The 56,927-nt window shown below is 69.0% G+C and carries 54 protein-coding genes (2 of these 54 running past the window's edge); 34 read left to right on the top strand and 20 right to left on the bottom strand.

Annotation, left to right across the window (positions count from 1 at the left end):
* The 11 genes from NS3_RS08215 to NS3_RS08165 form a co-directional block, all read left to right on the top strand.
* On the top strand, positions 1-703 hold the 3' portion of the coding sequence (locus NS3_RS08215) for a class I adenylate-forming enzyme family protein (RefSeq protein WP_067856270.1). 815 nt of this gene lie to the left of the window's left edge; only the last 703 of its 1,518 coding nucleotides appear in the window; its start codon lies beyond the left edge, outside the window; it ends in the stop codon at positions 701-703.
* Between the two features lie 322 nt (positions 704-1,025).
* Positions 1,026-1,856, top strand: a complete 831-nt coding sequence (locus NS3_RS08210; RefSeq protein ID WP_373865286.1) for an MlaE family ABC transporter permease — start codon at positions 1,026-1,028, stop codon at positions 1,854-1,856.
* Positions 1,853-2,689 (top strand): MlaE family ABC transporter permease, encoded by an 837-nt coding sequence (locus tag NS3_RS08205; protein WP_067856113.1) that lies wholly within the window; start codon positions 1,853-1,855, stop codon positions 2,687-2,689. Before NS3_RS08210 ends, NS3_RS08205 begins: the two co-directional genes overlap by 4 nt.
* A gap of 4 nt (positions 2,690-2,693) precedes the next feature.
* Entirely contained in the window at positions 2,694-3,773 is a 1,080-nt protein-coding gene (locus NS3_RS08200) for an MlaD family protein (protein ID WP_067856110.1), read from the top strand.
* Positions 3,770-4,786 carry an MlaD family protein gene (locus tag NS3_RS08195; protein ID WP_067856107.1) on the top strand — a complete coding sequence of 339 codons (1,017 nt, stop codon included), beginning with the start codon at positions 3,770-3,772 and terminating at the stop codon, positions 4,784-4,786. The genes NS3_RS08200 and NS3_RS08195 overlap by 4 nt, the downstream gene beginning before the upstream one ends.
* Positions 4,771-5,766 (top strand): MlaD family protein, encoded by a 996-nt coding sequence (locus tag NS3_RS08190; RefSeq protein WP_245649516.1) that lies wholly within the window; start codon positions 4,771-4,773, stop codon positions 5,764-5,766. The genes NS3_RS08195 and NS3_RS08190 overlap by 16 nt, the downstream gene beginning before the upstream one ends.
* Before the next feature lie 37 nt (positions 5,767-5,803).
* The gene (locus NS3_RS08185; protein WP_245649515.1) at positions 5,804-6,775 is read left to right on the top strand and encodes an MlaD family protein; all 972 of its coding nucleotides are present in this window, start codon (positions 5,804-5,806) and stop codon (positions 6,773-6,775) included.
* Complete coding sequence (locus NS3_RS08180; protein WP_067856101.1) at positions 6,772-7,776, top strand: MlaD family protein; 1,005 nt, start codon at positions 6,772-6,774, stop codon at positions 7,774-7,776. Before NS3_RS08185 ends, NS3_RS08180 begins: the two co-directional genes overlap by 4 nt.
* Positions 7,773-8,732, top strand: a complete 960-nt coding sequence (locus tag NS3_RS08175) for an MlaD family protein (RefSeq protein ID WP_067856098.1) — start codon at positions 7,773-7,775, stop codon at positions 8,730-8,732. Before NS3_RS08180 ends, NS3_RS08175 begins: the two co-directional genes overlap by 4 nt.
* Before the next feature lie 12 nt (positions 8,733-8,744).
* The gene (locus tag NS3_RS08170; RefSeq protein ID WP_245649514.1) at positions 8,745-9,377 is read left to right on the top strand and encodes a hypothetical protein; all 633 of its coding nucleotides are present in this window, start codon (positions 8,745-8,747) and stop codon (positions 9,375-9,377) included.
* Positions 9,378-9,411: 34 nt separating this feature from the next.
* Entirely contained in the window at positions 9,412-10,443 is a 1,032-nt protein-coding gene (locus tag NS3_RS08165) for an ABC transporter ATP-binding protein (RefSeq protein ID WP_067856258.1), read from the top strand.
* 113 nt (positions 10,444-10,556) lie between these two features.
* Here NS3_RS08165 and NS3_RS08160 read toward each other — a convergent pair whose 3' ends face one another.
* Positions 10,557-10,901: a DUF1801 domain-containing protein gene (locus tag NS3_RS08160; RefSeq protein ID WP_067856095.1), complete on the bottom strand. Its 345-nt coding sequence runs from the start codon at positions 10,899-10,901 to the stop codon at positions 10,557-10,559.
* 115 nt (positions 10,902-11,016) lie between these two features.
* On the opposite strand from NS3_RS08160, the gene NS3_RS08155 reads away from it, so the two are divergent.
* The 3 genes from NS3_RS08155 (at position 11,017) to NS3_RS08145 (ending at position 15,320) form a co-directional block, all read left to right on the top strand.
* A complete protein-coding gene (locus tag NS3_RS08155; protein WP_067856092.1) occupies positions 11,017-11,562 on the top strand; it encodes a MarR family winged helix-turn-helix transcriptional regulator in 546 nt (181 codons plus the stop codon).
* 305 nt (positions 11,563-11,867) lie between these two features.
* Positions 11,868-12,548: a cutinase family protein gene (locus tag NS3_RS08150; RefSeq protein ID WP_067856089.1), complete on the top strand. Its 681-nt coding sequence runs from the start codon at positions 11,868-11,870 to the stop codon at positions 12,546-12,548.
* A gap of 309 nt (positions 12,549-12,857) precedes the next feature.
* On the top strand, positions 12,858-15,320 hold the full coding sequence (locus NS3_RS08145) for an FHA domain-containing protein (protein WP_084495159.1): 2,463 nt from the start codon (positions 12,858-12,860) through the stop codon (positions 15,318-15,320).
* Between the two features lie 51 nt (positions 15,321-15,371).
* Here the strand turns inward: NS3_RS08145 and NS3_RS08140 are convergent, their stop codons facing one another.
* Genes NS3_RS08140 through NS3_RS08125 form a run of 4 tightly spaced genes read right to left on the bottom strand, consistent with a single transcriptional unit; the run spans position 15,372 to position 18,973 of the window.
* Complete coding sequence (locus tag NS3_RS08140; protein ID WP_067856084.1) at positions 15,372-16,343, bottom strand: glycine betaine ABC transporter substrate-binding protein; 972 nt, start codon at positions 16,341-16,343, stop codon at positions 15,372-15,374.
* The gene (locus NS3_RS08135; protein WP_067856081.1) at positions 16,340-17,140 is read right to left on the bottom strand and encodes an ABC transporter permease; all 801 of its coding nucleotides are present in this window, start codon (positions 17,138-17,140) and stop codon (positions 16,340-16,342) included. Before NS3_RS08135 ends, NS3_RS08140 begins: the two co-directional genes overlap by 4 nt.
* The gene (locus tag NS3_RS08130; RefSeq protein WP_067856078.1) at positions 17,137-18,330 is read right to left on the bottom strand and encodes an ABC transporter ATP-binding protein; all 1,194 of its coding nucleotides are present in this window, start codon (positions 18,328-18,330) and stop codon (positions 17,137-17,139) included. Before NS3_RS08130 ends, NS3_RS08135 begins: the two co-directional genes overlap by 4 nt.
* Complete coding sequence (locus NS3_RS08125; protein WP_067856075.1) at positions 18,317-18,973, bottom strand: ABC transporter permease; 657 nt, start codon at positions 18,971-18,973, stop codon at positions 18,317-18,319. Before NS3_RS08125 ends, NS3_RS08130 begins: the two co-directional genes overlap by 14 nt.
* 433 nt (positions 18,974-19,406) lie before the next feature.
* Between NS3_RS08125 and NS3_RS08115 the strand changes: the two genes are divergently transcribed.
* The 3 genes from NS3_RS08115 to NS3_RS08105 all read left to right on the top strand — a co-directional run bounded on the left by NS3_RS08115 (position 19,407) and on the right by NS3_RS08105 (position 22,078).
* Positions 19,407-20,075 carry a class I SAM-dependent methyltransferase gene (locus tag NS3_RS08115; RefSeq protein WP_245649513.1) on the top strand — a complete coding sequence of 223 codons (669 nt, stop codon included), beginning with the start codon at positions 19,407-19,409 and terminating at the stop codon, positions 20,073-20,075.
* A gap of 70 nt (positions 20,076-20,145) precedes the next feature.
* The gene (locus NS3_RS08110; protein ID WP_245649512.1) at positions 20,146-21,129 is read left to right on the top strand and encodes a GlxA family transcriptional regulator; all 984 of its coding nucleotides are present in this window, start codon (positions 20,146-20,148) and stop codon (positions 21,127-21,129) included.
* Between the two features lie 124 nt (positions 21,130-21,253).
* Positions 21,254-22,078 carry a dienelactone hydrolase family protein gene (locus tag NS3_RS08105; RefSeq protein ID WP_067856063.1) on the top strand — a complete coding sequence of 275 codons (825 nt, stop codon included), beginning with the start codon at positions 21,254-21,256 and terminating at the stop codon, positions 22,076-22,078.
* Here the strand turns inward: NS3_RS08105 and NS3_RS08100 are convergent.
* Genes NS3_RS08100 through NS3_RS08090 form a run of 3 tightly spaced genes read right to left on the bottom strand, consistent with a single transcriptional unit; the run spans position 22,017 to position 25,779 of the window.
* Complete coding sequence (locus tag NS3_RS08100; protein ID WP_084495158.1) at positions 22,017-23,129, bottom strand: flavin-containing monooxygenase; 1,113 nt, start codon at positions 23,127-23,129, stop codon at positions 22,017-22,019. The genes NS3_RS08105 and NS3_RS08100 overlap by 62 nt on opposite strands.
* On the bottom strand, positions 23,126-24,376 hold the full coding sequence (locus NS3_RS08095) for an MFS transporter (protein WP_067856059.1): 1,251 nt from the start codon (positions 24,374-24,376) through the stop codon (positions 23,126-23,128). Before NS3_RS08095 ends, NS3_RS08100 begins: the two co-directional genes overlap by 4 nt.
* Positions 24,373-25,779 (bottom strand): FAD-dependent oxidoreductase, encoded by a 1,407-nt coding sequence (locus NS3_RS08090; protein ID WP_067856057.1) that lies wholly within the window; start codon positions 25,777-25,779, stop codon positions 24,373-24,375. Before NS3_RS08090 ends, NS3_RS08095 begins: the two co-directional genes overlap by 4 nt.
* A 117-nt stretch (positions 25,780-25,896) precedes the next feature.
* On the opposite strand from NS3_RS08090, the gene NS3_RS08085 reads away from it, so the two are divergent.
* Positions 25,897-26,712 carry a helix-turn-helix domain-containing GNAT family N-acetyltransferase gene (locus NS3_RS08085; protein WP_067856054.1) on the top strand — a complete coding sequence of 272 codons (816 nt, stop codon included), beginning with the start codon at positions 25,897-25,899 and terminating at the stop codon, positions 26,710-26,712.
* Positions 26,713-26,940: 228 nt separating this feature from the next.
* Positions 26,941-27,474, top strand: a complete 534-nt coding sequence (locus NS3_RS08080) for a hypothetical protein (RefSeq protein ID WP_245649511.1) — start codon at positions 26,941-26,943, stop codon at positions 27,472-27,474.
* A 41-nt stretch (positions 27,475-27,515) separates the two neighbouring features.
* On the opposite strand, the gene NS3_RS08075 is transcribed toward NS3_RS08080, so the two are convergent.
* The 3 genes from NS3_RS08075 to NS3_RS08065 all read right to left on the bottom strand — a co-directional run bounded on the left by NS3_RS08075 (position 27,516) and on the right by NS3_RS08065 (position 29,881).
* Positions 27,516-28,397, bottom strand: coding sequence for a hypothetical protein (locus NS3_RS08075; protein ID WP_067856048.1), 882 nt, complete (start codon positions 28,395-28,397; stop codon positions 27,516-27,518).
* Positions 28,394-28,774 carry a hypothetical protein gene (locus NS3_RS08070; RefSeq protein ID WP_067856046.1) on the bottom strand — a complete coding sequence of 127 codons (381 nt, stop codon included), beginning with the start codon at positions 28,772-28,774 and terminating at the stop codon, positions 28,394-28,396. Before NS3_RS08070 ends, NS3_RS08075 begins: the two co-directional genes overlap by 4 nt.
* Positions 28,775-28,966: 192 nt before the next feature.
* A complete protein-coding gene (locus tag NS3_RS08065; RefSeq protein WP_067856255.1) occupies positions 28,967-29,881 on the bottom strand; it encodes a D-alanyl-D-alanine carboxypeptidase family protein in 915 nt (304 codons plus the stop codon).
* 69 nt (positions 29,882-29,950) lie between these two features.
* Here NS3_RS08065 and hrpB point away from each other — a divergent pair, with 69 nt between their 5' ends.
* Both hrpB and NS3_RS08055 read left to right on the top strand, forming a co-directional pair.
* Positions 29,951-32,401 carry an ATP-dependent helicase HrpB gene (gene hrpB, locus NS3_RS08060; RefSeq protein WP_174550442.1) on the top strand — a complete coding sequence of 817 codons (2,451 nt, stop codon included), beginning with the start codon at positions 29,951-29,953 and terminating at the stop codon, positions 32,399-32,401.
* Positions 32,402-32,477: 76 nt separating this feature from the next.
* The gene (locus tag NS3_RS08055) at positions 32,478-33,302 is read left to right on the top strand and encodes a HEAT repeat domain-containing protein (protein ID WP_169811615.1); all 825 of its coding nucleotides are present in this window, start codon (positions 32,478-32,480) and stop codon (positions 33,300-33,302) included.
* 71 nt (positions 33,303-33,373) lie between these two features.
* Here the strand turns inward: NS3_RS08055 and NS3_RS08050 are convergent, their stop codons facing one another.
* On the bottom strand, positions 33,374-34,846 hold the full coding sequence (locus tag NS3_RS08050; RefSeq protein ID WP_281205147.1) for an MFS transporter: 1,473 nt from the start codon (positions 34,844-34,846) through the stop codon (positions 33,374-33,376).
* Between the two features lie 377 nt (positions 34,847-35,223).
* Between NS3_RS08050 and NS3_RS08045 the strand changes: the two genes are divergently transcribed.
* A complete protein-coding gene (locus NS3_RS08045) occupies positions 35,224-36,015 on the top strand; it encodes an SDR family NAD(P)-dependent oxidoreductase (protein ID WP_067856038.1) in 792 nt (263 codons plus the stop codon).
* 29 nt (positions 36,016-36,044) lie between these two features.
* Here the strand turns inward: NS3_RS08045 and NS3_RS08040 are convergent, their stop codons facing one another.
* Entirely contained in the window at positions 36,045-36,416 is a 372-nt protein-coding gene (locus tag NS3_RS08040; RefSeq protein WP_067856036.1) for a nuclear transport factor 2 family protein, read from the bottom strand.
* 138 nt (positions 36,417-36,554) lie between these two features.
* Here NS3_RS08040 and NS3_RS08035 point away from each other — a divergent pair, with 138 nt between their 5' ends.
* From NS3_RS08035 to NS3_RS08010, 6 genes are all read left to right on the top strand, one after another.
* Positions 36,555-38,030: an FAD-binding protein gene (locus NS3_RS08035; RefSeq protein ID WP_067856033.1), complete on the top strand. Its 1,476-nt coding sequence runs from the start codon at positions 36,555-36,557 to the stop codon at positions 38,028-38,030.
* 216 nt (positions 38,031-38,246) lie between these two features.
* The gene (locus NS3_RS08030; RefSeq protein WP_067856030.1) at positions 38,247-39,194 is read left to right on the top strand and encodes an SMP-30/gluconolactonase/LRE family protein; all 948 of its coding nucleotides are present in this window, start codon (positions 38,247-38,249) and stop codon (positions 39,192-39,194) included.
* 34 nt (positions 39,195-39,228) lie between these two features.
* Positions 39,229-40,134 carry an SDR family NAD(P)-dependent oxidoreductase gene (locus NS3_RS08025; protein ID WP_245649510.1) on the top strand — a complete coding sequence of 302 codons (906 nt, stop codon included), beginning with the start codon at positions 39,229-39,231 and terminating at the stop codon, positions 40,132-40,134.
* Positions 40,135-40,169: 35 nt separating this feature from the next.
* The gene (locus NS3_RS08020; protein WP_067856024.1) at positions 40,170-41,399 is read left to right on the top strand and encodes a cytochrome P450; all 1,230 of its coding nucleotides are present in this window, start codon (positions 40,170-40,172) and stop codon (positions 41,397-41,399) included.
* An 8-nt stretch (positions 41,400-41,407) separates the two neighbouring features.
* Positions 41,408-41,728, top strand: a complete 321-nt coding sequence (locus tag NS3_RS08015) for a 2Fe-2S iron-sulfur cluster-binding protein (protein ID WP_067856020.1) — start codon at positions 41,408-41,410, stop codon at positions 41,726-41,728.
* A gap of 4 nt (positions 41,729-41,732) precedes the next feature.
* Positions 41,733-43,019 carry an NAD(P)/FAD-dependent oxidoreductase gene (locus NS3_RS08010; protein ID WP_067856017.1) on the top strand — a complete coding sequence of 429 codons (1,287 nt, stop codon included), beginning with the start codon at positions 41,733-41,735 and terminating at the stop codon, positions 43,017-43,019.
* A 69-nt stretch (positions 43,020-43,088) separates the two neighbouring features.
* Here the strand turns inward: NS3_RS08010 and NS3_RS08005 are convergent, their stop codons facing one another.
* The 6 genes from NS3_RS08005 to NS3_RS07980 are packed head-to-tail and all read right to left on the bottom strand — an operon-like array spanning position 43,089 to position 49,115.
* On the bottom strand, positions 43,089-44,060 hold the full coding sequence (locus NS3_RS08005) for an alpha/beta hydrolase (protein WP_067856014.1): 972 nt from the start codon (positions 44,058-44,060) through the stop codon (positions 43,089-43,091).
* A 4-nt stretch (positions 44,061-44,064) separates the two neighbouring features.
* Complete coding sequence (locus tag NS3_RS08000; RefSeq protein WP_084495156.1) at positions 44,065-44,793, bottom strand: GntR family transcriptional regulator; 729 nt, start codon at positions 44,791-44,793, stop codon at positions 44,065-44,067.
* Entirely contained in the window at positions 44,790-46,067 is a 1,278-nt protein-coding gene (locus tag NS3_RS07995) for a CaiB/BaiF CoA transferase family protein (RefSeq protein WP_067856009.1), read from the bottom strand. Before NS3_RS07995 ends, NS3_RS08000 begins: the two co-directional genes overlap by 4 nt.
* The gene (locus NS3_RS07990) at positions 46,067-47,152 is read right to left on the bottom strand and encodes an acyl-CoA dehydrogenase family protein (RefSeq protein ID WP_067856006.1); all 1,086 of its coding nucleotides are present in this window, start codon (positions 47,150-47,152) and stop codon (positions 46,067-46,069) included. The genes NS3_RS07995 and NS3_RS07990 overlap by 1 nt, the downstream gene beginning before the upstream one ends.
* Positions 47,149-48,318 (bottom strand): acyl-CoA dehydrogenase family protein, encoded by a 1,170-nt coding sequence (locus tag NS3_RS07985; protein ID WP_067856249.1) that lies wholly within the window; start codon positions 48,316-48,318, stop codon positions 47,149-47,151. Before NS3_RS07985 ends, NS3_RS07990 begins: the two co-directional genes overlap by 4 nt.
* Complete coding sequence (locus NS3_RS07980) at positions 48,315-49,115, bottom strand: enoyl-CoA hydratase-related protein (RefSeq protein ID WP_067856003.1); 801 nt, start codon at positions 49,113-49,115, stop codon at positions 48,315-48,317. The genes NS3_RS07985 and NS3_RS07980 overlap by 4 nt, the downstream gene beginning before the upstream one ends.
* A 135-nt stretch (positions 49,116-49,250) precedes the next feature.
* Here NS3_RS07980 and NS3_RS07975 point away from each other — a divergent pair, with 135 nt between their 5' ends.
* From NS3_RS07975 to NS3_RS07965, 3 genes are all read left to right on the top strand, one after another.
* Positions 49,251-50,009 (top strand): SDR family NAD(P)-dependent oxidoreductase, encoded by a 759-nt coding sequence (locus NS3_RS07975; RefSeq protein WP_067856000.1) that lies wholly within the window; start codon positions 49,251-49,253, stop codon positions 50,007-50,009.
* A gap of 5 nt (positions 50,010-50,014) precedes the next feature.
* Positions 50,015-50,419 carry a VOC family protein gene (locus NS3_RS07970; RefSeq protein WP_245649509.1) on the top strand — a complete coding sequence of 135 codons (405 nt, stop codon included), beginning with the start codon at positions 50,015-50,017 and terminating at the stop codon, positions 50,417-50,419.
* 86 nt (positions 50,420-50,505) lie between these two features.
* Complete coding sequence (locus NS3_RS07965) at positions 50,506-52,071, top strand: FAD-dependent oxidoreductase (protein ID WP_067855995.1); 1,566 nt, start codon at positions 50,506-50,508, stop codon at positions 52,069-52,071.
* A gap of 239 nt (positions 52,072-52,310) precedes the next feature.
* Here NS3_RS07965 and NS3_RS07960 read toward each other — a convergent pair whose 3' ends face one another.
* Positions 52,311-53,111: an IclR family transcriptional regulator gene (locus NS3_RS07960; protein WP_067855992.1), complete on the bottom strand. Its 801-nt coding sequence runs from the start codon at positions 53,109-53,111 to the stop codon at positions 52,311-52,313.
* A gap of 245 nt (positions 53,112-53,356) precedes the next feature.
* Between NS3_RS07960 and NS3_RS07955 the strand changes: the two genes are divergently transcribed.
* The 3 genes from NS3_RS07955 to NS3_RS07945 form a co-directional block, all read left to right on the top strand.
* On the top strand, positions 53,357-54,442 hold the full coding sequence (locus tag NS3_RS07955; RefSeq protein ID WP_084495155.1) for a ferredoxin--NADP reductase: 1,086 nt from the start codon (positions 53,357-53,359) through the stop codon (positions 54,440-54,442).
* A gap of 118 nt (positions 54,443-54,560) precedes the next feature.
* A complete protein-coding gene (locus NS3_RS07950; RefSeq protein WP_067855989.1) occupies positions 54,561-55,760 on the top strand; it encodes a 3-ketosteroid-9-alpha-monooxygenase, oxygenase component in 1,200 nt (399 codons plus the stop codon).
* Positions 55,761-55,803: 43 nt separating this feature from the next.
* A protein-coding gene (locus NS3_RS07945) for an acyl-CoA dehydrogenase family protein (protein ID WP_067855986.1) crosses the window boundary here: on the top strand, positions 55,804-56,927 show its 5' portion. Its footprint extends 61 nt past the window's final position; 1,124 of the gene's 1,185 nt are visible here — the first part of the coding sequence; the start codon lies at positions 55,804-55,806; the stop codon falls past the right edge of the window.

The following is a 56,927-nucleotide window of genomic DNA, read 5'->3' as shown; positions in this document are numbered from 1 at the left end:
CGTCGGCGGCGCGGCGGTCCCGGTGTCGCTGTTGGAGCGGTGGGCGAACAAGGGCGTGGCGCTGCGCCAGATCTACGGCATGACCGAGGCGGGCGGCGTCGCGACCGCGACGTTGCTCCAGGAGGCGGCCGACCATCCGGATTCCTGCGGCGACGGCTCGATCTTCACCGAACTCAAAGTGGTCCGTCCCGACGGCGCCGAGGCCGCTCCGGGCGAGGAGGGCGAGATCCTGCTGCGCGGCCCCGGCGTGACTCCCGGGTACTGGAACGATCCCGAATCCACCGCCACCGCCTTGGCGGACGGCTGGCTGCACAGCGGTGACCTGGGCACCCGTGACGAGGAGGGCAGGTTGAAGTTCGTCGACCGGCTCAAGGACCTCATCATCACCGGCGGCATCAACGTCTCCCCGGTCGAGCTGGAACAGGTCATCAGCACCCTGCCCGGAGTCGAGGAAGTCGCGGTGATCGCGGCAGGCGACGAGCGTTTCGGCGAGACGCCCGCCGTCATCGTCAAGGGCGACGACAGCCTCGACGAAGCTCGGATCATCGAGCATTGCCGCGGCCTGGTGGCCGACTACAAGGTGCCCCGCTACGTGGTGATCCGCGACCAGCCGTTGCCCCGGCTGCCCAGCGGCAAGCTGTCCAAGACGGCCATCCGCGAGGAGTACCGCGACATCTCCGAGCGCTTCGAGAAGGTGCGCTGACCGGCGCGGCAGCCCATCGACCAGACGGTCGACGCTCGACTGAATTCCGTACGACCCCGGCGGAGCGGTCCGCCTCTGTGGCGCCGCTCCCCGGGGTCGTTGCCGTCCTCAACCTGCTGTAACAGGTATCACTTCGGGTCTTGCGCCCCCATCGTGATTCATATAACTTATGACGTCAGACGTCGTTTGTATCACAGTTCGCCGGCCGCTCGACGCGGTGCTCGTCGCGAACAGGCGGTGTCGTCAACGGGCGTGTGCGTTTCCGCCCGGCGCTTCAAAACATCGCGGCAACAACGACTTCCACAGAAGGAGGTGCCGGAAAGTGAGCACTGTCCACGTCCCGATCGTCTCTCGCGCCGCCGACTATCTCGTCACCACGCCGGCCAAGAGTCTGGCCACCCTGGGCCGTTCGGCCCAGCTGACCGCAGCGGTGGTCCGCTACTCCGTCGTCGACACCGTTCGGCTTCGCATGCCGGTCCGCGAGCTCGTCGACCAGATGTGGTCGCTGCTGAAGGTGACCGCTCTGCCCGCGCTGCTGATGGCCGTCCCGATCGGCGCGGAGGTCTCGGTTCAGGTCGGCGGCATCATGAATCAGGTCGGCGCGAACTCCCTGGCGGGCGCCGCCAGCGGCCTCGGGGTCGTCGGGCAGGGCGCGCCGATGGCCGCCGGACTGTTGATGAGCGGTGCGGCCGCCTCGGCCATCGCCTCCGACCTCGGCGCGCGAGCGGTCCGCGAGGAGATCGACGCCATGCGCGTGATGGGCGTCGATCCGGTCGAGCGGCTGGTGATGCCGCGGTTCCTGGCCATGATCGCGGTCGCGCCGATCCTGTGCATCATCATCATCTTCGCCGGTGTCTTCGCCGGACTGCTCATCTCGGCCAACGTCAACAATGTGGTGCCGGGCAGCTTCTGGCAATCCTTCGGCGCCTTCGCGACGCCGACCGACCTGGCCTTCTCGGTGCTCAAAGCGCTGCTCTTCGCCGCCATCGTGGTGCTCATAGCGAGCCTGCGCGGCCTGGAGGCCAAGGGCGGCCCGAAAGGCGTGGCGAACGCGGTGAACGCCTCGGTCGTTCTCAGTGTCTTCTGCATCTTCCTCACGAATCTGCTCGTGAGCCAGCTGCAGATGATGTTCTTCCCGGCCCGGCTCGCATGATCACCGGCAAGCTCACGCGCGGAACACGACGCGCCACCACCGGTGTCCTCGACGAGATCGGCCAGATCACCCTCTTCACCGCCAAAGTGATCTGGCTGCTGCCCAAGACGGTCAAGCACTACCGCCGCCAGACCGTGAAGACCATGAACGACATGGCCTGGGGGAGCGGGTCGCTGATCGTCGACGGCGGCGTCATCAGCCTGATGTTCTTCCTCGGCGTCGCGGTCGGCGCGGTGGTGGCCATCGAGGCCTTCATGGCGTTGAACCTGCTCGGCTTCGGCGCGCTGACCGGCATCATCGGCTCCTTCGGCAATATCCGCGTGATCGCCCCGATCATCACCGGCATCGGCTTCGCCGCACAGGCGGGCTGCCGGATGACCGCCGAGATCGGCGCCATGCGCATCTCCGAGGAAATCGACGCCACCGAATCGATGGGCCTGCAGGCCATTCCGTTCGTCGTCGGCACCCGGCTGCTGGGCAGCATGCTGGTCGTGCTGCCGGGCTATCTGATGGGTCTAGTGGTCAGCTTCTTCACCGGCGCGTTCATCGTCAAAGTGTTCCACCGCCAACCCGAGGGCACCTACGACCACTACTTCGCGCAGTTCCTCAGCGTGCCCGATCTGATCGCCTCGGTGATCAAGGCGGTCACTTTCTGCGCGGTCGTCACCATCATCCACTGCTACTACGGCTACTTCGCCACCGGTGGCCCCGCCGGCGTCGGCGCGGCGTCGGGGCGGGCCATCCGGGCCAGCCTGGTCGCCATCGTCGTACTGAATTTCGCCATGACCGTGGCGATCTGGGGTCTGAGCCCGTTGCTGGTCTTCAAAGGATAGGTCGATGGGGAGAACACGTAATCAGGATTTCGTCCGCGGCGACGACCGACGTCAGGCCCGCGTCGTGCACGGATCGGCGGTGGCGGCGTTGGCGATGACCGCGCTCGCGGTGGTCGGCTTCGTCTGGGTCCGGCCACATTTCGACACCCCGGACGGCCTCGCGCTCGACGTCGAATTGCCCTATGTCGGGCCGGGTGTCGGCTCGGGCACCAAGGTGCTGCTGCACGGCGCCGAAGTCGGCGAGGTGACGGCACTGGACCGGCCCGACGCGGGCACGGTGCGGATGAGCCTGCTGCTGAATCCGGCCGAGATCGACGGGCTCACCGACTCCTTCGAACTGGACTTCCGGCCGCAGAACTACTTCGGCATCACCGCGGTCGGCCTCGTCGACGGCGCGGGCGGCAACGCTCTCACCGACGGCAGCACCCTCGACCGGACCCCGGCCGGGGACTACACGATGTCGACCATGCTGGAAAAGGGTTCGGTCGCCATCGACGGCACGCTGACCGACAGCATGGTCACCGCCCTGGACGAGGCAGTGCGCTACACCGACGGCCTGACCCCGCTCATCCAGTCCGGCATCATCGTCGCCGACCGGGTCGCCGAGACCCAGCAGGCTCTGCCGACCGAGCAGTTGCGCTACATCAACGACATTCTCGCGGTGCTCCCGGCTTTCAGCACCGAAGCGATCGACACGCTCGGGATCGTCCACGACAGCGACTACAACCGCAGGCCGGACGGCTCGACCGGCGTGGACGACGAGTTCATGGATTACAGCGACGCCGGGCTCGGCCTGGCCGCCAACAGCCTGTTCGGCAAGGCGGGCAGCCTGCTCGCCTCGCACGGCAACGAGGTCACCCCGGTGACACTGCTGGTCAAGGCGCTGACCGATGCCATGCCGCACATGCTCGACGGCGGGGCGGCCCCGGCGGAACTGCGGGAGTTGGTCGACGGCTACAACGCGGCGTTCAGCGGCCCCGACGGCGCGAAGACGCTGAATCTGCGCCTGGTGCTCGACGACCTGCCGATGGTGGCAGAGCCGCTCGGCCTGCTCGGCCTGCCCGCGCAAGGGGGGACTCGATGAGCCCGCGCGCGCGGATGCTGGTGACGCTGGCCAAGCTCGGCGTCGCGGTGGTCGTCGCGATCGCCCTGTTCACGGTGGTGCTCAGCGCCATCAAGAACCCGATCGACGTCGAAACGCGTTCGTATACCGCCGAATTCACCGATGCGTCGGGTCTGCACGTCAACGGCGACGTCCGGACCAGAGGCGTGCGGATCGGCAAGATCCACGCCATCGACCTGGTACACGATCTGGGACGCTCGGTCGCCCGGGTGGAGTTCAGCCTGGACAGCGACTACCGGCTCTACGACAACACGGTGCTGGCGGTGAAATACCAGAACCTCACCGGCGTCCGCTACATCGACCTCGACACCCCCGAGCAGCCGGGCCACCAGGTCGAGCACCTGTCCGCGGACGTGACGCGGCCGTCGTTCGACATCACCGAGCTGTTCAACGGCCTGCAGCCGGTGCTGAGCACCATGAGCACCGACGAGGTGAACGCCTTCATGGAGAACGCGTTGACCCTGTTGCAGGGCGACGGTGGCGGCCTGACACCGATGCTCGACAACGTAGCGCGGCTGGCCGATCTCGCTCATGATCGCGAGCAGGTCATCGCCACGCTGGTGGACAACATGTCGCGTATCGCCGACGCCATGGGCGGGCGCTCGCCGCAGGTCAACGCGTTCATGCACTCGCTGAGCTTCCCGATCGCCAAGGCGATGACGGTGCTCGACGAGTTCCCCAAGACGGCGGCCTTCGGCCCCGAGTTCCTCACCCCGGTGCACCAGTTGCTCATCCAGCTCGGCCTGACCCGCGACCTGAACGTCGAGCAGTTGGTCGGCCAGGCGTTCGCCTCGATTCCGGACGCGGCGGAGGCGCTGAGCCTGCTGCCGCCCGCCCTCGCGGGACTGCAACTGCCGCAGCTGTCCACCCCGGCCGCCGGCGCGCTGCAGTGCAGCAACGGCGTCGCCCACCTACCCACGGAGGTCGAAGTGCTGCTCAACGGAAGCGAGGTCGTCCTGTGCGCACCACGGTGACGAAGGCGCTGCACCGATTGGCGCACAACGAGATCGGTCTCGGCGTCGTGGTCGTGGTGGTGGCGGTGATCCTGCTGGCGACGACCACGCTGCTCTACCTGCGCCCCGCCGGGCAACGGACCATCATTTTCGAGACCACCGACGCTTCGGCGATCTCACCCGGGTTGGAAGTGCGGGTCGCCGGTGTCGCGGTCGGCAAGGTCACCTCGATCGCGTTGCGCCCCGACGTGGTCGCCGTCGAGGCTCGCATCGACGACAGCACCGTCGTCGGCACCGAGTCCCGGGTGGAAGTCCGCATGCTCACCCCGGTCGGCGGCTACGCGGTCGCGCTCATCCCGCTCGGCGACGAGCCGCTGGGCGACGCGCCGATCCCCAGCAGCCAGGTCAGCGTCCCGTATTCGATCGGTGACGTCCTGCAGGCCGCGCCGACGGTGACCGATCACGTCGATGGCACGACCATCGATGCCGACATCGCGCAGGTCGCCGCCGCGCTGGAACACAACACCACCTCGGTGGGCTCGATGATCTCGGGCATGAACAGCATCGCGGCGGTGATGGACCGGCAGCGGCAGCAGGTGCGCGAGATCGTCGGCCTCGCTTCGGAATACCTGCGGTCCTTCGAGGCCGATCGCGCGTTCGTCTTCGATCTGATCCGGCAGGTCGACATCGTCGTCACCACCTACAACCACACCCACGTCGGGTTCAACGAGGCCTACCGCCTGCTCGGTGACGTGCTCATGCGGCTGCAGCCGATCGAGGCGTACTACCTCGACCACCGGCAGGAGGTCCTCGACGCCGCCGAACGGGTGCGCACCTCCATCGCCGACTTCACCGCGAACACGGGTCCGGCCATGGACCAGCTGATGAAGCTGCGCGAGCAGCTGATGGCCTGGCTCACCCCGGAGGGTCTGGCCGCCGTGCGTGGCGGCACCCTGCTGGCCTCGGACATCTGCATCCCCCTTCCCGGACGGACGTGCTGATATGCGACATGCTGGTATGCAGCGGAACAGAATTCGATTGGCCGGAACACTCGTCTTGACCGGCATCGCCACGGCCGCCGCGGTGGGCTTCACCATCGTCGACGACGAGCCCGAGGAGATCAGCGGCTACTGCGCGCAGATGCCCGACGCGATCGGACTCTACGAAGGCAACCCGGTGACGCAGATGGGCGTCCGGATCGGCACCGTCGATTCCATCGAGGAACAGGGTGACCACGTTCGGGTCGGGTTCACCCTCGACTCGGGGCGTCGCATCCCGGCCGGTGTGCAGGCGGTGACCAGATCCAAGTCGATCCTGGCCGACCGCAGCCTCGAGTTGGTCGGCAACTATCGGGACGGCGCGCAACTCGCCTCCGGCAGCTGCATCCCGCTCACCAGCAGCCACACCCCGAAGAGCATTTCCGAGATCACCGGCTCGGCCGCCGATTTCATCGACGAGCTGAGCCCGGACACCGGCGCCGAGAGCTTCCGGTCCGCGGTCTCCGGCCTGGCCGAAGCGCTGCGCGGGCAGGGCGAGAACGCGCGCGCGATGATGCTGTACGCCGCATCCGCGGCCGACAGTCCGGACCGATTGATCGCCGACCTGGGCGCGATCATCCGCGATATGGCACCGCTGACCGAGGACGCGCTGGCCGACTGGCCTGCGATCCAATCCATCCTGGATCAGATGCCGGGGGTCGCCGCCGCCGGTATCGACCTGTGGCCGGGCGTCATCGACGTCTGCGTCGGCGTCGGCTGGCTGGTGAACATCCTGCACGACGTGCACACCAATTACGGTGACCTGCTGTGGCCCGCGCTGCGTGGCCCGGTGACCGAAGCCGTCCAGCAGGCGGCGGGCCGGTCGGGTGATCTGCGCGCCCTGGTCGAGTCGATCCCGGCGGTGGCGGCGTTGCTGCGGCAGCAGACCGGCGCCGACGGCGCCATGACGCTGTCCTACCAGCCGGCCGCGGGCGGTCCGCTGGATCTGCTGCTCGAAGGCGGGCCCCGATGACCAGGATCGCGAAACTTCGCCGGACCGCCCTGGCCGCGCTGTGTTGCGGCGTGCTGGCCACCAGCGCCTGCTCTCTCGGCCCGGACGATCTGCCGTCGGTGCGCGGCGGCATCGGTGACGGCCACGCCGTGTACATCGAGTTCGCGGGCATCATGAATCTGCCCGGCGGCGCGGACGTCATGATGGACGGCCTGCGCGTCGGCGAGGTGCGTGAGGTCACCGTCCAGCCGGACACGGTGAAGGTCACCGTGAAACTGAAGGAGGGTCTGCAGGTCCCCACCGACGTGCGGGCCGTGATCCGGCAGGACACCCTGCTCGGCGACACCTATATCGCCCTCGACCACGGCGAGGTCGACAGCGCGGGTCCGTTCCTGGCGCCGGAGGCCACCATCCCCGTCGAACGCACCAGTTCCCCGCCACAGCTCGAGGACACCATGGCGGTGCTGGCGTACTTCGTCAACGGCGGCAGCATCCAACGCATCCAGGACGCCATGGGCAGGATCAACGCCGTCATGCCCGCCCAGGGCGACGTGCGGCGGCTGGCGTCGGTCGTCGCCACGGACCTGCGCGACCTGGCGGGCGGCACCGGCGAGATAGACCGGCTGCTCGACGGTTTCGACGCCACCGCGGTGGCCGTGAACTCACGTTCGGAGATGCTGACCACGATCTTCTCCCAGGACGCCGAACACTACTGGCGGCGCGTGGCGGTCAGCATCGTGTCCTACATCAGCCAGATCCTGCCCTCGGTCGGCAGCGTCTACGAGGGCGGCCTGTGGCTGGTGCCGATGCTGAACTCGCTGGCCGCCACCGGCGGCGTCGTGCGCGGGATCTGGGACGAGGGTCCGGCCACCACCGCGAAACTCGCGGACTTCCTTCGCCTGACGGTGCTGCCGTTCGCCGAGAACCCCTCGGTGAACCTGCGATCCATCGAGTCCTCCAACGGTGACCAGCTCGTCGCCGACGTCGAGAACCTGCTGCGGATGCTGGGAGCTGTGCGATGAACCTGAAGACCCCGCTGTCGGTCCTCGGCATGGTGGCGATCGCCGCGTCGTCGCTGGTGTACCTCGGCCGGATCGGTCTGGACCACGACGCTTTCGCCGATCTCCGCCACGCCGGCATGGTCGTTCCGGAGACCAACGGCCTGGTCGTCGGGTCACGCGTGCTGGTGCGCGGCGTCGCGGTCGGCCATGTGACCGCCGTGCACGCCTCGGCCGCCGGGATCACCGTCGACTGGAACTACGACGGCGAGACCAGGATTCCGGCCGACAGCAGGTACCGGATCGACAACCTGTCCGCGCTCGGCGAGGCGTATCTGTCGGTGCTGCCGCAGACATCCTCCGGCCCGTACCTGGACGAGGACGCCGAGATCCCGGCCGCGCAGGTCGTCGTGCCGACGACTTTCGACGAACTCTCCCAGCGGCTGACCGCGATGCTCGAGCAGGTCGAGCCCGAGCAGATCCGCGCCATCTTCGCGACTGTCGACGTGGCATTGCCCGAGGACCCGTGGGTGCTGGGCGACCTGTCCCGAGCCGGCGAACTGCTGGCAGGCACACTGTTGCAGCAGTCCGACAACCTGACCGACCTGTTCAACGCCGTCCAGCCGGTACTGCGCCGAACCACCACTGTTCCCAGCGATCTGGCGGCAGCCGCCCCACTGCTCACCGACTTCGGCGAAGGATTCCGGGGCACCCTCGCAGGCATCTACTTCGCGGCCTCGTTCGGCCCGTTGAAGGACGGCATCGAATTCGGCGCCGCACCGCTGATCGACCAGATCCAAGGGTTCCTCGACGACACCGCCGCCGACCTGAACATCCTCGGCACCGAACTGCTGCCCGGCGTGCAAGCCGGGGGCGCGGCCCTGTCGACGGTGAATGTCGGACAGCTGCTCGACAACGCCCTCGCCGCCACCGCATCCGGTGACGCGGTCACCGTACGTGTCCGAATCCCCGGGCGATAAAGGAGTGACACCATGAACCAGACCGCTGATGTTCTGGAAGAGCACGAGACCACCGCGGATACGCCCGTCGCAGCGTCACCCGTGCAGCGGGTGCTGCGCCGCGGCCGCGACGCAGGCAGCTCCGCGGTCAAGGTGAGCACCCTGCTCACCGGCGTGCTCGTGCTCGCGCTCGCCGCCACCATCGGCGTACTCGGCTGGCAGGTACACGACAAGTCCGGCGAACTCTCCGACATGCACGCCACCGCGACCGACCACGCGCACGCCGAGCAGATCGCCCTCGACTACGCCACCGCGGCCGCCGAAATGAATTTCCAGGACCTCGGCACCTGGAAGGCGCACCTGACCCGAGGCACCAGTCCGGAGCTGAGCGACCGCCTCACCCAGGCCGCGACGTCCATGGAGCAGATCATCGTCCCGCTGCAGTGGGTTTCGACGGCCGAACCCATCGCCGCGAAGGTGCAGTCCGAGGAGAACGGCGTGTACTCGGTGGACTGTTTCGTCAGCATCCTGACCAAGAACAGCCAGGCGCCCGAGGGCATCCAGTCCACCGCGACCTACCGGCTCGGCATCGACAGCTCGAACAACTGGACCATCTCCGACATCGGCGGCTTCGGCGCCGCGCTCGGTGGCGGCGCGCCGCGTTGATCGGTTCGTGTCGGTTCTCGAACGAAAGGGATCTGTGGTGGGTGTCGAAGTCAGGACCGAAGGCATAACGAAATCCTTCGGCTCACAACGTATCTGGCAGGATGTCTCGATCACGCTGCCCGCCGGTGAGGTCAGTGCCCTGCTCGGTCCTTCGGGTACGGGTAAGTCGGTGTTCTTGAAGTCGCTGATCGGGTTGCTGCGCCCGGAGCGGGGTTCGATCTTCATCGGTGGCACCGATATCACGACGTGTTCGAACAAAGAGCTCTACGAGATCCGCAAGCTGTTCGGGGTGTTGTTCCAGGACGGCGCGTTGTTCGGGTCGATGAACCTGTTCGACAACGTGGCGTTCCCGCTGCGCGAGCACACCAAGAAGTCCGAGTCCGAGATCCGTCGGATCGTGATGGAGAAGCTGGAGCTGACGGGTCTGCTGGGTGCCGAGGGCAAGCTGCCGGGGGAGATCTCCGGTGGTATGCGCAAGCGTGCGGGGTTGGCGCGTGCTCTGGTGTTGGATCCGCAGATCATTCTGGTCGACGAGCCGGACTCGGGGCTGGATCCGGTGCGTACCTCGTATCTGTCGCAGTTGTTGATCGATATCAACGCTCAGATCGATGCGACGATCCTGATCGTGACCCACAACATCAACCTGGCGCGTACGGTGCCGGACAACATCGGGATGTTGTTCCGTCGTCAGTTGGTGATGTTCGGTCCGCGTGAGGTGTTGTTGACCTCGGAGGAGCCGGTGGTCAAGCAGTTCCTCAACGGTCGGATGATCGGTCCGATCGGTATGTCGGAGGAGAAGGACGAGGCGCAGATGGCGCGTGAGCAGGCGATGGTCGATGCCGGTCATCATCACGGTGGCGCCGAGGAGGTGGAGGGCATCATCGCGCAGATGCAGGCCACCCCGGGAATGCCGGTCCGCCAGGCCGTCGGGCGGCGCAAGGCGCGGGTCCGCGAGATCATGCACACCCTGCCCCCGGCCGCCCAAGCCGCTATCCGCGAATCACTGGCCGACAACGACGACACCCAGGTCCTGCCCACCTACGTCGGCCAGAGCCCATCGATGTGAGCTCAGGACGAGCGCTTGGTGGCCCGGCGACGCGATCACGGCTGGACTGGAACGAGTGCCGAGTATTCGCCGATGCTGAAATGATCGGCGGGTCGTCGGATGTCATCGAGTGCTCAGAGGCTGCTGCTCGCCTTTGTCAGGACTTCGGCGAGCAGGTCGTAGTCGACGTCCTGCCCCTCTACGATGTCCGCGGTCTTGCGTTCACCGTTGCCCATCGACCTGAGAACGCCTTTGATCGCGTCGATTTCGGTGGCATTGAACACCATGAACGACAGTTTGTTCTTCGCCGCGTGGATCACCGCGGCGTGCCTGCCGTTCTTCGAGAAGTGCGGTTTGCCGTACTGCATCTGCTCGTCGACGGTGGGGATCGTCTTGTGGATCATGGCGCGCAACTGTCGGCAGACCTCGATCTGCCACGGCTGGAGATCATCGATGTATCGGGTGACTTCGTCGTGCATGGCGTCCTCCGTGGAACTTCGACGGCGGTGGTGGGTGTCGGCCGGCGGCCTGCCAAGATGGTCACACATTTGATAGTTAGGTGTCAAACTATTTGATGGCGAATAGGATGGGGGCATGAGTGAGAACGCCTTCGAACCCGACTCCATCGATGCTGTTGTCGCGGCTTGGGCGCGTGAACGGCCGGACCTCGACCTGACCGCGATCGGCATCGTCGGTCGTCTCGGCCGGGCGGCTCTTCTCCTTCGCCCAGCTCAGGAAGGAGTGTTCGCCGAATTCGGACTCCAGCCGGGTGAATTCGATGTGCTGGCGACCTTGCGCCGTGCGGGCGAGCCGTACACCCTCATTCCCTCGCAGCTCTCGGCCGCGCTGTTGCTCACGCGCGCGGGGATGACCAATCGGATCGATCGACTGGTGGCCTCCGGCCTCGTCGAACGCACCCTGGATCCCAACGACCGGCGCAGCTTCCACATCCGGTTGACAGCAAAGGGTTACACCACGGTGGACGAGGCGATGACCGCGCACACCGCCAACGTCACGCGACTACTTTCCGCGATCCCCGACACCGGGCAAGCCGCACTCGAAGACCTCTTGCGCACTCTGCTGCACACGCTGGAAGCCCCGAGCGCCCGGGTCGCCGAGGAGCAGGTCCGCGGTCGGTGAGCCGGCTGTGCGTGATGCCGGCCGTCGGCGTACCCAACAGTGAGTGACGCCGTACCGGCGGTGACGGTGGAGAACTTCGGCCTGCCCTATCTGCCGGACCTGCTGATCTGCCGACCCGGACCGACCGCGACAGTGCAGGACCTTGCTCGCGCTTGTGTGACCACGCCTATCGAAAGGGAGGCGACGTGAAACGATGTCATCGTGCGGGCGCCACCCGAACGACGGCAGAGGCGGGACGACACTGCCCGGCGACAACCGGTCTTCGGCCTGTGCTTCCGGATCCACGACACCGACTCGGAGGAGCCATGACCTCGATGACGACCAGCGCCGCCGCCGTGCTGGCGACCGTGCTGACCAGCGCCGGGATCGGGCTCATCACGCCGGAGGCGGCAGCCGCGCCCGGCTGTGGCGATGCGGAGCTGATCATGGTGCGCGGCACCGACGTCTCCCAGCCGGTCGCGACCCGGTGGGAGTCGGTCGACGACCCGACGGTCGGGAAGCCGCTGGACGCCGCCGTGCGCGCCGCGCGCCCGGATGTGAGCTGGACCCTGTACAACGTGTCCTACCCCGCCGACGGCACCGGCCCTCGTTCACGCGCGATCGGTGCCGTCGACCTCGTCGCCCACCTGGTCGTGCGGGCCGTCGAGTGCCCGGCGGCGAAATTCGTGCTCGCGGGGTACTCGCAGGGCGGTGAGGTGGTGTCCAACACCCTCGGGATACCGAGTGACGATGCCGCGCCCGCCGTGGTGATCCCGGCCGTGCTCGCTCCGCGGATCGCCGCCGTCCTGCTCTTCGCCAGTCCGATCCACGCCTACAACGATGTGATGCCGGAACCTTACGCCGGGCGGGCCGCGCAATACTGTGTGCCGAGAGATCCGGTCTGCAACCCGAAGTCCGCGCTGCCGCCCGACGTCGACTACGGAGCGCACACCCGCTACGGCGAATCCGTTTCGGCGGCGGCATCGTTCGTGGCGGAGCGGATCTAGGCGTCGGGCCCGTCCCGGTCCGACGTGCGTCGAGGGTTGGTGCACGTGCGGTGTTTCGAGTACGCGCGGATAGTCGTTGTCACGTCGAGGCTCAGCAAAATCCGTTGATGTCTACGTAGGAGAAAAAGTACGCACAATTCGAAGTAACATTTCGATCGAACTCTTCTGTGTGATCAGGCTGGATTTCTCGCGCTGTTTCGATTTTGCATCGAATGTTATGGATGATTGCCAGGTCGGTGAGGTGGTAGGGGCCGCCGGAGGGGAGTCGACCATTGCGGCCGTAGTGCGGTACGGTCGTATACTCCCGTTATGGCGGATGAGCGTTCCTCCACGGAATTTCCCGACTCGCCCGTTCTGGTGGTGCAGACGCGAGAACGCGTCTACCGATTACGCGCCGGGGGCGCATATAATATCGGCCGCGATCCCGACGCCGATATCGTCGTCACCGATCCGCGGGTCTCTTCTCTGCATGCGGTTCTGGAGCGCGGAGCGGATGGTTGGGAAATCGAGGACGCGCACAGCCGCAACGGCACATTTTTCGATGGTCATCGCGTCGAGCGGATGGTGATCGATCACGACGAGACCTTCCAGCTCGGACACGCTATGAACGGCGAGCAGTTGACCTGCTCGCTGGAAACACCACCGGACCACGAGTCGCAGACCGATGGTGATCGGGGCGGTGACACGATGGTCGTCCCCGACCCTGGCTACGACCTCGATGACGAAGCCACGGTAACCCAGGTCGAGCCGGGTCTGCCTCGGCGTGTGTCGCGGTCGTCGCCTCCGGCTGCCCGTCCGAGCGCGGTGGTCCGGATCGCGTCGGGCACGCTGCGGATGGGGCGCGCCGTCGACAACGACATCGTCGTACCCGATCTCATGGTCTCCCGCCATCATGCCGAACTGCGCGTGATCAGCGAAGGCCGATACCGGGTGGTCGACCTCGACAGCCACAACGGCACCTACGTCAACGGTTCCCGTGTCGAGGCCGCGGACCTTTCGGAGTCCGACCTGATCGGTATGGGACACACCACTTTCCGGCTGGTCGGCGATGAGCTGCGGGAGTCCGTCGACACGGGTGATATCTCGGTCTGCGTGCAGGATCTCATCGTGCGGACACCCGAGGGCAAAGTGCTGCTCGACGAGGTGACATTCCCCATTCCGCAGCGCTCACTTGTCGGCGTCATCGGACCCAGCGGAGCGGGCAAGTCGACGCTGCTGGGCGCGGTCACCGGACTGCGGCCCGCGACCGAGGGCACCGTCCGCTACGACGGACGCGACCTCTACACCGACTACGAAGAACTCCGGCATCGCATCGGACTGGTCCCGCAAGAGGACATCCTGCACCACCAGCTTCCGACCCGGCGCGCCCTGCTCTACGCGGCCGAACTGCGGTTCCCGGGCGACACACGCCCGGAAGAGCGCGAACAGCGAGTCGACGAAGTCCTCGATGAGCTCGGCTTGACCCGGCACGCCGACACCCGCATCGATCAACTCTCCGGCGGGCAACGCAAACGCGTCAGCGTCGCACTGGAACTGCTGACCAAACCGTCGCTGCTGTTCCTCGACGAACCGACCTCCGGGCTCGACCCCGGGCTGGACAAGACGGTCATGGAAATGCTGTCCGAACTCGCCCACGACGGACGCACCGTCATCGTCGTCACCCACAGCGTCGCCAATCTCGAGGCCTGTGACCGGCTCCTGGTCCTGGTCCCCGGCGGCCGGCTCGCCTACTACGGGCCGCCCGCGGAGGGATTGCAGCAGTTCGGGCAGCGCAGCTGGGCGGAAGTGTTCCAAGCCTTCGACCGCGAGGAAGACCGCGACTGGGCCGGTGAATTCCGGGACTCCGCACGCTTCCAGCACTATGTGGCGGTCGGACTGACCGAGGACGTCGGCCCGGTGCACACCCAGCGCCCACCGGTACCGCCGCCCGCGCCGCAATCCGGGCTCAGCCAGCTCAGCACACTGTGCAGGCGATACCTCGCGGTCATCGCCTCGGATCGAAGCTATGTGGCGCTGCTGGGCGTGATGCCGTTGCTGCTGGGTGGGTTGATCGCCGCGGTGCCGTCGGGCGAAGGGTTCACCGGCGCGCCCGGGACCAACACCGATGCCCCGACCAAACTCATGATCCTGGCATTCGGCGCCTGCTTCATCGGCACCGGCAACTCGATTCGCGAGATCGTCAAGGAACAGACGATCTACCGCAGAGAACGCGCGGCAGGACTGTCGCCAGGGGTCTATCTGATGTCGAAACTGCTGGTGCTGGGCGTGATCACCGTCCTCCAGGCGGCGGTGTTGTTCCTGATCGGCACCATCGGCACGAGCCTTCCGCCGGAAGGGATTTTCACCTCGGTCCAGCTGGAGCTCATCTCGGCGATGGCGCTACTCGGCATCGCGTCGCTGGCGCTGGGCTTGCTGGTCTCGGTCTCGGTGGACACCTCGGAGAAGACGCTGCCCCTGCTGATCGTGCTGTCCATGGCGCAACTGGTGCTCACCGGCGGGCTGGTGCGGCTGCCCGGCACGCTCGTGCTCGAGCAACTGTCCTACCTCTCACCATCCCGGTGGGGCTACGGCGCGGGAGCCGCCACGCTCGACCTCGACACCCTCTCACCGCACGATGGTGGACCGGACCCCCTGTGGAAACACACCCTCGGCACCTGGCTGCTCGACATGGGAGTCCTGGCCGGTCTCGCGGCCGTCTTTCTCGCGCTGGCCTGGTACCGCCTCTATCAGTTGCGGCCACGGCGGCGCGGTGCCCGCCCGGCCAGGACCTGACGCCGACGACAGGCATCGTCCAGCGGCAGCGGTCGGGGTCGGGGTCGATGATCAGCCCTTCGTCACCAACCCCTGCGCGACCATCCAGTCGCGGGCGACCTCGGCCGGCTCCCTGCCCTCCACGTCGACCTGACGGTTCAACTCGGTGATCGTCTCGTTGGTCAGCAGTCGTGAGATCGGCGTCATGATCTCCGCGACGGCCGGGTGCGCCTCGGCGAAGTCCGCGCCCATCACCAGGGCGGCATTGTATTTCGGGAAGAACGCTTTGTCGTCGTGCAACAGCACCAGATCCAGCCCGGGTATGCGACCGTCGGTCGCGGCGACCGAACCGAAACGGCACTGCGTGGCGTCGGCGGTGGCCTGGTAGACCACGGCGTCCTGCACGATCTGCTTGCGCACCTTGTCGGTGTCGATACCGTATTTCCGCGCCATTCCGGGATAGCCGTCCTGGCGCACGTTGAATTCGGTACCGACGCAGGTGGTCGCGGCGGCTGGATCGGCGTCGACCAGGCGCGCGTAGTCCGACAGGGTGCGCACCCCGGTCTCCTCGGAGACGCGGCGGCTCACCGCGAGGGCGTAGGTGTTGTTCAGTGGGGCCATCGCCGTCCAGACCATGCGGTGGGCGGCGAGGTCCGCTGCGCGCAGAGCCTCGAACTGACCGAGTTCGTCGGGGATCGGGGCCTCGTTGCCGAGATAGTTGATCCAGCCGGTGCCGGTGTAGTCGTAGGCGATGTCGATCTGTCCGTGCAACTGGGCGTCGCGCAAACTGTTCGATCCCTGGATATTGGTCAGGTCGCGTACGTCGGCGCCCGCGGCCATCAGGGCGAATTCGATGATGTAGCCCAGGATGTTCTGTTCGGTGAAATCCTTGGAGCCCACTGTGATCGCGACGCCGGCGAGTTCGGGGACCTGGCCGATACTGCCGGGTCCGACCCGCAACGGCACCGCGCCACCCGATTGCAGACCGCACGACGCGATCAGCGCCGTCCCCAACAGGGTGGCCAGCGCTCGCCCGGCCCTCATCGCAGCCCCCTCGGTCCGAGGAACTGCTCGGCCAGCGCGCCGAGCCAGTCGACGAGCAGGGCCAGCGCGACCGCGAGTACCGCACCGACCACCAGGGTCACGTTGTCGCGCAACTTGTATCCGGTGTCGATGAGGATGCCGAGTCCGCCCGCGCTCACCAGGAACGACAGTGTCGCGGTGCCGACGGCGAGCACCAGCGAGGTGCGCAGGCCCGCGAGGATGTAGGGCACCGCGAGCGGGAACTCGATGCGCCGCAGTACCGTCGGCGCCGACATGCCCTGTGCGCGGCCTGCGTCGATGAGGACCGGATCGACCTGCTGGTAGCCGAGGATCGTATTGCGCAGCACCGGAAGCAGCGAGCAGAAGGCGATCGGTGCGACGCCGATCCAGAATCCGGTGGTGCGGGTCGCGAGGTAGCACAGCACGATCAGGCCGATGGCGGGCGCGGCGGCCCCCACATTCGCGACACCGACGAAAATTGGTGTGAGACGTCGATATCCGGGCCTGGTCAGCAGGGTGCCCAGTGGAACGGCGATCACCACCACGATGACTGCGACCGTCGCGGTGATCAGGATGTGCTGCCAGGTGACGGTCACGATATTGCTCGTGTTCAGGCTGGCCTGCTGGGTCACGGTCAGATCGCGGCGCAACGCCCAGGCCAGCACGCCGACGGTCAGCAGCAGCACCAGCACCGGCTGGACCAGTAGCCGCAGGTATTCCGCCCTGTTCTCGGTGGCGGGCCGTGCCCCGCGTGGTCGCGCGGTGGCCGGACCGGTGGTCTCGACGGCCCTGGTCATGTCGCCGCCTCCGCGGTTTCGCCGGCCGCGACGCGCAGCGCCGACAGATGACCGACGAGAGTGCCGATGGTGACCAGACCCGCGTATTCGCCGTCGGGCGCGGTGACCACGGCGCTCGCGGATTCCTCGGCCAGTAGTGCTTCGAGTGCGTCCTGTAGGGTGGACCGTGCCGAGATCGTCCGTCCCACCGGCGTGCCCGCCGCACGCAGCGAGGTCGCGACCGCGAGTTGGGCGGCGGTGACCCGACGCAACGGGCGGCGGTGCTCGTCCAGGACCACCGCGAGCGGACCGTCCCCGATGGCGGCGCGCAGCGTCTCGGCGGGCTCGGATTCGACTGCGGCCGGGCAGTCGTCGAGGTGGACGTCCTCGATCCGGGTGAGGGTCAGCTGTGCGAGGGAGGCGTTCGCACCGACGAACCCGGCGACGGTGTCGTCGGCCGGAGCGGCGAGTACGGCGGCGGGGGTGTCGTACTGGAGGATGCGGGATCGGTCGCCCAGCACCGCGATACGGTCGCCCAGTTTCACCGCCTCGGCGAAGTCGTGGGTGACGAAAACGATGGTCTTGCCCAATTCGGTTTGCAGGCGCAGCAATTCGTCCTGCAACGACGCTCGGGTGATCGGGTCCACCGCTCCGAAGGGCTCGTCCATCAACAGGACCGGAGGATCCGCGGCGAGCGCCCGCGCCACCCCCACCCGCTGCTGCTGCCCGCCCGAGAGCTGACGCGGATAGCGGTTGCGGTAGGTGCTGGGATCGAGGCCGACCAGATCGAGCATCTCGTCCACGCGCGCCGAGATCCTGCGCCGGTCCCAGCCCAGCAGCCCTGGCACGGTCGCGATGTTCTTGGCGACCGTCATATGCGGGAAGAGCCCGGCCTGCTGGATCGAATACCCCACCCCGCGCCGCAAGCGGTCGGGATCCATGCCGGTCACGTCGCGACCGCCGATCGTGATCGTGCCCGAACTCGGTTCGATGAGCCGGTTGATCATCCGCATGGTGGTGGTCTTACCGCACCCCGACGGGCCGACCAGCACGACGATCTCGCCGGCCGGAATCGTCATCGACACCCGGTCCACGGCGGGATCGGCCTGTCCCGGATAGTGCTTGGTGACAGCGTTGAGCACGATCTCGACGCCGGATACCCCGCTCACGGCGGATCCGGACCCGCCGGGACGGGTTTCAGTCTCGGTCACGGATCCCCCTCGAGGTGGTGAGACGTCCGACGAGCAGCAGGATCCCGTCCAACGCCAGTGCGAGCACGATGATGAGGACGGTGCCGGTCAGCGCCTGCGGCACCGCGTTGGGGCTGCCCAGCCGCGACAGGCCGGAGAAGATCAGATTGCCGAGACCGGGCCCTTTGGCATAGGCGGCGAGCGCGAGGATGCCCATGATCATCTGGGTGCTCACTCGCATGCCCGCCAGGATCGCCGGCCAGGCCAGCGGCAGTTCCACCGCCGCGAGCACACGCAGCCGATTCATGCCGACGCCGCGGGCGGCGTCGGTCACCGCAGGGTCCACCGAGGCGAGCCCGATGATGGTGTTGCGCAGGATCGGCAGCAGCGCGTACACGACCAGGGCGACGATGGTGGGCCCGACACCGAGGCCGAGCACCGGGATCAGCAGGCCCAGCAGCGCGAAGGAGGGCACCGTGAGTACGGCGCCGGCTGCCGCGGTGGCCGCCGACGAGCCCAGTGGACTGCGATACACCACGATCCCGATCAGCACCGCGACGAGGGTGGCGATGATCAGCGACTGCACCACCGCCGAGACGTGCAGATACGAGTCGACGAGCAGTTGATGCCGCCGCGAGACGACGAAGTTCCACAGCGTGTCCAGGACCGCACCTCCCCGTCGCCTGCTTCCGGGAGACTATCGCGCGGAGAATGCCCGCCGCATGGCAAACGGGAACAACGACTTCGGCTGGTTGACTGCTGGCGCCTGTGTCGAAGTGGTTGACGGAGGTCTCCGGTGATTCGGCACCTGTGCGGTCATGTGGAGTAGTGGAGTACTCACGACAACGCGTAGGCGCGCGAGTCAGGATCACCACCACATCGAATCGCTCACGACATCGCCGACGTGGGCGAAGGCGACCATCGGGTGGCCCCTCTCCCATATCGAGCAGTGGATTCCCATCCTCTTCGCGCTGGCCTACGTTTCGGGATTCATCGCGATCGTCCTCACTTGACGTTCACTCGAAGGCAGCGGCTGCGCGACCTGCGCGAAGAGTCGGGCCTCGCGAGATGATGTTCATAGGCGTACCGTCGAATGGGTGAGCAGTAGCGCCGTACCTGCGGAAACGGTGAAGGGCTCGAGCCGGTGGGCCCGGGTGTTCGCGGCGCTGTACGACCCTCTGCTGTGGCTGGGGGAGAAGGCGGGGATGGGCGCTCGTCGGCAGAATCTGCTCGGTGACGCGCGGGGACGCACCGTCGAACTCGGCAGCGGTACCGGCCTCAACCTGGGCTACTACCCCGACGGTCTCGACGAGCTGATCTTGACCGAGCCGGAGGCCGCGATGCGTGTGCGGCTGGCGCGGAGGCTGGGGCGTCATCGTCGTCCGGCGCGGGTGCTCGACGCCTCGGCGGAACGGCTGCCGCTCGAGGACGCGACCGTGGATACGGTCGTGTCGACGCTCGTGTTGTGCACTGTCGACGACCCCGATCCGGTGTTGCGGGAGATCGAGCGCGTGTTGCGCCCCGGCGGTCGGCTGCTGTTTCTCGAGCACGTGCGTTCCCGGTCGCCGCGACTCGCTCATTGGCAGGATCGCCTCGCCGAGCCGTGGCGTCGGTTCGCGGAGGGCTGCCACTGCAACCGTGACACCCTCGAGCTGATCCGGGCTTCCGGGCTGGAAATCGGAGACGTGCAGGAAGCGACGTGGCGGGGGATGGTCCCGATCGTTCGCCCGCTGATCACGGGGGTGGCCACCAAAGGCGGTCATTGACCGGAGCCGCGCCTCGGTTCGACATCCACCTCGATGAGGTCGCGTCGGTGCGACTGGTACAACTCGGCAAGTGGGTGTTGTGCGGATCGGAATCCTGGCGTACGAAGGCTGTTTCGCCTCGGAAGTGTTCGCTGTCTCCGACTTCCTCCGCATCGCCGATCATGTCGCCCGCGACAACGGCGCCGCCGACACCGATCTGTTCCGGACATCGGTGGTCGCCGCGTCGCCCGAGCCGGTGGCCGCCGCGGGCGGGTTCACGATCGGGGCGCATCGATGGCATCACGACTTCGAGCTGATCGTCGTACCAGGATTCGACCTCTCGCCCGCCACCGACCTGGATGTCCGGCTCGGCGACCTCGGCCGCGAGATCGACTTCCTGCGCGCCGCGGGGCATCGTCGGACCCGGATCGCCTCGGTGTGTGTCGGCGCCTTCCTGCTGGGTGAGGCCGGTCTGCTGGACGGACGACGGTGCACCACGTCATGGCTGTTCGCATCGAGACTGGCCAGGCGGTACCCGCGGTCGACGGTGTGTGCGGAGTCTCTGCTCGTCGCCGACGAGCAGATCACCACCACCGCCGCGTTCACCGCGTCACTGGACCTCGCGACCGCTATCGTCCGAGATCACCTCGGCGCCGACGTCGCGCGGGCCACCGCACGCATCACCCTGGTGTCGGAGAACCGGAACAGCCAGGCGCCGTATGTGGTCGAGTCCATGGTGCAGACGACCGCGGGGCCGTTCGCGATCGCGGTACAGCGCTGGCTGGTCGATCATCTGACCGAGCCCTACAGTCTCTCCCGGCTGGCAGAGGCGTTGCACGTCAGCACCAGGACATTGCTGCGGCGCTATGCCGACGAGGCCGGCTGCTCACCGCTGGACTTCCTGCAGCAGGCGCGGATCGGCGCGGCCAAGCGACTCCTGACCGACACCGACGTGCCGATCGGCGAGATCCCTCGACGCGTCGGGTACCAGGACCCGAGCACCTTGCGCCGACTCTTCGTGGACCGGGTCGGCCTGGGGCTCGGTGACTACCGTCGCCAGTTCCGCGCATGCTGAGGCCGGGCGACGGCGGTGGCCGGATCCACTCGAAAGGTGGCGATCACGCCCCTCCCGCACAGTGCGGCGGCCCGCGAGGATCGAGCCTGTTCACCGAACCACACGACGAACAGGATCACCCACGATGACAACTCGCGAGATGACCGAGGACGACCCGCTCGACGATTTCGAGCGTCGCCACCTCACCTTCGACTCGGTGACGAAGGTCGTGCTCGTCTCCGGCTCGGGTCCGGCCGTCGTCGTGATGCCGGAGATGCCCGGCATCAGCCCTCACCTCGCCCGCTTCGCGCGGTGGGTTCGCGACGCCGGGTTCACCGTGTACCTGCCGTCCCTGTTCGGTCGCGACGGTGCGGTACCCACCGCCGAGGACGGCGCCGCGGTGATGCGGCGAGCGTGCGTCAGCGCCGAGTTCCGGGCGTTCGGCGCCAACCGGACCAGCCCCGTCACCCGATGGCTGCGTGCCCTGGCCGCCGCCGCGCACCAGGAGTGCGGCGGCCCCGGTGTCGGGGCCGTCGGCATGTGCTTCACCGGCAACTTCGCCCTGACCATGATGCTCGAGGCGTCGGTCCTCGCGCCGGTGCTCTGCCAACCCTCTCTGCCGCTCGACGACCCCGCGGGGCTGGAAATCTCACCGGACGACCTCGAGGCGGTGCGGGAACGACTCGACCGCGACGACCTGACCGTGCTCTCGTACCGGTTCGCCGGCGACAAGTGGTGTCGTGCCGAGCGTTTCGCCGCCTATGAGTCCGCGCTCGGCGGCCGATTCGTAGGTACGGTGCTCCCGGACAGCGCAGCCGACCGCACACCTCCACCGTTCTTCGCGGATGTGGTGGCAAGTCCGCACAGCGTCGTGACAGCGCACCTGATCGATGCCGCGGGTGAGCCGACTATCGCCGCCCGAGACGAGATCCTGATGTTCCTGGCCACTCGGCTGACCCCCGGACGCTGACCGGGGTGCGGGCCAGTCTCGTGACCAGACGGGCGGCGTCTCGGCCGACGCCGCGCAGGGAGGCGGAGGACAGGCTGCGTTGCCATTCCAGGCCGAGGTAGCCGAGTCCGGGGTGGGTGGTCGACAGCCCTTCCCGGTGGCGGGGTGCGCCGTCGGTGGTGAGGGCGCCGAGTCCGGTGAGCCAGCCGAGGTCGGGGCGGTAGCCGGTGGCGGTGATGACAGTCTGGACGGGGGTTGTCGTGCCGTCGGGCCAGTGCGCGGACTCTGTGTCGAGTCCGGTGAACATCGGGCGCACGGCCGGCCGACCGGCGGCGAGGGCGGACTTGTAGTGGCCGGTGTCGAATATCGGTACCGTCGGTGGGCGCTCGACGAACCGTCCGACAGGCGCGGTGTCGAGGCCGGTGCGGGTGAACCAGTAGTGGATGTCGCGCCCGAATGCCTGTTGGGCAACGACTTTCGGTGGCCGACGGGCGGCGAGGGTGACGGTGGCGGCGGTCTCGGCGAGCTCCACGGCGATCTGTACCGCGGAGTTGCCCGCGCCGACCACCACCACATGGTGGTCCGCGAACCGAGCCGGTGTTCGATAGTCCGCGGCGTGCATCACCGTGCCGACGAACCGGTCCCGTCCCGGCAGGTCGGGCCGGTGCGGGTTGCCGAAGCCGCCGGTGGCCGCGATCAACAGTGGTGCGGTGAACACCTCGCCGGTGTCGGTGTGCACGGCGAATCCCGTGCTGTCCGGTGTCGCGGTGGTGACGCGGATGTCGGTCCGGATGTCGGCGGACAGGTGGGTGGCGTAGTCGCGGAGGTATTCGACGACTTCGTCGCGATCGGGGTAGTGGTCGGGGTCGCCCGGGAACGGACGCCCGGGTAGGGAGCTGTAGCGGGCGGGGGAGAACAGGGTGAGGCTGTCGTAGTAGTGCGGCCAGGACCCGACGGGTTCGGGTCCGGCTTCCAGCACTGTGGCCTGGAGGCCGGCGTGGGTGAGGTGGTGGGCGGCGGCCAGGCCGGATTGGCCGCCGCCGACGACGATCGCGTCGACGTTCGAGCTCATCGATGTCCTTCGGTGACAACAGGTTCGGAGGCGGTGCGGAGAGTGGGCGTGGCGGCGGCGCCGACGAGGGCGGCGAGCGCGGCGACGGCGGCGAGGACGAGGTAGGCATTCGCGTAGCTGCCGGTGGCCGCTGTCAGGGCGGTTCCGGCCCAGGGGGCCGAGGCCATGACGATGACGATGGGGGCGTTGAGGACGCCGTTGAGGCTTCCGTAGTGGGTGGGACCCCAGCGGTCGGTGATGGCGGTGGCCTGCACGAGGGTGGTGACGCCGCGGACGAGTCCGGCCCCGATGGAGATCGCGATCAACCCGATCACCGTATCGGCGAGCCCGAGCAGGGCGGTGGAGGCCGCGGTCCCGGCGAGCGCGGCGATCAGGCGGGTGCGGGGACGGGTGCGCGCGGCGACCTGCAGGTAGCCGAGCCGGCCGAGAACCTGTCCCGCTCCGCCGAGGCCGAGGGTGAGGGCGGCCGTCTCGGGGGTGAAGCCCCGCTCGATCAGCAGCGGCACCAGATTGAACACACCGGCGAAGGCGGTGAACGCCCCCAACGCCAGCGCGACCGTCAACGCCAGGAACGCACGAGAACGAGCGACTTGGTCGTGGCGGTCGAATCCTGCCCCGGCGATCACCGGGGGTGGGTCGGGCCAGTGGCCGCGCAGCCCGAACCAGTGCGTCGGGATGGTGATCGCGGCGAGCGCGGCGGCCAGTATCAGGTAGGTGACGCGCCAGTCGGTGCGCACGTCCACGGCGGCGGTCAGGGGAGCGAAGACGGTGCTGGCCAGGCCGCCGACGAGAGTGAGGATCATCAGCGCGCGCACGCGTTGTTCGCCGTGCCAGCGGGTCAGCGCGGCGAACGCCGGTGGGTAGAGCACCGCGCCCATCGCTGTGCCCGCGAGCAGCCAGCCGAGGTAGAACACGGACAGGTTCGGCGCCAGCGCGACGATGGCGACGGCCGGCGCCGCCAGCGCCGACCCCGCGGTCATCACCGTGCGTGGTCCGACGCGATCGAGTATCCGCCCGACCGGGATGCCGGTGAGGGCGGCGGCGAGTTGACCGAGGGAGAACGCGGCGGTGATGGCCTGCGCCGACCATCCGGTGCCGGCGGTGATGGAGGTCGACAGCACGGGGAAGGCGTAGTAGAGGATGCCCCAGCTGGTGATCTGCGTGCTGCACAGCACGACAAGCACCCGCCGCCGACCGGCCGCATCCAGCCCGGCAGTGGTCGGCGGCGTGGTGTCCGTGGTGGTCACGACAGGCGCGCTCCGGACGCGGTCAGCGTGATCAGTTCCGGCACAGTCTGTCCGGCCGTCTCGCCCGCGTCGGGCGCTCCACCGCAGCCGCCGCCTCCCGCCGCGTCGGCGGTGTCGGCGGTGCTGGTGTCGGGGTCGTCGAAGACTCCGGCCCCGCCGCAGACGCCGGTGTCGGGCAGGACGAGTTCGACGCGGCGAGCGGCGTCGTGGTCACCGGCGAGTTCGGCGGCGATGGAGCGGACCTGCTCGTAGCCGGTCATGGCCAGGAAGGTCGGGGCACGGCCGTAGCTCTTCATTCCGGCGGAGTAGAAGCCGGATTCCGGGTGGGACAGTTCGCCGACTCCGTGTGGGTAGACGGTGCCGCAGGAGTGCACGTTGGGGTCGATCATCGGCGCCAGCCGCACCGGCGCCTGCAGCGTCGAATCCAGCTCCAGGCGGATCTGCGACAGCCACGACAGGTCGGGGGCGAACCCGGTCAGCGTCACCACGGCGTCCACGCCCTCGACGCGGGCACCGGAATCGGCGACCAGCGCGACCTGCCCGCCTGCGGCGGGTTCGACCGCGGCGGTGCGGAATCCGGTCACCACCTCCAGTAGTCCGGCTTCGACCGCGCGCCGCGCGCGTTCACCGAGTGCACCGCGTGCGGGCAGCTGGTCGGCGTCACCGCCGCCGAAGGTGGCGCCGATCTCGCCGCGCCGCAGTACCCACGTCAGCCGGGTGCCCGGCGCCTGCTCGGCGAGCCCGGCCAGCGCCACGATCGCGGTCAGCGTCGAATGTCCGCTGCCGGCGATCACCGTGTGCCGACCGGCATGTCGGGCGGCCGCGGCGGGGTCGTCGAGGTCGGGCACCCGATAGCCGATCACTCCAGCGGCCGCCGCGGCGGTTTCGCCGAGGGCGGCGAGCCCGTCCCCGCCGAGCGGATTGGGCGCACCCCAGGTGCCGGAGGCATCGATCACCGCGGCGGCGAACACCCGTTCCTCCCGGCCGTCCGCGTGACGCAGGTGCACGGTGAACGGGGCGGTATCGCGCTCGGCGTCGACGACACGGTCGCGCCCGCGTCGCGACACCCCGGTCACCTCGACACCGGTGCGCACGATCCGCGACCCGAGCGCGGTGGCGAGCGGGGCGAGGTACTGCTGCTGCCAGTCCCTCCCGGTCGGATAGGCGTTCTCCTCCGGTGCGGTCCAGCCTGCGATGTCGAGCAGCCGCCGCGCCGGTGGGGCGATCAGCTCGCCCCACCGCGAGAACAGGCGCACGTGATTCCACTGCGCCACCGCCGCCCCCGGGACGCGGCCCCGCTCGAATACCAGCACCTCTCGGTCACGTTCGCGCAGTTCGGCCGCCGCGGCCAGGCCCACGGGCCCGGCGCCGATCACGACCACGGGCAGTTCGTCGTTGCTCATGTCCACTCCATTCATCGACAGCCATCGATTGATGACGCCGACTCTATCGACGCGCGTCGATGAAATCAACCATCGATGAGCATCGATATTTTGGCGGGGAGTCCATAGAATGGCGAGATGACCTCCCTGGACATGCCCACCGTGCGCGACACCGCCACCCTCAGGGCGGATGTACTGCCGGTGCAGGAGGCCACCACCTATGCGGGGTGGTTCGCCTGCCTCGCCGACCCCACCCGGGTGCGGCTGCTGCACCAGGTCGCCACCCGGCCCGGCGGCATCACTGTCGGTGAACTCGCCGAAGCCCTCGGCGTCGGCCAGCCCACGGTGTCGCATCACGTGCGCAAGCTCGCCGAGGTCGGCTTCGTGGCCGTGTCCAAGCACGGCACCTCCACCGTGGTCGCCGTCGACCCCGCCTGCTGTACCGGTCTGCCGCACGCCGCCGACGCCGTCATGGGCGCGCTCGGGCAACGTCCCTGCTGCCCGACCGACCTGCCCGAGGACGTCACCGTCCGTGCGATGACCGACGACGACCTGCCCGTCGTCGTCGCGCTCGGAGGGCCGGCCTCCGTTCACGATCGGCTACCGGAGCATCGGTGGGTCGCCGAGGTCGAGGGACGCATCGCCGGATTCGCCGCGCTGAAGCCGACCTCCTTCGGTCCGGCCGTCGAGGGCCTGGCCGAGAGCAGCCTGTTCGTCGCCGAGGACCGCCGCGGGCGGGGTGTGGGCACATCCCTGATCCGCGCACTGGTCATCGCCGCCGACGAAGCCGGATTCACCACCGTGTCCACCGGAGTCCTGCCCACCGACCGCGCGGGGTTGGCGCTGCACCACTCGGCCGGATATCGCACCGTCGGCGTGCGCGAACGCCTGCTCCGCCTCGACGACACCTGGCACGACGTCGTCTTCCTCGAACGCCGCAGCCCCTGCAACTGATCGGCGCGGCTCCACCTCGCCCGAGGGGCAAGCCTGCCTATGCGCTCTCGCCGAAGCCGTCGAACCCTCCCTTTTCGGCCGCTCGACACAGAACCATTGCAGCGCTGCGGAACTCGGCACCGCGTCGCGCGTACGAGCCGGAATCGACCAGCGCTCCGGGAAGATTCCGAGTGGTTCCGAGTGGTTCCGAGTGGTAATGAATACGACGCGGTGCACGATCATCGGTGTGTGACGATTGCACGTGGATCGGCCTCGACAGCAGCTGCCGGACTCCTCGGCGCGGCGATGGCCGTGACAGCGCCCGGCGTCGCCCACGCCGCCGATCCTTGCCAGCTCGGGGTGTCGAATGTCGGACCCCGAACATGCGCCATGACAGAGGTCAGGACGGCCCCGACATGGACGCTGGGCAACGGTGTCTGCGTCGGCATGCTCAGTGCCGCGGGGGTCGCCTACGACGGCCCCCTGTCCGAATATCACACCTTTCCGGGAACTGCCCATTCCATAGAACTGCGTATCACGCAAGGCTTTTCACCGCTGGGCAACTTCGCGCCGACCATCCTGGCCTGTGACGTCACGGCGATCGTCGACTGGCGCAACCTCGACACCGGCCGCAGCGGCTCGGTGAGCCATTTCATCCCCGCGAGCAACAACGTTTCCCGGCCGTTCTACGTGCACGTCGACTCGGGCCCGGGACGGGTCGTGCTCACCGTGCGGACCGACCGTCCGAGCGTTCCGGCGACGGCCGAGGTGTTCGTGCCCTGACCGGTACCGGGCCGATCGAGAGCTGTCGTGGTCGCCCGCTCTCAGGGATTGCGGGCGATATCGATGCGAATGGTGTCACCGTGGGAAACCACGACGACTCGGTCCCGGCCGGCCTGCCACTGCTGGGGTAGCAGGTAGTAGTAGTCGTCGGTGCGCGCGAGCAGCCACAATCCGCTGTATACGTAGCGGTACTTTTCGCCGGGAGCGGTGATCTCGCCCATCCGGGTCCCACTTCCTTCCACGCCGAGTCTGTCGACGCTGAACACGACGACGGCGGGCCGGTCGACGAAGGAAGCCTGCTCCTGGTGCACGGCATCGGCGGCACCTCGGCGTTCGGCGAAATCGGCGACCGCCCAGAGATAACCGATCACCGTGATCCCGACGAGCGCGAGCACCTGGATCTGCATCACCGTGCGGGGCGGGCGCCTGGTGGCGAGAATCGCCGGGTAACGCCATCGCAGCCAGTAGGCGCAGCCGAGGGATGCGGCCGCGGTCATCAGCAGGAAAGGTGCGACGAGGTCGAGTGTCGCGGCCAGAACGGTCGGAATGTAGACCAGGACCACCACGGTCGCCACCAGCAGCATGCCGACGACGATGAGAAACCGCACCCACCAGCGCAGCACGGTTCGCGGTCGGCCGCTGCGCATCGCGTGCCGAGTCGGAATTCTGCGCACCGCCGACAGTGCCAGGATCGTGAGCAGCGTGGCGATCAGTGGCTGGAACATGGCGGTCACGCTGAACAGGACGTAGTCGGCGGTGGTATGTCCGAGTGCGTGGGCAGCGACCCCGAAGTGTTCGTAGAAGGCTCGGCTGTAGGCCCAGCCGAAGTAGTAGAGCACTGCGGTGACCAACGCTGCCTGGGAGGCGAGAGCGCCGATGACCGGCAACAGGGACAGTCGCTGCGCCGGGGCCGCGGTGGTCACGGGTTCGGGTCGGCCGGAGGTTCGGAAGGATCCGAAACTCCGGTGGTCGTGGGCGCAAGCGTCGGAACCACTGTCGGAGGGGCGACAGTGCCCGGTGTGGATGGCGTGCGGGAAATCGCCGACGCGGTCGGCGGAACGATGGTGGGGTAATTCGAAATCGGCGGTCCGTCGACCGTCACGGTGGCCACCGTGACCTGGCCGGGCTCGACGGTGGTCTCGCGCACGCCGCCGTCTTCGTCGGCGCACCCACCGGCGAGCAGGACGAGCGCGGCAGTCAGTGCGAGCCGGCAACCGATGCGGACCGCCGCTGAGGATTGTGCCGGGAAGAGCTGACCCCGTCGGGTGTGGTGGGCAAGGATATGCGGTGTCGGGTTCATCGGTCGGCCCTCAACAGTCAGCGCTTTTCACCGGACGAGCACTCTCGGGACTGGATGAGCGCTATCGGTCAGGCGATGTCTCTACTCGCACCACGATCGCGCACAGCCGCCCGCGTCGTCGCGCGTAGTCGTCTACTCGTTTCCGGTCGAGTCCGATCGCGTGCGGCCGGGTCCGAACCCGGCACCTCGGGTTCAGCCGATCGGCAGCGTGCTGAGGATCGGGATGAAACCCCAGTTCAAGAGACGTTCGGCGTCGGCGGTCGCGGCGGCCATATCGTGGGGTGAACTGTTGAGGACCACCCCGATCAGCCGCTGCCCGCCCCGGGAGGCTTCGAACAGCAGGCAGGTGCCGGCGGCATCGGTATTGCCGGTCTTGATACCCGCGATCCCCGGATACCTGCCGAGCAGATCGTTGGTGTTCTCCCAGACGTGGTGGCCGTTCGCGGGGCCGGCGGGCTGATGGTGGATCGGCGATCCGACGATCTGACGGAAGACGGGGTTCGACATGGCGTGGCGGCCGAGGCGCACCAGGTCCGCGGCTGTGGAGTAGGTGGCGTAGTCGTCGGGAATCGGCAGGCCGCTGGGGTCGGCGAAATGGGTGTCGGTCATGCCCAGCCGCCGCGCGGTGTCGTTCATCTTGGCGAGGAAGGCCTGCTGGCCGGGACCGTAGGCCTCGGCCAGCGCGTAGGCGGCATCGCAGCCGGAGGGCAGCAGCATCGCGTACAGCAGTTGGCGAGCGGTGAGTACTTCGCCGGGGGCGAGGTCCGCGGTGCTTCCGCCTTCGGCGGCGGCGTAGTCGAGGGCGGCCTGCGACACCGTGACGGGGCGGTCGAGATCGCCGGATTCGAGCACGACGATCGCCGTCATGACCTTGGTGATACTGGCGATGGGGACGCGGGCGGCGGGTTGGCGTGACCAGACGAGCAGCCCGGTGTTGGCCTCGGCCAGTGCCGCCGACGCGGCCTGCACGCCGTCGGGTTGCATGGCCGGCGGAAAGGGGAGCTGGGGGTGCGAACTGCCCGGGACCGGGGCTGCCGCGACGGTGGGAGCGAAGACGACGAGTATTCCGGCGAGGACCGCCGGCAGTACACGAGTGGGGGTTCGCATCGCCATATTCTGTCGCCCGGCCTGTCCGAACTGTGGCATTTGCGAGTCGAGGCTTCAGACTGGTCGGTTATGGACCTGCCCGAGCTTCCCGATCTGCCGATTCGTGGCGTTCTCGACCGTGTTGTCGCGACCTTGGCCGAGCACGGGACGGCTGTGCTGGTCGCGCCGCCGGGAACCGGGAAGACGACCCTGGTGCCGTTGGCGCTGGCCGCGGCCGGTGCGGGGCGAGTGGTCGTGGCCGAGCCACGACGGTTGGCGGCTCGGGCGGCGGCCGGGCGGATGGCGGCGCTGCTGGGGGAGTCGGTGGGTGAGACCGTCGGCTATGCGGTGCGGGGGGATCGCCGTGTCGGGCGCAGGACTCGGATCGAGGTCGTGACCTCCGGATTGCTGGTGCGACGGTTGCAGGATGATCCCGAACTGGCGGGGGTCGACGTAGTGCTGCTCGACGAATGCCACGAGCGGCATCTGGACGCGGATCTGCTGCTGGCCTTGCTGCTGGACGCCCGGGCCGGCCTGCGGCCGGATCTGCGAGTACTCGCCACCTCGGCAACCGTTGCGGCCGAACAACTTTCGGCACTGCTGGGTGGCGACCACCCGGCGCCGGTGCTGCAGGCGCACGGTCGGACCCATCCCGTTCGCACGGCCTATGTCGCGCCGCTGCCACGGGAACGGATCGAAGCGCAGGTCGCGCGCACCACCCGGGTCGCCCTCGCCGACACCGACGGCGATGTGCTGGTCTTCCTGCCCGGAGCGGCCGAGATCCGCCGGACCGCGGCGCTGCTGGCCGATCTGCCCGGCGTGGATGTCGTTGCCCTGCACGGAAGATTGTCCGCGGCGGGGCAGGACGCGGCATTGCGGCCGGGTGCTCGGCGGCGCGTGGTGTTGTCCACTGCGGTCGCGGAGTCGAGTCTGACGGTGCCGGGAGTGCGGGCGGTCGTGGATTCCGGGCTGGCCCGGGTGCCGCGGATCGATCGGGCCCGTGGACTGTCCGGGCTCGCGACGGTGCGGGTTTCGGCGGCGGTGGCCGAGCAGCGCGCCGGGCGCGCCGGGCGGGAGGGGCCGGGGCGGGTGTGGCGGTGCTGGCCGGAATTCGAGCATGCGACGCTGCCCGCCTATCCGGAACCGGAGATCCGTACGGCGGATCTGACCCGATTGACCTTGGAGCTGGCCTGCTGGGGCACCACCGACGGACACGGCCTGGGCTGGTGGGACGCGCCGCCACCGGGCGGGCTGGACGCCGGGCGAGAGGTGTTGCGCGCCTTGGGCGCGGTCGACGGTGAGGGTGCGGTGACCGAGCGAGGTCGGCGGATCGCGCGGATCGGGCTGCATCCCCGGTTGGCGCGCGCCCTGCTCGACGGTGCGGAGGTGGTGGGTGCGCGGGCGGCCGCGGAGGTGGTGACAGTGCTCGACGACGACAGCTATGTCTCCGGTGTCGATCTCGTCGCCGGTCTGCGGGTATTGCGGCGGGAGCGGCCCGCGCGCTGGCGGCGTGAGGTCGATCGGCTGGCGCGGTTGGTCGAAGGCTCGGACGGGAGAGACGATCCGGCATATGTGGTGGCGCTGGCGTATCCGGAGCGGCTGGCGCGGCGGCGTGCTCCCGGTTCGGCGAGTTATCTCATGGCAGGGGGGACCGCGGTGACGCTGCCGTCCGGCGCCGGCGTCGGTGACGCGGAATGGCTGGCGGTCGGTGTCGCGACCCGCGATCCGGGGCGGTCGGAGGGGGTCGTGCGGTTGGCCGCGGTGGCCGATGAGCCGCTGGCTCGGCGCGCGGCCTCGAGCCTGCTGAGCGGTGCCGAGGAAATCGATTGGGTCGACGGTGATGTGGTGGCCCGGCGGGTGGAACGACTGGGTGCGATCGTCCTGTCCCAGCGGCCTGTTCGGGATCCGGATCGCCGGATGCTCGGCACGGCGGTACTGCGCGGGCTGCGTTCCTGCGGTCTCGGCCTGCTGTCCTGGACCTCCGAGGCCACCGCACTACGGCAACGACTCGATTTCCTGCACCGCACACTCGGCGCCCCTTGGCCGCGGGTCGACGACGAGTCGTTGCTGGCCGCCGCCGAGGTCTGGCTCGGTCCGGAACTGGCCGCCGCCCGTCGCCGCGCCGATCTCGAACGCATCGACGCCGGGCAGGCGCTGCGCCGGCTCCTGCCCTGGCCCGAGGCGGCCCGGCTGGACGAACTGGCGCCCGAACGTCTCGAGGTCCCTTCCGGCAGCCGCCCCCGCCTCGACTATTCGACCGATCCGCCGGTGCTGGCGGTGAAGGTGCAGGAGGTGTTCGGCTGGGCGGAGGCGCCGCGGCTCGGGGACGGCCGCGTCCCGATCGTGCTGCATCTGCTCTCCCCGGCGCAGCGTCCGGTCGCGGTGACCGCGGATCTGGCATCGTTCTGGCGTTCGGGCTGGTCTCAGGTCCGCGCGGACCTGCGCGGGCGTTATCCCAAACACGCCTGGCCGGAGGACCCGGCGACCGTGCCCGCCCATCGGGGCACCGCGCGTAATGCCGACCGTGACCGGAGTAGGTGAGCGTGTGCGTTTCGGGCTGCGCTGACCACCGACAACGCGGCCGGGGGACGAGATGATCGACAGGTACCGTTGGACGGTGAACTCAGCTGATGCGCGACGCCTGCAAGACGGTGATCTCCGGACCCGCGAGGAGTATCTGCGGCTCCTGCTCGTCCGGGCAGATGACGGCGACGCATCCGCCAAGGAAGCACTGTGCGCGCTCGTCCGCGACTACCCGGACTACCACCGGGCACTGTACAGCCGGGCGTTGAACCGGGCGGCGGTCTTCGGCGACGACACTCTGAAGGCGCCGCTGCTCGAATCACTGGCCGACACCCGGTACAACTGCCAGGCATGGGCGGCGATGGGTTGCGCGGCGCTCGGTTTCCGCGAGGCGGTTCCCGGTTTGATCGCGATGCTGGACCACTCGCAGCAAATGGCTCGAGAGCAAGCGGTGATCGCCCTCGGCACGCTCGGCGACGAATCGGTCGTACCGGCGCTCACCCCCGTGCTGCGGGACTCGATCGGGGGAATGCGCGAGCGGGCCGCCGAGGCCCTCGGCCTGATCGGCGGTGATGCGGCCCTGGCCGCACTATGGGACGAATTCGAGCACCGCCGGTATTTCCGCATCGGCTATATCGCGAGCGCGCTGGCCACATTCACCCCTGACGTCATCCCGAGGTTGTGCGAGGCGGCCGACAGCGACGACCCCGACCAGCGATACTGGGCGGCTGTCGCGCTCGGTTCTACCGGCGACGATCGTGCCGTGCCGACGCTGGAACGGCTGATGGCCCACGACCGGGGCTCGACGGTCTTCGACGGCATGGTGAGCGTCGCCGCGAAGAAGGGCCTCCGCACGCTACGACGAATACAAGCGGCGATCGCAGCCCGCTCACAAATGTCGGGGCGCCTTCGCTGCTGACCGATTTCCCCGTGGGCTCATGTGTCGGGCGAGGTGCAAATCCGGCCTGTAATTCGCGATCTTCGGGCTGCCTACTCATCCGGGTGTGGGGGAGTGCGCTTCCGCGCCGCGTATCGGCGGCTGCGCACGACCAGCGCCAGCGCCAGGGCGGCGGCGGTCAGCGTGGTGCCCGCCGAGATCCAGAACATCGCGGTGAAGGCTGTGAGCGCCGGATAGGTGTGGGCGTCGACGGTCACCGTCCAGGTCGTCGCGGTGGCCGCCATGGTCGCGCTGGCCGTGGAGGTTCCCACCGATTGCAGCAGCGCGCCGATGGTGGTGGCCGACGCCGACTCGGTGATCGGCGCCATGGCCATGATCGAGGTCGGAATCGCGGCGATGGTGAGGGAGAGACCGGCCCCGACAACAACAGCGCCGGCCAGCAGCTGCCAGGGTTCGCGGCTGAGCGGGACACGAATGGCGAACGCCAGTGCCAGTTCGGAGGCCGCAATCAGTAGGACCCACTGAGCGCCGAAGCGTGCGATGGCGCGTCCGGCGATCGGCGCGACGAGGATGCCGACAAGGGCGACGGGCATCAGACACCACCCCGCTTGCAGCATGCTCATGCCTGCCCCGAAACCGGTCGAGGCGGGCAGTTGCAGCATCTGGGTGGTGATCAGGATATTGCTGAACAGGGCGAACCCGATCAGCAGCGCGCAGGCGTTGACCAGCAGGACCGGTGGCCGCGCGCTGACGCGCAGGTTCACCAGCGGTGCGGCGCGGCGTAACTGCAGCGGGACCCACAGGAAGAGCAGGAGCACCCCCGTGCCGGCCGATGCCAGGGTCTCCGCGCTGGTCCATCCCCACTGGCCGCCCTTCGACAGAGGCAGCAGCAGCGCGGTCACAGCGGCGGCGAGCATCACGGCACCGAGGTAGTCGAACGCACCCTCGGCACGGGAAGCGGGCGCGGAGGCGGGGACGACTGTCGCGACCGCGATCGCCAGCACCGTGCCGGTGAGCGCCACCACCCAGAAGATCCAGTGCCAGTCCAGGTAGGTGACGATCACTCCGGAAAGGGGCAGCCCGGTGGCGGCGCCGATCGCCAGGGACGCGCTCATGGTCGCCACCGCACCGGGAACGCGGTGCGGCGGCAGCACGTCGCGCATGGTCGCCATCGCGACCGGAATCAGCGACAGGCCGCAGCCCTGCAGCGCGCGGGCGATCACGAGCGGCACCAGCGAATCACCGATGGCGCCCAGCAGCGATGCGGCCACCACGACCACCAGCGTCACCAAGATCAGGTGCTTCTTGCCGTACATGTCGGCCAGGCGCCCGATCAGCGGCGTGACGACCGCGCCGGTGACCAGAGTGGCAGTCACCAGCCAGGAGGCGGTGCCTGCCGAGGTGTTCAGCAGGGCGGGCAGAGCCGGCAGCAATGGCAGCACCATGGTCTGCTGCAAGGCCATCAGAATCCCGCATGCGGCGAGGACGAGGACGATTCCGGCACCCGACCCGCTGCGTTCCTGCCGCGCGTCGGTACGTAGAACCGATACCCCCGCGCCTAGCATCGCAGCGCTCTGAAGGACAAGGTCCGACGATCGATCATGCGCACAGCATCCGGCCGGCACCGGACGCGTGGCGATCCCATTGCCACTGAGTGGAAAGTCGCAAACATCGCGGCGGTGGAGCACCGGGTGCCGCGGCCGCACGCAGAACCGCCGTGGCGAGTGCGTAACCGGAGCCGGAGCGGCGGTCCCGCTCGATGGGAACGGCGGCGTGCGTATGCGATACGCGGATCTACCGTGACAGCGCGAGCCCGGCTGGTTCGCCGTCGGCCGTGCCGCCGCGGGCTCGGCGGCGGCAGAGGAGGCCGTCGGCGACGTCGGTCCGGGGCAGCGCGCGGCAACGAGCATCGAGCGGCTCGATCGAGCGAAGGGACGAACGGATGCAATTGGAGGACAAGGTCGTCGCCGTCACCGGCGCCGGGAACGGCATCGGGCGGCAGACAGCGCTGTGCCTGCTCGATCGCGGGGCACGCGTCGCGCTGATCGATCTGAAGGGCGACTGGCTGGAGGAGACCCGGGCGCTTGCTGGTGCCCGGCAGAATCGGGTGTCGCTGCACGTCGCCGACGTGACCGAGGTGGCGACAGTCGCCGTGTTGCCCGCGGCGATCCACGCCGAGCACGGGCAGATCGACGGGCTGATCAACGTCGCCGGGATCATCCACCGGTTCGCCCCCGTCGCCGAGCTCGAACGCGACGAGATCGAGCGGGTCGTCCGGGTCAACTTCTGGGGCACCGTGAACATGTGCATGGCCTTCCTCCCGGAACTGCGGCAGCGGCCCGAAGCGGGGCTGGTGAACGTCTCCAGCCTGTCCGGGCTGATCCCGTTCGCGGGGCAGACGATCTACAGCGCCACCAAGGGGGCGGTCAAGCAGTTCAGCGAGGGCATGTATCAGGAGCTGAGGGACACGAATGTCACTGTGACGACCGTCTTTCCGGGCAATATCAGCACGAACCTGAGCGGCAACTCCGGGGTGAGGATGATCGACGCCGGAGGCCGTAAGGTTCGGGCCACCACCCCGGAGCGCACTGCGGAACTCATCGTGGAGGGGTTGGAGAAGGGGAAGTTCCGGGTGCTCGTCGGCCAGGACGCCACCGCGCTCGACAAGCTCGTCCGGCTCGCCCCGCGCTGGGCGACGCGCATGATCGCAAAACAGATGAAGAGCGTGCTCTGACCGATGGCGTTGCGGTCACCCGGGTCGGGTCAGCCGGTGACCATGTCCGCCATGCTCCAGATCGCGCGCATGCTGGTGATCTGTCCCTGCTCGTCGAAGGTCATGACGTCGATCGGCTCCACCGTGATAGGACCGTTCGGCAAGGCCGAGGTGACCCGGAAGTGGAATGCCGCCGTATCGCCGGAGACCCGGATCGTCAGCAGTTCCATCGTGGTCTCCACGCCGTCGAGGCCGCTGTAGAAGGCAGCGATGGCGTCGCGGCCCACGCGCACCTCGGTGCCGACCGGGTCCTCGAGGGTGGCGTCCTCGGCGTAGAGCGCGGCGATCTCCGCGGCGGTGCCGGTGCCGATGCGGTGGGCGTACTCGGTGACAGTGGAGGTGATCTGCTCGACGGAGGGCATCGCAGTTCCTTTCTCGACGGCGCGCGTCGCCGTCGCACCGGCCCAGGGAAGCAGACGGCTACCCCGCGGGGCGCGCTTCGTTCCGGTGTGTGGGACGCGGCCTGGCCGCGGTGGTGTGAGCCAGGCCACCGTGGGCGCATGACAGCGGATATTCCTGATGTGGTGGCGGCCGATGCGGTGACCGACTGGTCGGACGAGGTCGACGTGGTCGTGATCGGCGCGGGCATCGCCGGGTGCTGCGCCGCCGCGGAGGCGGCGGCGCAGGGCGCGCGGGTGCTGGTCCTGGAGCGCGCGGCGGTGGCGGGCGGCACGTCGGCGATGGCGGGCGGGCACTTCTATCTCGGTGGCGGCACCCCGGTACAGGTCGCCACCGGGCACACCGATTCGGCCGAGGAGATGGCGAAGTATCTGACCGCGGTGTCGCCGCACCCCGATGCGGCGAAGATCCGGGACTACTGCGCCGACAGTGTCGAGCACTTCCATTGGCTGGAGGGGTTGGGTTTCGAGTTCGAGCGCAGCTTCTACCCGGAGAAGGCGGTGATCCAGCCGGGCACCGAGGGCCTGATGTTCACCGGCAACGAGAACGTCTGGCCGTTCCGGGAATTGGCGGTGCCCGCGCCGCGCGGACACAAGGTCCCGGTCGCCGGTGACACCGGCGGGGCGGCGCTGGTCACGAACCTGCTCGTGCAGCGGCTCGCCCGGCTCGGCGCCGAGATCCGCTACGAGACCGGCGCCACGCAGCTGGTATGCGACGCGACCGGCGCGGTGGTCGGGGTCCGCTGGAAGCGGCCACCGGAGCAGGGCGTGATCCGCGCGGGCGCGGTCGTCGTCGCGGCGGGCGGCTTCGTGATGAATCCGGAGATGGTGCGGCAGTTCGTGCCCGCGCTGGCGGAGAAGCCCTACACGCTCGGCTCGAGTTACGACGACGGGCTCGGCATCCGGCTCGGCATGTCCGCGGGCGGGGCTGTAGAGCACATGGACCAGTGCTTCGTCACCGCGCCGATCTATCCGCCGTCCCGGCACCTGACCGGAATCGTGGTCAACGCGCTCGGGCAGCGGTTCGTCGCCGAGGATTCCTACCATGCGCGCACCGCGGGATTCGTGCTCGAGCAGCCCGGCGCCCGCGCCTACCTGATCCTGGACGAGGCGCACCTGGAGAAGCGAGACTTCCAGCTGGTGCCGTTCATCGACGGCTGGGAGACCGTGGCCGAGATGGAGGAGGCGCTGGCCCTGCCGCCCGGCAGCCTGCGGGAGACGCTGGCACGGTACAACGCGCACGCGGCGGACGGGCAGGACCCGGACTTCCACAAGCAGCCGGCGTACCTGGAGCCGCAGGACAGTGGCCCGTGGGCGGCGTTCGACCTCTCGCTGGGCGCGGCGTCGTATGCCGGGTTCACGCTGGGCGGGCTGCGCACCACAGTCGACGGTCAGGTGATCCGCGCGGACGGGTCGGTCGTGGACGGGCTCTACGCGGCCGGGGCGTGTGCCCCGAGCCTGGCCCAGGACGGCAAGGGGTACGCCAGCGGGACTCAGCTCGGCTCCGGCTCCTACTTCGGCCGTCGGGCCGGGCGGCACGCAGGCGCGCGAACCGGCGCTCCTTCGGTGACGCAGTGACATGCGTTCCACCTGCCGGGCTGGGGACCGGCCCACTCCCGCGGGGGCTCCCGCTGAATGGGAGCGCACCGTCCGGCGAGTGAGCCGGGCCCTATCGTCCTCACATGCCAAGTCCTTGTGACCCAGTTCACGTATGAGCATCCGCCCACGTGATTCAGCTTCCGCCACAGGCGGAGCCTGACGACATCGGTCACCGTTTCCAGGAAGGTCCATGCCATGACCAATCCCGTCGACACCGTCGCTGCCGCCGTCACCGCCGCCGGCGCCACGACTTTCGAGGCTCGCAAGGTCTCGAGCGGCTACTCCTGGCCGGAGTGCCCGCGGTGGCACGAGGGCTCCTTCTGGTTCTCGGACATGTACACCGGAACTCTCAAGAAGCTCGACGCGGACGGCAACGCCGCCGTCGTCGTCGACGCGACCGGCCGCGGCGCGGACACCGACGTCCCGATCGTGCTGGGCGGGTTCGGCTGGCTGCCCGACGGCCGCCTGATCGTGGTGTCCATGCACGAGAAGCTTGTCCTGGTGCACGGTGGCGGCGCGCCCGACGATCTGTCGGTGTACGCCGACATCTCGCAGTACTGTTCGGCCGCCGCCAACGACATGGTGGTCGACGCCGAGGGCCGCGCCTACATCACCCAGCTCGGCTTCGATCTGTTCAAAGGGGAGGAGCCGATCCCGTCGCCGCTGATCGTGGTGGAGTCGGACGGCACCGTCGGCACCCCGGAGAAGGTCGGCCCGCTGATGTGCGGCAACGGGATCGCGATCAGCGCCGACGGCACCAAGGTGTATGTCGCCGAGGTGATGGCCTTCAAGATCACCGTGATCGACCGCGCCCCCGACGGCACGCTGTCGAACCCGCGCGACTTCGCGGCCACCCCGTTCATGCCCGACGGGATCGGTCTCGACGCCGACGGTGGCGTGTGGGCGGCGATGCCCGGCGGCGGCTACGTCGCGCGCTTCACCGAACAGGGAATCACCGACGCCGTGGCGTTGCCGCTGGAGAACGGCATCGCCTCGGCCTGCATGCTCGGCGGCCCGGACCGCAGCACCCTCTACATGACGGTCGGATTCGAGGTCTTCGACTTCGAGAAGTCGGCCCGCGAGGCGCTGGGCGGCATCTGGGTGGCCGACGTGGCGCACCGCGGCGGCGACACCCGCCCCTGACGTCCGAGACGAACAGAAATTCGAGGAAATGACAATGGCAACACTGGATTTCAGCGATCGCGTCGTGATCGTCACCGGCGCGGGCCGGGGTATCGGACGGGCGCACGCCCTGTTGCTGGCCTCGCGCGGCGCCTCCGTCGTGGTGGGCGATCTCGGATCGAGCATCGACGGCTCCGGCGTGGAGGGTGACGATCCGGCCGCCGATGTGGTCGCCGAGATCACCGCCGCGGGCGGAAAGGCCGTGGCCTGCAACGCCGATGTGTCGACCGAGGAGGGCGCCCGCGCCCTGGTCGACGCGGCCGTCTCCGCCTTCGGCGGACTCACCGGCGTGCTGAACAACGCGGGCATCGTCCGCGCGGCCCCGTTCGACCAGGTGCCCGACGAGGAGTACCAGCGTCATCTCGACGTCCACTACTTCGGCACGCTGCGGGTGTGCCGGGCGGCCTGGCCGCATCTGCTGGAAGCGCGGGCGCCACGCATCGTGAACACCATCTCCCAGGCGATGCTGGGCAACCCGGGAATGTCGCACTACGGCGGCTCCAAGGGCGCGGTGTTCGGCCTGACCCGCAACCTCGCCCTCGAAGGCTTGGCGACGGGCATCAAGGTGAACGCGATCGCGCCCGGCGCGGGCACCCGCATGGCCGAGGCCGCGGCCGACACGCTCTCGCCCGAGATCATGGAGTACATGCGCACGGCGCTGCTGCCCGAGCACGTCGCCCCGGTGGCGGCCTATCTGCTGCATCCTTCCTGCGAGGTCACCGGTGAGGTGTTCAACGTGGCGGGCGGCATCGTCAACCGGCTGGCGCTTGTCAACACCGTCGGCATCCACGATCCCGGCCTGACCGTCGAGACCGTCGCCGAACAGTTCGGCCAGATCATGGCGATCACCCCCGAGGCCCTCCCACAGCTGGTCGCTCCGGCCCAGATGCCGGTCTCCTGAATTCATTGTCGAAAACTCATGACTGGAGTCTGTCCATGAGCACAACCGAGACGGCCGTCCCCACCGAGTACCCATTCGCGCCGGTGCCCCCGGCCGACGCGGTGGCCCGCTACCGCGCGATCGCCGCCGAGCGGCCGATGACGAAGATGGCGATGCCCTTCGGCGGGGACGTCTGGGTCGTCCACCGCAACGCGGCGGCGCGAGAGATGCTGAGCGACGGCCGATTCGTCCGCGAGCCGTTCCGCACCGGCGAGCGGGTGGTCCCCTACTTCGTCGAGTTCCCGGACTTCCTGAAGAGCACGCTGCAGTTCGAGGATCCGCCGCATCACACGAAGTTGCGCAAGCTGGTGCAGCGCTCGATCTCGCCGAAGCGGGTCAAGGCGATGCGCGATTCGGCGGTGGAGTTCGCCAATCATCTGATCGACGAGATGATCGCCAAGGGTGCGCCGACGAACCTGGTGCACGACTACGCGGTCGCGCTGCCGATCCAGATGCTGGCCAACCTGCTCGGCGTGCCGCCGCAGGACCGGCCCAAGTTCCAGAAGTGGAGTTCTTCCACACTGGCGGTGGCCAACATGCCCGAGGAAGAAGTCGTCGCGAACATGACCGAGCTGGTCGTGTACATGATGGCCCTCATCGAGGAGCGGCGGAAGAACCCGCGCGAGGACCTGCTCAGCGACCTGGCCAATGCCCGCGACAAGGACGACAGCCTCACCGACGGCGAGATCCTCCCGATCGCGCTGGTGCTGATCATCGGCGGATTCGACAACACCGCGAACTTCCTCTGCGCCGGTGTGCTCTCGCTGCTGCGCAATCCCGATCAGCTCGAGCTCTTCCTGCAGGACCCGGACGTGCTGGCGCCGACCGCGGTGGAGGAGATTCTGCGGCACGGGCGAATGGCGTTGGGGGACAGGATCGCCGGCGGCGGCGGGCTCGTTCCCTTCGTGGCCACCGAGGACGTGGAACTGGACGGCCAGCTGGTCGCCCGCGGCGAGGCCGTGCTCGTCGACCCCGCCGCGGTCAACCACGACGGAGTGGCCGTGGAGCACGACGAGGTCTTCGACATCCGGCGCAGCAACAATCCGCACCTCACCTTGAGCTACGGCCTGCACCACTGCCTGGGCGCGCCGCTGGCCCGCATGGAGATGCAGGTGGGCCTGGCCGAGCTGTTCAAGCGGCTGCCGGGGCTGAAGCTCGACGGGGAAGCCGTCGTGGACATGGACAACCTCACCCAGCCGATCGTCGATCTGCCGGTCGGTTGGTAGGAGCAGCGATGCCGAAAGTGTTCTACACCCAGCCAGACGGTGTGGTGAAGGTCGTCGACGGCGCCGTCGGTGATTCGGTCATGTCGACCGCTGTGAAGAACGGCGTGAACGGCATCGTGGGCCAGTGCGGCGGCACGCTGTCGTGCGCGACCTGTCACGTCTACCTCGACCACAAAGAGCTGGCACTCTTCCCGGAGCCCAGCGAGGACGAGGACGACATGCTGGACTGCACCGCGTCGGACAGGGCGGACAACTCACGCCTGTCCTGCCAACTCACCCTGTCGGACGGGACCGACCTGCACGTCACTATCCCCGACGAGCAGGTCTGAGGCGATGGCGTTCTCGGAGAACAACTCCGGCGCCGAGGCGCCACCACCGCGCAGCATCGCGGTGGTCGGCGCCTCGCACGCCGCCGTGCATCTCGCCGACCGGCTCCGGTCCGAGGGGTACCGGGGCGAGATCACGCTGATCTCGCAGGAACCGCACCTGCCGTATCAGCGGCCGCCGCTGTCGAAGGCCTGGTTGAAGGGCGCCGCGACCGAGGAATCGGTACTGCTGCGCGAGCCCGCCTACTATGCCGACCAGCGGATCGAACTGCTCACCGGGACCAGGGTCGAGCACGTCGAGCGCACCGACGACGGTGTCGTGGTGCGGTTCTCAGGCGAGGACGGTATGTCGTCGCGGCGGTTCGACCGGCTGGTGCTGGCGACCGGAGCGCGGGCCCGCCGCCCGGCACTGCCCGGCTCCGAGCACCCCGACGTGCTCGTGCTGCGTGACCTCGACCATGCCCGGTCACTGGCCGAGCGGGTGCAGGCCGGGCCGATCGTGGTGATCGGCGGCGGCTTCATCGGTCTGGAGGTGGCTGCGACGGCCAGGGCGCTCGGTGCGCAGGTGACTGTCGTCGAGGCAGGCGAGCGGCTGCTCGGCCGCGCGGTCGGGGAGCCGACGGCGCACACCCTGCTCACCGCGCATCGGGCGATGGCTACCGACGTCGTGCTGGGCGCGATGCCCACCGAGATCGTGCACGACGAGACCGGCGTGCGCGGGGTCCGGCTCGCCGACGGACACGAAATCCGTGCAGCCACCGTGCTTTTGGGCGTCGGCGCCGAGCCTCGAACCGAACTGGCCGAGCAACTCGGCGTGGAGTGCGACGGCGGCGTCGTCGTCGACGAGCGCTGCCTGGCCTCCGACAGCTGGACCCTCGCCATCGGCGACTGCACGGTGCACGTCTCCTCCGCGGGCGGACGGTACCGGTTGGAGTCGGTGGACAATGCCGTCGAACAGGCGAATGCGGCGGCGGCTGTTCTGCTGGGCAAGCCTCTGCCGCAACGTCCCACCCCATGGTTCTGGTCGGATCAAGGCGACCAGAAGTTGCAGATCGTGGGATTGATGGGCGGGCACACCTCGGTGTTGCTGCGGATCGATCCGGACAAGCCGCGGCGGCGAGTGGCGTTGTACTTCGCCGACGATGTGCTGATCGCCGCCGAATGCCTCAACTCGCCCGCCGATTTCCTCGCCCTGCGTACGGCCTTCGGCCGGGGCAGGCGCCCGGGGCCCGACGAGCTGTCCGATGTCACGGTCCCGCTGAAGAAGCTGCTGCTGACACCGGTGGCGAACTGACCCTCACAGCACGCGCCGCGGCCCCCGGAGCTGATGCTCCGGGCGCCGCGCCGCGTTTCGGGTGGGGTATCAGGCGTGGAGCCGGAAGCGCGCCGCCACCAGGGCGCCGACCTCGGCCATCGCGGCACGGGCGCGGGCGAGCGCGGCGGTCTGCATGACGAAGCCGTGGCCCACGCCCGGATAGCGCAGCTGCGCGGTGGGGACACCCGCGTCCCGGAGACGGTCGCCGTAGGCCTCGACGGCGTCGCGCAGCGGGTCTCCGTAGCCGACGGCGAGGATCGCCGGGGGCAGGTCCGCGAGCGAATCCGCACGTGCCGGAACGCCGTAGGCGTCGTCGGTGGTCGGGTCCTCACCGAGGTAGAGACTCTTCATCCAGTCGATGTCCGCGGCGGTGAGGAAGGGGGAGTCGCCGAACTCGCGCATGGAGGGTCGATCGGTGCGCCGTTCGATGCCGGGGTAGAACAGCACCTGCTGGGCGATGGCGGGCCCGCCCAGATCGCGGCTGCGCAGGGCGGTCGCGGTCGCCAGGCCGCCGCCGGCGCTGTCGCCGCCGACGCCGATACGGGTAGTGCCGACGCCCCACTCGGCGGCGTTCTCATGCACCCAGCACAGTGCCGCGTACGCCTCGTCGTTGGCTACGGGATAGCGGTGCTCGGGGGCGAGCCGGTACTCGATGTTGAACACCACTGCCCCGGTGGCCTCGGCGATGTCGCGGGCGAGCCGGTCGAAGGAGGCCAGCGAGCCCATGATCATGCCCCCACCGTGGAACCACACCAGGGCGGGAGCGTCGGTCTCCGGAGCCGCGTGCGGGCGGTAGACGCGCAGCGGGATCGGGCCGTGCGGACCGTCGATCGTCGCCTCACGCACCGCCGCCATCGCCGGGCCGGGTGGGCGAACGATCGATTCGAGCGCGCGGCGGGCCGCCTCGACCCCGACGGCGCGGGCGGGGGCGGCCCCGTTGCTCTCGATCCGCGCGATGAGCGCGGTGACGTCGGGGTCCCAGGCGAAACGGTACGGGGGATGCCCGGTCGGAACGGTCAATGGTCTACTCCTCGGGTACGGCGGGATCCCCCGGGCGGGCGGCGCCCGTGCGCGTGCCGCGCAGCATGATCCCGGTGCTTGTCTCCCCGCCTCGGCGGTGCTCGTCCATCAACGCGACGAGCCGCTCGTTGTCGTGACGGGCGAGCGCTTCGATCATCTGGTCGTGTTCGGACACCACGCGCTCGCGGGCGGCCGGGTCGTAGAGGTAGGCGGCGTGATACGGCATGGCCAGCGTCCACAGCCGCCTGACCTCGGCGACCACCAGGTTCAGCGGCGATCGCTCGAAGATCGCGAAATGGAAGGCGTTGTTGTGCAATCGCATGGCGAGCACGTCGCCCTCCTCGGCCGCGCGGGCCACCCGGTCGCCGAGGGCGGTCACCTCGGCGAGGGCCGCCTCGGAGAACGTCGGCAGCGACCGGAGCAGCTCCGGTTCGAGCGCGGCGCGCATGAGGTAGATCTGGTCGAAATCGCTCTGCTGCAGGCGGGCTACGGTGTAGCCGACATTGTGCTCGTGCTGGACCAGGCCCTCGGCGGTGAGGTGGCGCAACGCTTCCCGGATCGGCAGCCGGCTGACGCCGAGCCGCTCGGCCATCAGCACCTGTCGGATCGGCTGGCCGGGCAGCAGCTCGCCGCTGACGATCAGCCGTTCGAGTTCCGCCACGACCCGGCCGGTGGCCCGGCCGACGTCGCGGGCACTGTCGGCGGGCACGGGGCTTCCGGTTCGTTCGCTCACGGATTTCCGAAGATACCAGCCGCGCGCAGGTCGGCGATCCGCTCGGCGCTGTATCCCATCGCGGTCAGCACGGCGGTGGTGTCGGCGCCGTGCGGCACCGCCGGGCGCGGCGTGCGGTGCGGCGAGCGGCTCAGCGCGATCGGGACGCCGACGCCGCGATAGTCCTCGGTCTCGAGGAACAGCCCGCGATGGCGCGTCTGCGCGGACTGCAGCGCCTCGTCGACGGTGTTCACCGGGCTGGCGGGCACTCCGGCGCGCTCGAGGCGCAGCGCCAGGTCCGCGCGGGACCAGCAGGCGATCCGCTCGCCCAGAATCGCGACGAGTTCCTCGCGGTGGGCGTGGCGATCTCCGTTGCTGCGGAAGCGGGGGTCGTCGGCGAGTTCGGGCACCCCGAGCGTCGTGGTCAGGGCCAGGAACTGTCGGCTGTTGGCCGCGCTGACGAAGAAGTCGCCGTCGGCGGCCCGGAAGACCTGGTACGGCACCACGGTCGGATGGAAGTCGCCGGTGCGGCGGGGAACCTCGCCACCGACGATCCAGTTGGCCGCGTGCGGATGCAGCAGCGAGATGACCGCGTCGAGCAGCGCCATGTCGACCAGTTGGCCCCGCCCACTGCGCTCACGGTCCAGCAGCGCCAGCAGGATGCCGTTGACCGCGAGATTCGCGGTGACGATGTCGACGATCGGCACCCCGACCCGCAGCGGATTGCCGTCGGGATAGCCGTTGACGCTCATCAGCCCGCCGAACGATTGCAGGACCGCGTCGTAGCCGGGCAGCCCGCCCATCGGGCCGTCCACGCCGAACCCGGTGATCCGGCAGTAGATCAAGCGCGGATGCCGCTTCGAGAGCACGGTGTCGAAGTCGAAACCCCAGCGCGCCATCGTGCCCGCCTTGAAGTTCTCGATGACGACATCGGCTCCGGCGATCAGCTGCCCGAGGATCACGCGGCCCTCGTCGGTGCGCAAGTCGAGGGCGATGTTGTCCTTGCTGTGGTTGAGACTGGCGTAATAGGCGCTGCTGGCGCCCTCGTCCACGAACGGCGGACCCCAGCCACGGGTCTCGTCACCGCCGGGCCCTTCCACCTTGACGACCTCCGCGCCCTGGTCGGCCAGCATCTGCGCGGTATAGGGGCCGGCCAGTACGCGGCTGAGGTCCAGCACCCGCAGTCCGGTCAGCACGCCGTTGCCGGTCGCGGTATCGGCGGCGCGCCAGGCGGCGCGGCCGTCGATCCCCGTCGCGTCGGCTGTCTCGGCGGCGGATGGTGTGGTGACGCTCATCAGGAATTCCCTTCTGCGGCAACGGGCGCGTCGACTCCGGTGACGAGATCCCAGACGTCGGCGCCCTCATCCAGGATCTGCCCGGCCAGTGCCCGCGACCAGAACCGCTCCGAGCCCCAGCGGTCCCGCCAGCTCCACAGCGCCGCGGTGGAGCGCCCGAGGCTGTGCTCGGAGGTGAACCCGATCGCGCCGTGGATCTGGTGGCCCGCGGCGGCCACTTCACGCGCCGAGGCGGAGGTCACCACCTTCGCGGCGGCGATCGCGGTGCGCCGGGCTCTCGACCGGTCGTCCGCGTCCTGGATCGCGGCTTCGGTCGCCGTCTCCATCAAGGCGGTGCGGGCGGCGATCCCGGCGAGCCGCTGCTGAACGGCCTGGAACGTGGCGAGCGGACGCCCGAACTGGACCCGCTCGGCGGCGTAGCGCAGCGTCCGATCGCGGACCGCGCCCGCCGCGGCGGTCAGGGCTACGGCGTAGGCCAGCGCGCCGCGCTCCGCGAGTTCGGTTGTGGTGACAGGTGATTCGTATACCCGGACCGGGGTGGCGTCGAAATGGTAGTCGTCCAGCGCGGCGCCGAGCAGGTCGGCGCCGCGCTGCACGGTGATTCCGGGCGCGTCGGTCGCGACGATCCCGATCGAGGGCCGTTCGTCCGCTCCGGATACGGGCAGCACGACCACCAGAAATTCGGCGTCGGACCCGTGCACGACGCCGGTGACTGTGCCGTCGACCACCGTGCCGTCACCGATGTCGCGGACGGTGCACCCGGCACCGGCGACGACCAGGGTGGCGGGCCCGCTCGCCGGGCTGCCGGTGCACTCGGCGACGAGGCGGCCGGCCAGTACCGTGTGTTCGAGCAGCATCGTGAGGGCGGCGTGCCCGGTGACGGCGTGCAGCACCGACAGCGCGTCGGCCGTGCTGCCGCCGCTGCCGCCCTGCTCCTCCGGGATCCCGATCTCGGTGAAGCCGGCCTCGGTGAGCGCCGACCAGAGCGCGGCGTCGGGCCCGGCGGCGGGGGTGGTGGTGTCGATCCCGACGCGCTCGGCCATCGCGGCGACGGCTTCGAAGAGTTCGGTGTTCCAGTTCGTCATCGCAAACCCATTCCGCGCGCGACGATTCCGCGCAAGATCTCGTTCGTGCCGCCGCGCAGGGTGAACGCCGGGGTGTGCAGCACACCGGTCGCGAGCAGCCGGGCGAACGGGTCGCCGCCCGCGCGGTGCGGCTCGATTTCCGCGCAGGCGCGAATGGCCTCGACCACATCGCCCTCGAAGGTGGAGCCGAGGTCTTTCACCATTGCCGCGAGCACGTCGGGCTTGCGGCCCGCGGCGAGCTCGGTGGTGACCGCCAGCGACATCCGGCGCAGCGCCCACGCGTGCGCGGTCAGCGAGCCGAGGGTGGCTCGCTGTTCGGGGGTGGCGCCGGTGCGGCGAAGCTGCTCGGCCCAGGCGCGAAGCAGCGGCATGGTCGACAGGTAGCGCTCGGGGCCCGAGCGCTCGAAGGCCAGCTCGCTCATCACCTGAGCCCAGCCCTCGCCGCGCCGGCCGAGCAGGGCGTCGGCGCCGACGTGTGCGTCGTGGAAGACCACCTCGTTGAAGTGCGTACCGCCGTCGATGCTGCGCAGTGGGCGCACCTCGATATCCGGGTGGGACAGGTCGACCACGAACTGTGACAGCCCGGTGTGCCGGTCGCCAGGGCCGCCGTCGGTGCGGGCCAGCAGGACCATGGAGTGCGCCACGTGCGCGCCGGTGGTCCACACCTTGGTGCCGGTGATCGTCCACGAACCGTCTTCGCGCGCTGCGGCTTCGGTGCGTACCGCGGCGAGGTCGGAGCCCGCGTCGGGCTCGCTCATCCCGATCGCGAAGAACAGCTCGCCCGCCGCGATGCCGGGCAGGTAGCGCTGCTTCTGCTCCTCGCTGCCGTTGGCGAGGATGCCCGGCGCCATCTGGCGGTCGGCCACCCAGTGCGCGGCCACCGGCGCGCCGTGGGCGAGCAGTTCCTCGGACACCACGAAGCGTTCGAGCAGGGAGCGCTCGTGCCCGCCATAGCGTTTCGGCATCGTCATGCCGAGCCAGCCGCGTGCGCCCAGGCGCGCGCTGAACGCGGGGTCGAATCCGCTCATCCAGTTGTCCGGCGCGGGGGAGAAGGAACCGGCGTCGAGTTCGGCGCGCAGGAAGGCGCGCACCTCCTCGCGGAGCTGTCCGAGCCCCGCCTCATCTGTCACGGGAACGCTCTGGGGCGCGGTGGTGCGGGCGGTCATCGTCCCGGCCCCCGCGACGACCACGAACCCTCGCCCTTGCGCGACATCGACCACATCTGCACCCCGCGTTCGATCTCCAGGGCCGAGGACCAGCTCACCGCGGGCGGGCCGAGTTCGAGCCGGGCACTGTTCATCAGCCGCCGGGTGAGTTCGGGATCGGCGGCCGCCGGTGCGGTGAGCTCGGCGATGCGCGCGTCGAGCTCGGGCTCGGCGACGGCGAGGTGCGCCAGACCCCGGGTGACGGCCTCGGCGCCGTTCAGCGACAGGCCGCAGGCGGCCAACGCGATGGTGTTCGACCAGCCGACCGCGCGGCCGAGCAGCGCCAGGTGACCGCCGCCGGGATGGATACCGCGCGCGAGGAATCCGCTTTCGAGCCGCGTCTCGGGGGTGACGACCATCAGGTCGGTGGCAAGGGCGAGGTTGAGCCCCGCGCCCACCGCGCCGCCGACCACCCGGGAGATGGTCGGGACCGGCAGCGTGCCCACCCGGACGAAAGCGCCGTAGACCGCGGAGGTGCGGCGCACCGCTTCGGGGGAGGCGGGGGCGGCCGAGGAACTCGCCAGGTCCCTGGTGTCGGCGCCGCTGCAGAAATACGAGCCGGCCGCGCGCACCACAACGGCGCCGATGCCAGGGTCGGTCTCCACCCGCTCGCAGAAATCGCCGATGAGGGCGGCCATCTCCAGGGTGATCGCGTTCTTGCGGCGCGGATTGTTCAGTGTCAACTGCGCGACACCGTCGGTGAAGTCGGTCAGGACCGGCGTCTCGGACGGGGCGCCGACCGTGTTGTCAGGCGTCATGGCGCCACCGTAGCAGATTGGATCCAAAATAAAATCCAATCATGATTGACAATCTGACCCCGAGCCTCGGAGAGTGTGCAGAGGCAGGACGCCACCCCTGCTCTTCGGTGGCGGAATCGACGAAAGGCGGAACTCGTGTTCGAGTTGGACGGACGGATCGCGCTGGTCACCGGTGCGGGGCAGAGCGTGGGGGAGGGCATCGCGACGGTGCTCGCGCGTCAGGGGGCCACGGTCGTGGTGAACGATCTGTTCGCCGACCGCGCGCAACGGGTGGCCGCCGACATCGTCGCCGAGGGCAACAAAGCCATCGCCCGGGCGTTCGACGTCACGGATTACCAGGCGACGGTCGCCGCGATCCGGTCCGCCGAGGCGGAACTGGGCGGCCACGTGGACATCCTGGTGAACAACGCGGGGGTCGCCGAGGACAGGGTCAGCAAACCGTTCCGGGAACTGGAACCCGAGCAGTGGCCGCCGTCGATCGATCTCAACATCTACGGCGCGCTGAACTGCATCAAGGCCGTCATCGACGGCATGTGCGACAACGGCTGGGGCCGCGTCGTGCAGATCTCCTCGGGCTCCGCGCGCACCGGCCAGAACATCAATGTCTCGATGTACGCGACCGGCAAGAGCGGCGTCGAGGGATTCATCCGGCACCTCGCCGCGGAGACCGGGCAGTACGGCGTCACCGCGAACATCGTCGCGCTCGGCCTGCAGGCCAACCTGGTGCACAAGATGCCGCCGGAGCAGATCGAACGGCTCGTCGCGGGCATCCCGATCGGCCGGCTCGGCGATCCGATCGAGGTCGGCGCGTTCTGCGCGTACCTGGCATCGAACGAGGCGGGCGGGATGACGGGGCAGACGCTCGACTTCAACGGCGGGTCCCAGACGCGATGAGCGGCATGCCGACGGCGCCGGTCACCCTCTCGCTCACCGCCATCCGGGTGACCGACCTGGCTCGGTCCGCCGAGTTCTACATCGCCGGATGTGGTTTCGCGAAGGAGCGGGAATTCTCCACCGACGCCTTCGACGCGGTGATCCTGCGGGCGGGGACCGCCGGGGTGGAGCTCATCGCCCCGCACGGCGACACCGCGCCGCCCGACCACGGGACCATGCTCGTGAAGCTGATCCTCAACACCGAGGACGTCGCCGGGCTGCTGGCCGACGCGTGCGCGCGCGGCGGCGTCGAGGAGATGCCCGCCACCGCGTTGCCCGCGTTCGGCCACCGCGTCATCGGCAAGGTTCGCGATCCCGACGGCTATCTGCTCGAGGTTGTCGGCCCCGTCCCGCCTGTCCGCGACCGCTGAGCGGGACGGTCGGGGATGACGGCGTCCGATGGCGTCTACCGTGACGCCGTTCACACCCGGACCGGAGAGATGGAGTGCAGTCGACAATGAGCTGGGACAGTACCTGTGACGTTGGAGTGGTGGGCTCGGGCGGCGCCGCGCTGGCGGGAGCCCTCGCGGCGGTGCACCGCGGTCTGTCGGTCTGCGTGCTCGAGAAGACCGACCGCTTCGGCGGCACATCGGCGTATTCCGGTGGCAGCGTGTGGCTTCCGGGCAACCACGTGCTGGCGAGGCAGGGCGTCGACGATTCCGTCGAGAAGGGACTCACCTACTTCTCCGCGCTCGTGGGCGAGCGCACCCGGGCCGAGGTGCAGCGCGCCTACCTGGAGACCGGGCCGACCGTGGCCGATTTCCTGGAGAACGCGATCGGGATTCCGCTCGAGCACCGCCCGTTCCCGGACTACTTCGACGCGCCGGGACGCAGCACCAACGGCCGCAGCATCTTCGCCCGTGCGATCTCGGCGGAGGAGGTCGGTGACCGGCTGGGCGATATCCGGCCGATGGTGCCCGCCGACCAGTTCGGCGTGGAGATGGACCGGTCGGTGCTCGACGGCGGGCAGGCGTGGATCGCCCGGATGATCCTCGCCCTCGACGCCTCCGGCCGCGCCGAGCTGACGCTGTCCGCCCCCGTCACCGGCCTGGTGCAGGACGAGCAGGGACGGGTCATCGGCGTCGTCGTCACCGATCTCGACGGCACGCAGACCCGCATCCGGGCGCGCGCCGGAGTGCTGCTGGCCGCGGGCGGCTTCGAACGGTCGCCGCAGTTGCGCGCGAAGTGGCAGGACATGCCCACCGCGGACTGGAGTTCCTCGCATCAGGACACCGGCTCAGGCGACGCGCTCTCGCTCGCCGAATCCGTCGGCGCGGCAACCGATCTGCTGGATCAGTCGTGGTGGTGTCCGGCCACCCTGTTCCCCAACGGGCACGCCGCGTTCACCCTCGGTGTGCGGGCCGGGATCATCGTCGACGGCACCGGGCAGCGCTTCGCCGACGAGATGCTGCCCTACGACCGGATGGGCCGGGCGATGCGCGAACGGATGCGGCTCGGCCACGGCGAGGCGTTCTGGTTCGTCTTCGACGACCGCTCCGGCGACGACATGCCCGCCATCTGCGTCCCGCCGCCCAGCCGGGAAGAGCTGTCGGCGGCCGGGCTGTGGCACACCGCGGACGACCTCGCCGATCTCGCCGCCGCGATCGGAGTGGATGCCGAGCAGCTCACCGCGACGGTGCACCGGTTCAACGGGTTCTCCGAGCAGGGCAGGGACGAGGATTTTCACCGGGGCGAGGATCCTTTCGGCCGCTTCTTCGTGGGTGCGGCCTCGGCGCAGCCGTGCCTGCTGCCGCTGAACGGAGCCCGCTTCCACGCGGTCCGCTTGGTCCTCGGCGACCTGGGCACCAAGGGCGGCGCGGTGATCGGCCGCAAGGGTGCGGTCGAGCGCGCCGATGGTTCGGTGATTCCCGGCCTCTACGCCGCGGGCAATGCCGCGGCCTCGGTGGCCGGGCCGGTGTATCCCGGCCCCGGCGTGCCGCTGGGTTCCGGCATGGTCATGGCCTACCGCGCCGTCGCCGACATGGCCGACCGGCTCGGCATCGCGGACGCCACCGCCTCCTGACGCCGATGTGGGCCGGCGGGCATCTCGCGCGTCGCGGACGACGGCGATCCGCTTGCCGGAATCTATCGCAGGTCGTTCCATGCCCACACGGATCCGTCCCGGCTACGACACCTACCAGAAGCGAAACGACTCGACGGATACCCCTCGTTGTGCTGACCCCGCTCGGCGGTGGCCGCCTCCGGTGAGCGATCGGCGACGGGGCCGCGCCCGCGACACTCGCCACCCTGGGGTGCGGACTTTCAGTGGCCGGCCAGGTCGGCGGCCGTGCAGCGGTCCCAGATCTCGCGGGCGGCTATCCGGACCGGGCCGACCAGCTTGCGGTAGTCCAGCGCGGTGACCGGCGCACAGACCGAGATGCCCGCCAGGTTGCCGTAGATGTGGTCGGGCGGGCCGATGGAGACGCCGACACAGCCGATACCGGAGAAGGCCTCGCCCCGATCGAAGGCGGCGCCCCGATCCCGGATCGTGGCCAGCTCCTCTTCCAGCTGGGCGTCGGAACCGATGCTCTGCGCGGTGCGCCTGACCAGCTCCTTCTCGCCGGTGTGCTCGAGCTTGTCGACCACATGCGGATCTTTGGTCGACTCGGTGACGGCCAGCTGCGCCTTGCCCACGGCGGTCAGGTGGGCGGGCACCCGCTGTCCGACGGCGGTCGGCGTCGGACCGGACGCGCGGCCGTTGATCTTGGCCAGGTAGACGGTGTCGCCGCGGTCGACCACGGCGAGCTGGATGGTGAGTCCGGTCTGATGGGTGAACGCCTGCATGACCGGGCGCGCCCCTTGCAGCAACCGGTTCTGGTTGAGCGCGGCCTGGCCCATCTCGTAGGCCTTGACGCCGAGTTCGTAGGTCTGCTCGGGTGAACGCGCCAGCCAGCCGGCAGCGGCCAGCTGCTCCAGCAGGCGATGCACAGATGAGCGCGGGAGACCGGTTCGTGAGGTCACCTGAGCCAGGGTCAGCGGACCCACACCGTTGAAGGTTTCCAGCACCAGCGAAATCCGCTCGACGACCGAGACCGGCACGCCGGCTGGGCTTGATGTTCTCACTCGACCTCCCAACCGACCATCACATCACTGTGACAGGAGTCACGGTACTACCAGGTGCAGGTGCCCTTCAAACGGCTCGTGCCCGGCGTGACCACGAGGATCACATGAGGCAGCGGTCACAGCCGAATGTGGTTCCCGATCAGCGAGACGTTTCGATCCACCGCCGGTGCGGCGGGCCTAGCCTTCCGGGGGCTCCGATCCGGCACGGACGGGGCGGGCACGATCGACCACGACCAGGAGGGCGGATGTCCACGGATACGAGTGCCGATCGAGAGGTCCTCGCGGACTCGGCGACGGCGACGGCGAACTCGCCCGGGCGCCGTGTCCGGGTGATCGAGGTGATCGAGGAAACGGCCGACGCGCGGTCCTTCGTCGTCGAACCGCTCGGCGACGAGTTCGGCGCGAGCTACCGGGCCGGGCAGTTCCTCACCGTCCGGGTGCCCGACATCGGCACCGGCGCCGCGCGCTGCTATTCACTGTCGAGTTCGCCACACGCCGATCCGTCGATGAAGTTCACTGTCAAGCGAGTGGCGGACGGCCACGGGTCCAACTGGCTGTGCGACAGCGTCGCCGCGGGAGACGAGCTGGAGGTGCTGCCCCCCGCGGGCACCTTCACCCCCGCGTCGCTGGACGAGTCGGTGGTGCTGGTGGCGGGCGGCAGCGGCATCACCCCGGTCATCTCGATCGCGAAGTCCATCCTGTTCGCGGGCAGCGGCGACGTCGTGCTGATCTATGCCAACCGGGATCAGGACTCGGTGATTTTCGCCGAGGAGCTGCGCGCGCTGGAAAGCCGTTTCGCCGAACGATTGTCGGTTCTACACGTGCTGGAACGGGTGCAGGGCTATCCGACGCGGCGAACGCTGTCGCTGCTCGTTCGGCCCTTCCTGGACCGGGCGGTGTACATCTGCGGCCCGACGCCGCTGATGGATCTGACCGCCGCGGTGTGCGAGGCCGAGGGCTTGCCGGCCTCGCGGGTGCACTCGGAGCGGTTCCTTTCCCTGCAACGCGACCCGTTCGCACCGGAGGCCACCGAGCCGAGCGCCGACGAGGCGGGCGAGGTGGTGTGCCAGGTCGAGGTGAGCATCGACGGCGCCGAACACCAGGTGCCGTGGACAGCGGGGCGCAAGCTGCTCGACGCGTTGCTCGCCGCCGGCGTGGAGGCGCCGTACTCCTGCCGGGAGGGCGCCTGCAGCGCCTGCGTCTGCGCACTGACCAAGGGTCGAGTGCGCCTGGCGCGCAACGAAATTCTGACCGAGGACGACCTCGCCGACGGTTACATCCTGGCCTGTCAGGCCGAGCCGGTCAGCGACGAGATCGCGATCGAATACTGAGGCGCCGGATCGGTGTCCCACTCAGTAGGAGACGCGGGTCACACCGCCGATCGGGCTGCCAAGCTGATCACAGTGCACCGAGATTCGCGGTCGCAGCCCACCTGACCAGGAGGTATTCGTGACTTCCACGCCTGAAACCGGAGACCGGGTCCGTGTCATCGACACCGGCCGCCCGCCCGAGCGGTATGCCCGCGGGTGGCACTGCCTGGGTCTGGCTCGCGACTTCGCCGACGGGCGACCGCACCAGGTCTCCGCGTTCGGCACCGAACTCGTCGTGTTCGCCGGGGAAGACGGAAAGCTGAACGTGCTCAACGCCTTCTGCCCGCACATGGGCGGCAATCTGGCGCACGGCACAGTGAAGGACAACACGATCGCCTGCCCGTTCCACGACTGGCGCTGGCGCGGCGACGGCAAGTGCGCCGGGATTCCCTATGCCCGTCGGGTGCCGCCGCTGGCGCGCACCAAGTCGTGGCCGACGATGGTGGTCAGCGGGCAGTTGTTCGTCTGGCACGACCCGCAGGGCCGCAAGCCTCCGGCCGAGCTGGCCATCCCGGAGATTCCCACCTACGGGGACCCGGGCTGGACGGACTGGGTGTGGAACTCGATCCTCGTGGAGGACTCACACTGCCGCGAGATCGTCGACAACATCGTGGACATGGCGCACTTCTTCTATGTGCACTACGGCATGCCGACCTTCTTTCGCAATATCTTCGAAGGCCACACCGCCACGCAACTCATGCGTTCGCGACCCCGGCCGGACGCGGTGGGGGTCAGCCAGAACGCCACCGATCTGAGCGTCGAGAGTCGTTCCGACGCCGCCTATTACGGCCCGTCCTACATGGTGGACAAGCTGTGGAGCGCCCAGTACTCCGACCGTGACGAGCCGAACATCTACCTGATCAACTGCCACTACCCGATCACCCCGACCTCGTTTCGGCTGCAATACGGCGTGATCGTGGAGAAGCCGGCGGGCATGGACGACGAGACCGCGAACGCGATGGCCGCCGCCGTGGGCCGGGGCATCGCGATCGGCTTCGAGCAGGATGTCGAGATCTGGAAGAACAAGGCGCGCATCGACAATCCGTTGCTGTGCGAGGAGGACGGCCCGGTCTACCAGCTGCGCCGCTGGTACGAGCAGTTCTATGTCGATGTCGAGGACATCGAGCCGGAGATGGTCAACCGGTTCGAGTTCGAGATCGACACCGAACGCGCTCTGCAGAACTGGCAGGCCGAGGTGGACGCCAACCTGGCCGCCGGGCGCAGCGCCATCGCCCCGAACCTCGCCGCCCGCCACCAGGCCGCCCCCGCCGGTTCCTGACGATCAGCACTTCCCTTTCCCGCTTCACGGACCAGGAGTTCCGATGTCCCACACCGTCCTCGACAATATCGTCGCCCGCGCCGACGAGCTGCGCGCCGGCGCGGAGGAATCCGATGCGCTCGGCCGCCTGACCGACGGCATGGCCGGGCAGCTCAAGGAGGCCGGCATCATCCGGCTGCTGCAGCGCAAGAAGTACAACGGCTTCGAGGCGCATCCGCGCGAGTTCGCCGAAACCGTCATGACGACCGCCAGTATCTACGGCTCCGCGGGCTGGATCGGCGGCATCGTCGGCGTGCACCCCTGGCAGCTCGCCTTCGCCGACCCGAAGGTGCAGGACGAGGTGCTCGGCACCGACAGCGACACCTGGCAGGCCTCGCCCTACATGCCGGGCGGGGTCGCGGTGCCCACCGACGGCGGCTACATCATGAACGGGCGCTGGCAGTTCTCCTCCGGCACCGATCACTGCGACTGGATCTTCCTCGGCGCCATGGTCGGCGGCCCGGACGGCAAGCCGCTGATGCCGCCGCACGGCCTGCACGTGATCCTGCCCCGCGCGGACTACGAGATCGTGGCGGACTCCTGGGATGTGGTCGGTCTGCGCGGCACAGGCAGCAAGGACATCGTCGTCAAGGACGCCTTCATCCCGAGTTACCGGGTGATGGATTCGGCGAAGGTGATGGACGGGCGCGCGGCGCAGGAGTACGGCGTCACCGAGACGCTGTACAAGATGCCGTGGTCCACCATGTTCCCGCTGGGCATCACCTCGGCGACCATCGGCATCTGTGAGGGCGTGCTCGCCGCCGGCATCGCCTACCAGCGCAACCGCGTCGGGGCCACCGGCGCCGTCGTCAAGGACGACCCCTACGTGCTGCACGCGCTGGGCGAGTCCGCCTCGGAGATCGACGCTTCCCGTCAGCAATTGCTGGCCAATGTCGATCGCATCTACGACATGGTCGACCGAGGCGAGACGATCGACTTCGATACCCGAGCCCAGGTGCGCCGCGATCAGGCGCGCGTCGCGTGGCGCGCGGTCCGCGCCGCCGACGAGGTCTTCGACCGGGCGGGCGGCAACGCATTGCGGATGGACAACCCGCTGCAGCGGTTCTGGCGCGACGCCCATGCCGGACTGCACCACGCCATCCACGTCACCAGCACCACCTACCACGC

This window comes from Nocardia shimofusensis NBRC 100134 (assembly GCF_001613125.1).
Classification (GTDB): domain Bacteria; phylum Actinomycetota; class Actinomycetes; order Mycobacteriales; family Mycobacteriaceae; genus Nocardia; species Nocardia shimofusensis.
This window is presented reverse-complemented; position numbering and strand designations above follow the sequence as displayed.

What these genes read in the sequence shown, in the direction of transcription:
- NS3_RS07995 (WP_067856009.1), bottom strand. Translation starts at nt 46,067, where the DNA reads ATGAGCGTCACCACACCATCCGCCGCCGAGACAGCCGACGCGACGGGG.
- NS3_RS08090 (WP_067856057.1), bottom strand. Translation starts at nt 25,779, where the DNA reads ATGAGCAACGACGAACTGCCCGTGGTCGTGATCGGCGCCGGGCCCGTG.
- NS3_RS08200 (WP_067856110.1), top strand. Translation starts at nt 2,694, where the DNA reads ATGGGGAGAACACGTAATCAGGATTTCGTCCGCGGCGACGACCGACGT.
- NS3_RS08015 (WP_067856020.1), top strand. Translation starts at nt 41,408, where the DNA reads ATGCCGAAAGTGTTCTACACCCAGCCAGACGGTGTGGTGAAGGTCGTC.
- NS3_RS08035 (WP_067856033.1), top strand. Translation starts at nt 36,555, where the DNA reads ATGACAGCGGATATTCCTGATGTGGTGGCGGCCGATGCGGTGACCGAC.
- NS3_RS08105 (WP_067856063.1), top strand. Translation starts at nt 21,254, where the DNA reads ATGACAACTCGCGAGATGACCGAGGACGACCCGCTCGACGATTTCGAG.
- NS3_RS08020 (WP_067856024.1), top strand. Translation starts at nt 40,170, where the DNA reads ATGAGCACAACCGAGACGGCCGTCCCCACCGAGTACCCATTCGCGCCG.
- NS3_RS08070 (WP_067856046.1), bottom strand. Translation starts at nt 28,774, where the DNA reads ATGAACCCGACACCGCATATCCTTGCCCACCACACCCGACGGGGTCAG.
- NS3_RS08045 (WP_067856038.1), top strand. Translation starts at nt 35,224, where the DNA reads ATGCAATTGGAGGACAAGGTCGTCGCCGTCACCGGCGCCGGGAACGGC.
- NS3_RS08085 (WP_067856054.1), top strand. Translation starts at nt 25,897, where the DNA reads ATGACCTCCCTGGACATGCCCACCGTGCGCGACACCGCCACCCTCAGG.
- NS3_RS08150 (WP_067856089.1), top strand. Translation starts at nt 11,868, where the DNA reads ATGACCTCGATGACGACCAGCGCCGCCGCCGTGCTGGCGACCGTGCTG.
- NS3_RS08145 (WP_084495159.1), top strand. Translation starts at nt 12,858, where the DNA reads ATGGCGGATGAGCGTTCCTCCACGGAATTTCCCGACTCGCCCGTTCTG.
- NS3_RS08180 (WP_067856101.1), top strand. Translation starts at nt 6,772, where the DNA reads ATGACCAGGATCGCGAAACTTCGCCGGACCGCCCTGGCCGCGCTGTGT.
- NS3_RS08140 (WP_067856084.1), bottom strand. Translation starts at nt 16,343, where the DNA reads ATGAGGGCCGGGCGAGCGCTGGCCACCCTGTTGGGGACGGCGCTGATC.
- NS3_RS08030 (WP_067856030.1), top strand. Translation starts at nt 38,247, where the DNA reads ATGACCAATCCCGTCGACACCGTCGCTGCCGCCGTCACCGCCGCCGGC.
- NS3_RS08065 (WP_067856255.1), bottom strand. Translation starts at nt 29,881, where the DNA reads ATGCGAACCCCCACTCGTGTACTGCCGGCGGTCCTCGCCGGAATACTC.
- NS3_RS08135 (WP_067856081.1), bottom strand. Translation starts at nt 17,140, where the DNA reads ATGACCAGGGCCGTCGAGACCACCGGTCCGGCCACCGCGCGACCACGC.
- NS3_RS08160 (WP_067856095.1), bottom strand. Translation starts at nt 10,901, where the DNA reads ATGCACGACGAAGTCACCCGATACATCGATGATCTCCAGCCGTGGCAG.
- NS3_RS07965 (WP_067855995.1), top strand. Translation starts at nt 50,506, where the DNA reads ATGAGCTGGGACAGTACCTGTGACGTTGGAGTGGTGGGCTCGGGCGGC.
- NS3_RS08010 (WP_067856017.1), top strand. Translation starts at nt 41,733, where the DNA reads ATGGCGTTCTCGGAGAACAACTCCGGCGCCGAGGCGCCACCACCGCGC.
- NS3_RS08050 (WP_281205147.1), bottom strand. Translation starts at nt 34,846, where the DNA reads ATGCTAGGCGCGGGGGTATCGGTTCTACGTACCGACGCGCGGCAGGAA.
- NS3_RS07980 (WP_067856003.1), bottom strand. Translation starts at nt 49,115, where the DNA reads ATGACGCCTGACAACACGGTCGGCGCCCCGTCCGAGACGCCGGTCCTG.
- NS3_RS07955 (WP_084495155.1), top strand. Translation starts at nt 53,357, where the DNA reads ATGTCCACGGATACGAGTGCCGATCGAGAGGTCCTCGCGGACTCGGCG.
- NS3_RS08170 (WP_245649514.1), top strand. Translation starts at nt 8,745, where the DNA reads ATGAACCAGACCGCTGATGTTCTGGAAGAGCACGAGACCACCGCGGAT.
- NS3_RS08025 (WP_245649510.1), top strand. Translation starts at nt 39,229, where the DNA reads ATGGCAACACTGGATTTCAGCGATCGCGTCGTGATCGTCACCGGCGCG.
- NS3_RS07970 (WP_245649509.1), top strand. Translation starts at nt 50,015, where the DNA reads ATGCCGACGGCGCCGGTCACCCTCTCGCTCACCGCCATCCGGGTGACC.
- NS3_RS08175 (WP_067856098.1), top strand. Translation starts at nt 7,773, where the DNA reads ATGAACCTGAAGACCCCGCTGTCGGTCCTCGGCATGGTGGCGATCGCC.
- NS3_RS07990 (WP_067856006.1), bottom strand. Translation starts at nt 47,152, where the DNA reads ATGACGAACTGGAACACCGAACTCTTCGAAGCCGTCGCCGCGATGGCC.
- NS3_RS08040 (WP_067856036.1), bottom strand. Translation starts at nt 36,416, where the DNA reads ATGCCCTCCGTCGAGCAGATCACCTCCACTGTCACCGAGTACGCCCAC.
- NS3_RS08205 (WP_067856113.1), top strand. Translation starts at nt 1,853, where the DNA reads ATGATCACCGGCAAGCTCACGCGCGGAACACGACGCGCCACCACCGGT.
- hrpB (WP_174550442.1), top strand. Translation starts at nt 29,951, where the DNA reads ATGGACCTGCCCGAGCTTCCCGATCTGCCGATTCGTGGCGTTCTCGAC.
- NS3_RS08155 (WP_067856092.1), top strand. Translation starts at nt 11,017, where the DNA reads ATGAGTGAGAACGCCTTCGAACCCGACTCCATCGATGCTGTTGTCGCG.
- NS3_RS08100 (WP_084495158.1), bottom strand. Translation starts at nt 23,129, where the DNA reads ATGAGCTCGAACGTCGACGCGATCGTCGTCGGCGGCGGCCAATCCGGC.
- NS3_RS08195 (WP_067856107.1), top strand. Translation starts at nt 3,770, where the DNA reads ATGAGCCCGCGCGCGCGGATGCTGGTGACGCTGGCCAAGCTCGGCGTC.
- NS3_RS07985 (WP_067856249.1), bottom strand. Translation starts at nt 48,318, where the DNA reads ATGACCGCCCGCACCACCGCGCCCCAGAGCGTTCCCGTGACAGATGAG.